This window comes from Stenotrophomonas sp. STEN063, from assembly GCF_056854515.1.
The window spans coordinates 1-57,671 of the sequence record NZ_JBXFWF010000013.1 but is presented as its reverse complement, the minus strand read 5'-3'; the positions used below and the strand labels follow the sequence as shown (position 1 = coordinate 57,671).

43 protein-coding genes, 1 tRNA gene and 1 pseudogene (1 of these 45 running past the window's edge) are annotated in these 57,671 nt (G+C 63.4%); 26 read left to right on the top strand and 19 right to left on the bottom strand.

All coding sequences use genetic code 11. From position 1 onward, the window contains the following. The 3 genes from AC1VWL_RS05520 to AC1VWL_RS05510 all read left to right on the top strand — a co-directional run. Window positions 1–2,049, top strand: the 3' portion of a protein-coding gene (locus AC1VWL_RS05520; RefSeq protein ID WP_482986045.1) for a TonB-dependent receptor. The gene continues 1,059 nt to the left of window position 1, outside the view; only the last 2,049 of its 3,108 coding nucleotides appear in the window; the start codon falls outside the window, past its left edge; the stop codon is at window positions 2,047–2,049. Between the two features lie 383 nt (window positions 2,050–2,432). Beyond that, on the top strand, window positions 2,433–5,414 hold the full coding sequence (locus AC1VWL_RS05515) for a TonB-dependent receptor (protein WP_482986044.1): 2,982 nt from the start codon (window positions 2,433–2,435) through the stop codon (window positions 5,412–5,414). Between the two features lie 351 nt (window positions 5,415–5,765). Beyond that, window positions 5,766–8,801, top strand: a complete 3,036-nt coding sequence (locus AC1VWL_RS05510; RefSeq protein ID WP_482986043.1) for a TonB-dependent receptor — start codon at window positions 5,766–5,768, stop codon at window positions 8,799–8,801. 104 nt (window positions 8,802–8,905) lie between these two features. On the opposite strand, the gene AC1VWL_RS05505 is transcribed toward AC1VWL_RS05510, so the two are convergent. Further along, window positions 8,906–10,990: an NHL repeat-containing protein gene (locus tag AC1VWL_RS05505; RefSeq protein ID WP_482986042.1), complete on the bottom strand. Its 2,085-nt coding sequence runs from the start codon at window positions 10,988–10,990 to the stop codon at window positions 8,906–8,908. An 87-nt stretch (window positions 10,991–11,077) separates the two neighbouring features. Here AC1VWL_RS05505 and AC1VWL_RS05500 point away from each other — a divergent pair, with 87 nt between their 5' ends. Continuing rightward, window positions 11,078–11,551 (top strand): hypothetical protein, encoded by a 474-nt coding sequence (locus AC1VWL_RS05500; protein WP_482986041.1) that lies wholly within the window; start codon window positions 11,078–11,080, stop codon window positions 11,549–11,551. Between the two features lie 160 nt (window positions 11,552–11,711). On the opposite strand, the gene AC1VWL_RS05495 is transcribed toward AC1VWL_RS05500, so the two are convergent. Continuing rightward, the gene (locus AC1VWL_RS05495; protein WP_482986040.1) at window positions 11,712–12,485 is read right to left on the bottom strand and encodes a lytic transglycosylase domain-containing protein; all 774 of its coding nucleotides are present in this window, start codon (window positions 12,483–12,485) and stop codon (window positions 11,712–11,714) included. A 123-nt stretch (window positions 12,486–12,608) separates the two neighbouring features. Between AC1VWL_RS05495 and AC1VWL_RS05490 the strand changes: the two genes are divergently transcribed. Beyond that, the gene (locus AC1VWL_RS05490) at window positions 12,609–12,917 is read left to right on the top strand and encodes an ASCH domain-containing protein (RefSeq protein WP_482986039.1); all 309 of its coding nucleotides are present in this window, start codon (window positions 12,609–12,611) and stop codon (window positions 12,915–12,917) included. A gap of 362 nt (window positions 12,918–13,279) precedes the next feature. On the opposite strand, the gene AC1VWL_RS05485 is transcribed toward AC1VWL_RS05490, so the two are convergent. Both AC1VWL_RS05485 and AC1VWL_RS05480 read right to left on the bottom strand, forming a co-directional pair. Then, the gene (locus AC1VWL_RS05485) at window positions 13,280–14,344 is read right to left on the bottom strand and encodes a chitinase (RefSeq protein WP_482986038.1); all 1,065 of its coding nucleotides are present in this window, start codon (window positions 14,342–14,344) and stop codon (window positions 13,280–13,282) included. 188 nt (window positions 14,345–14,532) lie between these two features. Continuing rightward, entirely contained in the window at window positions 14,533–15,501 is a 969-nt protein-coding gene (locus AC1VWL_RS05480) for a hypothetical protein (RefSeq protein ID WP_482986037.1), read from the bottom strand. Window positions 15,502–15,684: 183 nt separating this feature from the next. On the opposite strand from AC1VWL_RS05480, the gene AC1VWL_RS05475 reads away from it, so the two are divergent. Beyond that, window positions 15,685–17,433, top strand: coding sequence for an acyl-CoA dehydrogenase family protein (locus AC1VWL_RS05475; protein ID WP_482986036.1), 1,749 nt, complete (start codon window positions 15,685–15,687; stop codon window positions 17,431–17,433). Window positions 17,434–17,699: 266 nt separating this feature from the next. On the opposite strand, the gene AC1VWL_RS05470 is transcribed toward AC1VWL_RS05475, so the two are convergent. After that, window positions 17,700–19,193 (bottom strand): SulP family inorganic anion transporter, encoded by a 1,494-nt coding sequence (locus AC1VWL_RS05470; RefSeq protein ID WP_482986035.1) that lies wholly within the window; start codon window positions 19,191–19,193, stop codon window positions 17,700–17,702. Window positions 19,194–19,498: 305 nt separating this feature from the next. On the opposite strand from AC1VWL_RS05470, the gene AC1VWL_RS05465 reads away from it, so the two are divergent. Together AC1VWL_RS05465 and AC1VWL_RS05460 are read left to right on the top strand one after the other, a co-directional pair. Next, window positions 19,499–20,341: a class I SAM-dependent methyltransferase gene (locus AC1VWL_RS05465; protein WP_482986034.1), complete on the top strand. Its 843-nt coding sequence runs from the start codon at window positions 19,499–19,501 to the stop codon at window positions 20,339–20,341. Between the two features lie 181 nt (window positions 20,342–20,522). Next, window positions 20,523–21,164 carry a CDGSH iron-sulfur domain-containing protein gene (locus tag AC1VWL_RS05460; RefSeq protein ID WP_482986033.1) on the top strand — a complete coding sequence of 214 codons (642 nt, stop codon included), beginning with the start codon at window positions 20,523–20,525 and terminating at the stop codon, window positions 21,162–21,164. A 135-nt stretch (window positions 21,165–21,299) separates the two neighbouring features. On the opposite strand, the gene AC1VWL_RS05455 is transcribed toward AC1VWL_RS05460, so the two are convergent. The 6 genes and pseudogenes from AC1VWL_RS05455 to AC1VWL_RS05430 all read right to left on the bottom strand — a co-directional run. After that, window positions 21,300–22,565 carry a serine hydrolase domain-containing protein gene (locus tag AC1VWL_RS05455; RefSeq protein WP_482986032.1) on the bottom strand — a complete coding sequence of 422 codons (1,266 nt, stop codon included), beginning with the start codon at window positions 22,563–22,565 and terminating at the stop codon, window positions 21,300–21,302. Window positions 22,566–22,747: 182 nt separating this feature from the next. After that, entirely contained in the window at window positions 22,748–25,045 is a 2,298-nt protein-coding gene (locus tag AC1VWL_RS05450) for a TonB-dependent hemoglobin/transferrin/lactoferrin family receptor (protein ID WP_482986031.1), read from the bottom strand. A 157-nt stretch (window positions 25,046–25,202) separates the two neighbouring features. Beyond that, window positions 25,203–26,051 carry an EF-hand domain-containing protein gene (locus AC1VWL_RS05445; protein WP_482986030.1) on the bottom strand — a complete coding sequence of 283 codons (849 nt, stop codon included), beginning with the start codon at window positions 26,049–26,051 and terminating at the stop codon, window positions 25,203–25,205. A 26-nt stretch (window positions 26,052–26,077) separates the two neighbouring features. Continuing rightward, entirely contained in the window at window positions 26,078–26,872 is a 795-nt protein-coding gene (locus tag AC1VWL_RS05440) for a DUF4198 domain-containing protein (protein ID WP_482986029.1), read from the bottom strand. A gap of 339 nt (window positions 26,873–27,211) precedes the next feature. Beyond that, window positions 27,212–27,607, bottom strand: a complete 396-nt coding sequence (locus AC1VWL_RS05435; protein ID WP_482986052.1) for a TetR family transcriptional regulator C-terminal domain-containing protein — start codon at window positions 27,605–27,607, stop codon at window positions 27,212–27,214. Window positions 27,608–27,700: 93 nt separating this feature from the next. Next, a pseudogene (locus AC1VWL_RS05430) lies at window positions 27,701–27,856 on the bottom strand (TetR family transcriptional regulator); the annotation flags it as partial. A 136-nt stretch (window positions 27,857–27,992) separates the two neighbouring features. Between AC1VWL_RS05430 and AC1VWL_RS05425 the strand changes: the two are divergent. Then, window positions 27,993–30,254 carry a TonB-dependent receptor gene (locus AC1VWL_RS05425; protein WP_482986028.1) on the top strand — a complete coding sequence of 754 codons (2,262 nt, stop codon included), beginning with the start codon at window positions 27,993–27,995 and terminating at the stop codon, window positions 30,252–30,254. A gap of 17 nt (window positions 30,255–30,271) precedes the next feature. Beyond that, the gene (locus AC1VWL_RS05420) at window positions 30,272–31,168 is read left to right on the top strand and encodes a tyrosine-protein phosphatase (protein ID WP_482986027.1); all 897 of its coding nucleotides are present in this window, start codon (window positions 30,272–30,274) and stop codon (window positions 31,166–31,168) included. Between the two features lie 327 nt (window positions 31,169–31,495). Here AC1VWL_RS05420 and AC1VWL_RS05415 read toward each other — a convergent pair. The 3 genes from AC1VWL_RS05415 to dtd form a co-directional block, all read right to left on the bottom strand. Next, window positions 31,496–31,571: transfer RNA gene (locus tag AC1VWL_RS05415), tRNA-Ile, on the bottom strand. A 231-nt stretch (window positions 31,572–31,802) separates the two neighbouring features. Next, the gene (gene rpoD, locus AC1VWL_RS05410; RefSeq protein ID WP_303747752.1) at window positions 31,803–33,650 is read right to left on the bottom strand and encodes an RNA polymerase sigma factor RpoD; all 1,848 of its coding nucleotides are present in this window, start codon (window positions 33,648–33,650) and stop codon (window positions 31,803–31,805) included. A gap of 93 nt (window positions 33,651–33,743) precedes the next feature. Continuing rightward, window positions 33,744–34,184: a D-aminoacyl-tRNA deacylase gene (gene dtd / locus AC1VWL_RS05405; protein ID WP_282268068.1), complete on the bottom strand. Its 441-nt coding sequence runs from the start codon at window positions 34,182–34,184 to the stop codon at window positions 33,744–33,746. 63 nt (window positions 34,185–34,247) lie between these two features. Between dtd and AC1VWL_RS05400 the strand changes: the two genes are divergently transcribed. The 4 genes from AC1VWL_RS05400 (at window position 34,248) to AC1VWL_RS05385 (ending at window position 38,585) form a co-directional block, all read left to right on the top strand. Next, window positions 34,248–35,168 carry a lauroyl acyltransferase gene (locus tag AC1VWL_RS05400; protein WP_481533676.1) on the top strand — a complete coding sequence of 307 codons (921 nt, stop codon included), beginning with the start codon at window positions 34,248–34,250 and terminating at the stop codon, window positions 35,166–35,168. A 74-nt stretch (window positions 35,169–35,242) separates the two neighbouring features. Beyond that, window positions 35,243–36,364: a GTP cyclohydrolase II RibA gene (ribA, locus tag AC1VWL_RS05395; RefSeq protein WP_481533675.1), complete on the top strand. Its 1,122-nt coding sequence runs from the start codon at window positions 35,243–35,245 to the stop codon at window positions 36,362–36,364. Between the two features lie 203 nt (window positions 36,365–36,567). After that, window positions 36,568–37,074 carry a PH domain-containing protein gene (locus AC1VWL_RS05390; protein WP_481533674.1) on the top strand — a complete coding sequence of 169 codons (507 nt, stop codon included), beginning with the start codon at window positions 36,568–36,570 and terminating at the stop codon, window positions 37,072–37,074. Beyond that, window positions 37,071–38,585 carry a PH domain-containing protein gene (locus tag AC1VWL_RS05385; RefSeq protein WP_481533673.1) on the top strand — a complete coding sequence of 505 codons (1,515 nt, stop codon included), beginning with the start codon at window positions 37,071–37,073 and terminating at the stop codon, window positions 38,583–38,585. The genes AC1VWL_RS05390 and AC1VWL_RS05385 overlap by 4 nt, the downstream gene beginning before the upstream one ends. 284 nt (window positions 38,586–38,869) lie before the next feature. Here AC1VWL_RS05385 and AC1VWL_RS05380 read toward each other — a convergent pair whose 3' ends face one another. Continuing rightward, complete coding sequence (locus tag AC1VWL_RS05380; protein WP_482986026.1) at window positions 38,870–39,901, bottom strand: CDP-glycerol glycerophosphotransferase family protein; 1,032 nt, start codon at window positions 39,899–39,901, stop codon at window positions 38,870–38,872. A gap of 101 nt (window positions 39,902–40,002) precedes the next feature. On the opposite strand from AC1VWL_RS05380, the gene AC1VWL_RS05375 reads away from it, so the two are divergent. The 5 genes from AC1VWL_RS05375 (at window position 40,003) to AC1VWL_RS05355 (ending at window position 45,212) form a co-directional block, all read left to right on the top strand. After that, window positions 40,003–40,839, top strand: coding sequence for a glycosyltransferase family 2 protein (locus AC1VWL_RS05375; protein ID WP_482986025.1), 837 nt, complete (start codon window positions 40,003–40,005; stop codon window positions 40,837–40,839). A gap of 195 nt (window positions 40,840–41,034) precedes the next feature. Continuing rightward, on the top strand, window positions 41,035–42,324 hold the full coding sequence (locus AC1VWL_RS05370; protein WP_482986024.1) for an O-antigen ligase family protein: 1,290 nt from the start codon (window positions 41,035–41,037) through the stop codon (window positions 42,322–42,324). Next, window positions 42,321–43,235: a glycosyltransferase family 2 protein gene (locus tag AC1VWL_RS05365; RefSeq protein WP_482986023.1), complete on the top strand. Its 915-nt coding sequence runs from the start codon at window positions 42,321–42,323 to the stop codon at window positions 43,233–43,235. Before AC1VWL_RS05370 ends, AC1VWL_RS05365 begins: the two co-directional genes overlap by 4 nt. A gap of 115 nt (window positions 43,236–43,350) precedes the next feature. After that, a complete protein-coding gene (locus tag AC1VWL_RS05360) occupies window positions 43,351–44,298 on the top strand; it encodes a UDP-glucuronic acid decarboxylase family protein (protein ID WP_296248604.1) in 948 nt (315 codons plus the stop codon). Further along, on the top strand, window positions 44,295–45,212 hold the full coding sequence (locus AC1VWL_RS05355; RefSeq protein WP_482986022.1) for a glycosyltransferase family 2 protein: 918 nt from the start codon (window positions 44,295–44,297) through the stop codon (window positions 45,210–45,212). Before AC1VWL_RS05360 ends, AC1VWL_RS05355 begins: the two co-directional genes overlap by 4 nt. A 31-nt stretch (window positions 45,213–45,243) precedes the next feature. On the opposite strand, the gene AC1VWL_RS05350 is transcribed toward AC1VWL_RS05355, so the two are convergent. The 4 genes from AC1VWL_RS05350 to def all read right to left on the bottom strand — a co-directional run bounded on the left by AC1VWL_RS05350 (window position 45,244) and on the right by def (window position 49,179). Further along, window positions 45,244–46,011 (bottom strand): glycosyltransferase family 25 protein, encoded by a 768-nt coding sequence (locus AC1VWL_RS05350; protein ID WP_481533668.1) that lies wholly within the window; start codon window positions 46,009–46,011, stop codon window positions 45,244–45,246. A gap of 202 nt (window positions 46,012–46,213) precedes the next feature. Beyond that, window positions 46,214–47,557, bottom strand: coding sequence for a 16S rRNA (cytosine(967)-C(5))-methyltransferase RsmB (gene rsmB / locus AC1VWL_RS05345; protein WP_482986021.1), 1,344 nt, complete (start codon window positions 47,555–47,557; stop codon window positions 46,214–46,216). 4 nt (window positions 47,558–47,561) lie between these two features. Continuing rightward, window positions 47,562–48,485 carry a methionyl-tRNA formyltransferase gene (gene fmt, locus AC1VWL_RS05340; protein ID WP_296248612.1) on the bottom strand — a complete coding sequence of 308 codons (924 nt, stop codon included), beginning with the start codon at window positions 48,483–48,485 and terminating at the stop codon, window positions 47,562–47,564. Window positions 48,486–48,663: 178 nt separating this feature from the next. Beyond that, window positions 48,664–49,179 carry a peptide deformylase gene (def, locus tag AC1VWL_RS05335; protein ID WP_282268094.1) on the bottom strand — a complete coding sequence of 172 codons (516 nt, stop codon included), beginning with the start codon at window positions 49,177–49,179 and terminating at the stop codon, window positions 48,664–48,666. Window positions 49,180–49,307: 128 nt separating this feature from the next. Between def and AC1VWL_RS05330 the strand changes: the two genes are divergently transcribed. The 7 genes from AC1VWL_RS05330 to tsaC all read left to right on the top strand — a co-directional run bounded on the left by AC1VWL_RS05330 (window position 49,308) and on the right by tsaC (window position 57,494). Next, entirely contained in the window at window positions 49,308–50,432 is a 1,125-nt protein-coding gene (locus AC1VWL_RS05330) for a LysM peptidoglycan-binding domain-containing protein (protein WP_482986020.1), read from the top strand. A gap of 78 nt (window positions 50,433–50,510) precedes the next feature. Beyond that, window positions 50,511–51,662 (top strand): DNA-processing protein DprA, encoded by a 1,152-nt coding sequence (dprA, locus tag AC1VWL_RS05325; protein WP_482986019.1) that lies wholly within the window; start codon window positions 50,511–50,513, stop codon window positions 51,660–51,662. A gap of 45 nt (window positions 51,663–51,707) precedes the next feature. Continuing rightward, entirely contained in the window at window positions 51,708–52,181 is a 474-nt protein-coding gene (locus AC1VWL_RS05320; RefSeq protein WP_282268100.1) for a DUF494 family protein, read from the top strand. Between the two features lie 21 nt (window positions 52,182–52,202). Further along, on the top strand, window positions 52,203–52,937 hold the full coding sequence (locus AC1VWL_RS05315; RefSeq protein WP_482986018.1) for a GYF domain-containing protein: 735 nt from the start codon (window positions 52,203–52,205) through the stop codon (window positions 52,935–52,937). A gap of 33 nt (window positions 52,938–52,970) precedes the next feature. Then, the gene (locus AC1VWL_RS05310) at window positions 52,971–53,909 is read left to right on the top strand and encodes an RDD family protein (RefSeq protein ID WP_482986017.1); all 939 of its coding nucleotides are present in this window, start codon (window positions 52,971–52,973) and stop codon (window positions 53,907–53,909) included. A gap of 271 nt (window positions 53,910–54,180) precedes the next feature. Continuing rightward, on the top strand, window positions 54,181–56,682 hold the full coding sequence (locus tag AC1VWL_RS05305) for a DNA topoisomerase I (protein WP_482986016.1): 2,502 nt from the start codon (window positions 54,181–54,183) through the stop codon (window positions 56,680–56,682). Between the two features lie 251 nt (window positions 56,683–56,933). Next, window positions 56,934–57,494, top strand: coding sequence for an L-threonylcarbamoyladenylate synthase type 1 TsaC (gene tsaC / locus AC1VWL_RS05300; RefSeq protein ID WP_482986015.1), 561 nt, complete (start codon window positions 56,934–56,936; stop codon window positions 57,492–57,494). The last annotated feature ends 177 nt before the right edge of the window (window positions 57,495–57,671 follow it).

Below are 57,671 nucleotides of genomic sequence, written 5' to 3'. Positions count from 1 at the left end.
GGCAATGCCCGCAGCGTCCATGCTGAGGACGACAACTCCAAGTACTACGTCAAGATCAACTGGAACATCAACGACAACAATCTGCTGGAGGCCACCTGGTTCCAGCAGAATGATGACTACAGCGGCAACTACCGTGCGTACGACCTGGACACCTTCACTCAAGGTGCGAAGCTCTCCACCGTACCGACACCGATCATCAAGGAAACCGACTATCGGGTCCTGAAGTACACCAGCTTCCTCACCGACAATCTGACCTTGAATGCCACCTACGGCACCAGCGATTTCACCAACCGCCAGGTCAACCCGAGCATCCTCGCAAACACCCCGTATATCGCAGGCTCGGCGTTCCAGGACCCGGCTGCCAACGGCGGCAAAGAGGTGAAGAACATCCAGGGTGGCTACCAGTCCATTGATGCAAAGGACAAGACCCGCGGCTTGCGCGCTGACCTGGAATGGGTGGTGGGCGACCACACGCTCAGTGTTGGCGTGGACAACATCAAGTTCGAAGCAAAGAACGAGGGCACGTCGCAGGTTGCCGACTACTGGGAATACAGGAAGGCCAGCAGCGGCGCCACCAACATCTCGCCGTCGCTGGGCGTGGGTGCGCCGGGTGGTGAGGGCTACTACGTTCGCCAGCTGAAGTACTTCAACAACACCAGCATGTCGCTCGACCAGAAGGCCTGGTATCTGGAAGACCGCTGGAAGGTGACCGAGAACCTGCTGCTCTCGATCGGCCTTCGCAACGACGAGTTCACCAACAAGAACGACGCCGGCCAGTCCTACATGGATGCCAAGGACCAGTGGGCACCGCGTCTTGGTTTCAGCTGGGACGTGATGGGTGATGCCTCGCTGAAGGTGTTCGGCAACGCTGGCCGCTACTTCCTGGCAATGCCCAACAACGTCGCAATCCGCGGCGCATCGGCATCTACCTATACCTACCAGTACTACACCTACAGTGGTGTCGATGCCAGCGGCCTGCCCACCGGCCTTGTCGAGGTTCCTGGCCTCAACGGTGCACCTGCACCGGGTCCGGTGTCGTCAAACGGCGAATATGGCGTGCCGGTCGATGTGTTGGCCTTCGCCCCCAAGGACATGAAGAACATGTACCAGGATGAGTACATCCTGGGCTTCGAGAAGACCTGGGGTTCCGACTGGGTTTACGGTGCAAAGTTCACCTATCGCGACCTGAAGTCATCCATCGACGATATCTGCGACAGCGGCAAGATCGTCGACAAGCTCATCGCCAACAAGATCGATCCGGATTCGGTTGAAGTCGCCAGCTGCTACATGTTCAACCCGGGCGGCAGCAACACCTTCAGCTTGAAGAACGTCAATGGCTCCGGCCGCACCGAGATCAAGATGAACGGCTCCGATTGGGGCTTCGATGAAGGCGTCAAGCGTACCTACAAGGCGATCGACCTGTACCTGGAGCATCCGTTCGACGGCAAGTGGGAAGGCCGCGTGAACTACACGTACAGCAAGAGCGAAGGCAACAACGAAGGCCAGGTGAAGTCCGAGTTCGGCCAGACCAACATCTCCAAGACCCAGGACTGGGATGCTGCCGAGATGATGCGCTTCGCCAACGGCTACCTGGCCAACGATCGTCGCCATCAGCTGAAGCTGTTCGGCAGCTATGCCATCACCCCGGAATGGATGGTGGGTGGCAACATCCGCGTGATGTCCGGCTCGCCGATCAGCTGCCTGGGCTATTACAACCCGGACGGCGGCATCAACGAGGGCACTACGGCCGGCGATCCGATCGGTTACGGCGCTGCTTACCACACCTGCCTGGGCAGCATCGCCAAGCCGGGTGCACGTCGTAATCCCTGGACCAAGAACGTCGATCTGGCCGTGACGTACCGTCCGTCGTACTTCGACGAAAAGGTCACCTTCAGCATGCAGGTGTTCAATGTCCTCAATGAGCAGAAGGCGACCCAGGTGGATGTGACTTCGGAAGAAGACGCATACACGGTGTCCAACACCTACATGGTGCCGATTGCCCGTCAGACCCCGCGCTACGTGATGTTCTCTGCAACCTACGATTTCTAAGAAACCCGCTGTGGCAGAACGAAGCGGCCCCCGAGCGGGGTCGCTTCTCCACGAAGAGCACTACACCGTGGCAACGCCAGACTCTAGCCAACCAACAAGATGACTCTCTGACACGTGATTGACCCCGGCCTCGGCCGGGGTTTTTTTTTGAAACGGCCCTCAGTGCGGCTGCGAGCAAGTGAGAGTCGCGAAAATGAACGCGAGCAAACTCTCATTCGTAAAGTTTTTTTCTTTATTTATCAATTGGTTGAAATTAGTTACAGCTGAGATTGTAAATAGCTTGTAAGTGAAATTAAGATTTCGTTCAGCTGTAACGAAAACTACATTTCCGTGCAGCGCGGTTGCAACAGCACTTTGCAAGATCAATGAACCAAGGAAATCTGATGACCCGCAGCACCAACGTCACCCGGCTCAAGCGCACCGCGCTGGCCATCGTCCTCACCTCGGTCATCGGCGCCGCCGCTGCCCAGAGCACCACCGGTTCCCTGTTCGGCAGCGCCCCCTCTGCCGCCGGTGCCACCATCACCGTCCAGAACGAATCCGGCCTCAAGCGCAGCGTCGCGGTCGACGCCAATGGCCGCTACAACCTCGGCTCGCTGCCGGTGGGCAAGTACTCGATCAGCCTGGAACGTGATGGCCAGGTCCTCGACAAGCGCGAAAACGTGCTGCTGCGCGTCGGCGCCGGCACCGAAGTCTCCTTCGGCAGTGAAGGTGCAACCACCCTGGATGCGGTGACTGTCACCGCTGCCAACATCCCGAAGATCGACGTAAGCAACACCGTTTCCAAGTCGGTGGTCACCGCCGAGCAGCTGGCCGTGCTGCCGCTGGGCCGCAGCGCCGAGTCGATCGCGCTGCTCGCACCGGGCGTGATCGCCGGCAGCGGCGAGTTCACCAATGGCTCGCGTTCGGTACTGTCCTTCGGTGGCGCCAGCGTTTCCGAGAACGCCTATTACATCAACGGCTACAACGTCACCAATCCGCTGAACTACCTGGGTGGCGTCAGCCTGCCCTACGGCTCCATTGATCAGCAGGAAACCTATACCGGTGGTTACAGCGCGAGCTACGGCCGCTCCACCGGCGGCGTGATCAACCAGCTCGGCGCACGTGGCACCAACGAATGGAAGTTCGGCGTGCAGACCACCTGGTCGCCGAAAAGCCTTTCGGCCTCGCCGCGCGACGTCTGGTACCCGCGTGACGGTTCCATCTACCGCTACCGCGATGGCGACGGCAAGACCCAGACCACCTATAGCGGCTACGTCAGCGGTCCGTTGATCGAAGATCGCCTGTTCGTGCACCTGGCCGCCGAGGCCGACAAGACCGATGGCGTGTCCACCAACAACATCGAGTCGGCGCAGCAGGCACGCAACAACTACAGCTACAGCTCGCCGAAGTTCTACGGCAAGATCGACTGGAACATCAACGACAACAACACGCTGGAATACACCCGTATCCAGAACACCGACCGCCAGGCCGGTTACTACACCGCGTTCGACTACGATGACCTGAGCGGCGGTGACCGTACCGGTGTCTATCCGAACACCACCAAGATCAAGGACACCTTCGACATCTTCAAGTACACCGGTTACCTGACCGATGACTTGACCTTGAGTGCCACCTACGGTCGCAGCAAGCAGGACAACCTTGCGTCCAACCCCAGCGACTCGCCGTTGCCGTACATCAGCGGCTCCGCCTACCAGGACCCGTTGATCACCGGCGGCTCGCCGATCCGCAACTCGCAGGCCACCAATGCGGGCAAGGCCAGCGACGCAGGCAGCAAGACCCGCGGCCTGCGCGTGGATCTGGAATACCGCATCGGCAACCACGAGCTGACGGCCGGTATCGACAACATGTATTACAACGCGCACAACGAAGGCCAGTCGATGACCGGCCCGGGTTATGCGTGGATCTATTCGCAGGTCGATCCAAACGAGTCGCCGAACAGCAAGTTCAACATCGCTGCGCCGGGTGGCGAGGGTTACATGGTGCAGAAGTACATCTTCTCCACCACCACCAGCATGAGCGTGGAACAGAAGGCCTACTACCTGGAAGACCGCTGGCAGATCACCCCGAACTGGCTGGTCACGCTGGGCCTGCGCAACGACAAGTTCACCAACTTCAACAGCTCGGCGGTTGCCTATGTTGAAAGCGGTGACCAGTGGGCCCCGCGTGCCGGCGTGAGCTGGGACGTGTTCGGTGATTCCTCGCTGAAGGTGTTCGCCAACCTTGGCCGTTACTACCTGGCCCTGCCCAACAGCGTCGCCATCCGCGGCGCCTCTGCATCCACCTATACCCGCGAGTACTTCACCTACTCGGGCATCGATGCTGACGGCAACCCGACTGGCCTGAACGCACTGGGCCCGGGTCCGGTGTCGTCGAACAACGAATACGGTGTTGCACCAGATCCGTACTCGGTCGCGCCAACCGACCTGAAGTCGCAGTACCAGGACGAGTTGATCCTCGGTTTCGAAAAGACCGTGGGTGAATCCTGGAACACCGGCGCCAAGGTTACCTATCGCCGTCTGCAGGCTGCCATCGATGACGTCTGCGATCCGGACCGCATGGCCGACAAGCTGTCCGCCGCTGGCGTGGACCCGGATTCGGTGACCATCCCGGGCTGCCTGATCTTCAACCCGGGCAAGACCAACACCTTCATGCTGGCCAACGTCGACGGCTCGGGTTACACCCAGCTGCAGATGAGCGGCCACGACTGGGGCTTCGGCAACCAGAAGGCCAAGCGTGACTACGTTGCCATCGACCTGTTCCTGGAACACCCGATGAGCGACAAGTGGTACGGCCGCCTGGATTACACCTGGTCGCGCAGCTTCGGCAACACCGAAGGCCAGGTGAAGTCGGACATCGGTCAGGACGACGTGTCCAAGACCCAGGACTGGGACGGCTCCTACCTGATGGAGTACGCCGGTGGTTACCTGGCCAACGACCGTCGCCACCAGCTGAAGGGCTTTGCTGCCTATCAGTTCAACGACGAGTGGACCGCGTCGGCAACGCTGAGCGTCGCCTCGGGCATGCCAAAGAGCTGCCTGGGCTACTACGGCACCGACATCACCGATCCGATGGGCTACGAGTCCGCCTACCACTACTGTGGTGGCAAGCCGTCGCGTCCGGGTGATGCAGGTCGCCAGCCGTGGACCAAGCGTCTGGATCTGGGTGTGCAGTACCGTCCGGCCTTCGCCGAGCACAAGCTCGCATTCGGCCTGAATGTCTTCAATGTCTTCAACGAACTGAAGCCGCTGCAGAGCGATCCCTCGTACGAAGTGGGTCCGAAGAAGATCTCGGAGACCTATGGCATCGGCACGTTCTACACCGCCCCGCGCTCGGTCCGTCTGACTGCGTCCTACGACTTCTGATCAGGAAGCGAAGCAGCAAAGCAATCTCTCATTGACGATGTACTTGAAACCCCGGCCTGGCGCCGGGGTTTTTTTTAGCTGCAACAGCAGCACTGCGAAGTGCTGTACCCGCCAACGTCAACACAATGCAAAGGCAAGTCCATCACTGAACATTCCGTCTTTCCAAGTCGCTTGTTCACGAAATTGACAGATGAAAAAAGGCCATAAAAAAAAGCAGAGCCCCTCATATTCGCCGCCGTAATTTGTCAGGCAACAGACTGAGTCGCCAAATCTCCGTGGGAGTTCAGTCAGCAAGAACTCACAACGCAAGGTTTGGGAGTCACCTGCCACCTACTCCATTGAGGGGAACCGATGAGCACTTACCCACGGACAACGCGTGTCTTCCACTGCGCTGCACTGGCATTGATGCTGGGCGCATGCGTGACCTCGGCCCATGCCCAGAGCACCACCGGCGACATCATCGGCAATGCCACCGCATCACATCGGATACAGGTGAGGAACCTGACAACCGGCAATGCACGCGAAGTACAGGTTGCGGCCGATGGCAGGTTCCGCGTCCCTGCACTGCCCACCGGCGAATACGAAGTATCAACGCTGGATGGCATCACGGTGGTCAACACTGCCAGAGTGCAGGTGATCGCCGGCCAAGCAAGCACAGTCCATCTGGTAGCAACCGGCGGCGCCACCTCACTGGACGGAATCACTGTACGAGGGCGTTGGCCAAACCAGATTGACGCTACCAGCGTGGAGACCCGAACCACCTTCACCGCCGAGCAGCTCAACACCTTGCCGGTAAGTCGCGACATCACCAGCATCTCGCTGCTTACACCAGGCACTGTCGCCAGCTCCGGTTACTTCGGCCCAGCCTCGTTCGGTGGCGCGTCGGCAGCAGAGAACAGCTACTACGTCGACGGTTTCAACGTCACCAATCTGTACGACAGCCTGTCGTTCTCTGAAGTGCCATTCCAGGCCATCGACCAGCTCGACGTCCAGACCGGTGGCTACGGTGCACGGTATGGTTTCTCCACCGGCGGCGTTACCTCGGTCAACGTCAAACGCGGCAGCAACGAATGGAAGGGCGGTTTCAGTTGGGCGGGTGTCCCCGCCGGTCTGCGCGAGAAAGCGCCGGATACCTTCCGCACCGACGGAAGCCTGCTCCGCTCCTACGACAGGAACAGCAGCAGCTCCAATACCTACACCGCATGGGTTGGTGGCCCGCTGATCGAGGACAAGCTGTTCGTGTTCGCCCTGGGGGAGTTCGGCCGCTCCAAACAAACCCTCTATGGCTCCCGCGTTGGCAGCCAGATCCGCAATGCCACCGCCCCGGACACACCGGTGGTTCCTGCCTCGTTGGACACGACTGCCTACGACTACGACTCAAAAAGCCCCTACTGGCTGGTCAAGCTGGATTGGTACCCCAATGATGCGAATCACATCGAGTACACCGGCTTTGACAACAGCAGCCGCTATACCTACGACTATTTCAATGCAGCCTATAGCAACGATGGCAGCAACGGTGAGCCGTCCAAGGTACGAGCATTCGGGCAACTGGTTGGCAAGAGTGGCGGCCAGACCGACATCTTCAAATGGACCAGCTACCTGACCGACACCCTGACCGCGTCACTGCAATACGGGCAGATGCGCAACCGCAACTCACAGTTCACCATCAGCCCCGATGGCACCGTGAGTGCCTACGATGGCAGCATCGACGGCGACAGCGGCGCATGCCCTTACGTCATCGACACCAACGGCGCACAGATCGGCTGCGCGGTAAGTAGCTCCGTCAACATGCAGGGCGGCCATGACAAGCGCAGCAACACTCGCCTCGACCTGGAGTGGCAACTGGGCAAGCACAAGCTCAGCGGCGGCTACAGCGACGAAGACTGGGATTCCACCGCAGGCACCTCCTATTCGGCAGGTGCCTACTGGCGGCTGACCCCAGCCTATGCCTACCTGATCAATTTCCGCACTGGCGGCGGAATTGGCATCGACCAGAAGTCCTGGTACCTGGATGACCACTGGCAGATCACCGACAACTTCATGCTCTACGTCGGCGTCCGCAACGATTCGTTCGAGAACAGGAACGGCGCGGGCGCGACGTTCGTCAAGCAGGACAATATCTGGCAACCACGCCTTGGCTTCACCTGGGACGTGCTCGGTGACGGTAGCAGCAAGCTGTATGCATCGCTCGGCCGCTACTCACTGCCGATCGCCGCCAATGTTGCGCTGCGCGCTGCATCTGCCTCGTACTACACCTACAACTACTACAGCTATAGCGGCTATGACCCGGTCAGCGGCGTCCCCAATGTCACCGGATCCTATGCCGGCGGCGCATACGACTTTGTCGTGAACGGCGAAGACGGCAGCACCCCGGACCCGAAGGCCGTCGCCAGCAAGGGCTTGAAGCCCTATACCCAGGATGAGGCCATCCTCGGCTACCAGTATGAGCTGCACTCGGACACAAGCTGGCTCGATGCATGGACGCTCAGTGCAAAAGCCACCTACCGCCGCATCAACAATGTCATCGATGACACCTGCGACACGCGCCAGCTGTACCACGTTGCCGAGGACGCCGGCTATGACGTCTCCAGCTGGGGCGGCGAGTGGGGCGTGCGGGAAGGCCTGCCGGGTTGCTACCTGTACAACCCGGGCCGCGACTTGACCCTGAGCCTGGATGTGGACGGCAACGGCAGCGCTGAAACCCTCACCGTTGCCGCCGACAAGCTGGGCCCGGAGGCCAAGCGTTACTACAAGGCATTGACCCTGGCTGCGGAAAAGCACACCGACAAGTGGTATGCCAGCTTCAACTACACCTGGGCCAAGCTCAGCGGCAACTACGAAGGTCTGGTGAAGAGCACCAATGGCCAGAGCGATACCGGCACCACCTCGGATTTCGATTTCGCCGAGATCATGTACGGCGCCGATGGTTACCTGTTCAACGACCATCGCCATACCTTCAAGCTTTACGGCGGCTACAACTTCAACGACGAGTGGCAGGTGGGTGCCAACATCCAGGTGCAGTCGGGCGCACCGATCAGCTGCCTCGGCGGCGGCACGGGCACTTTCGGTACCGAGTACGGCTACGCCGGCGTATTCCACACCTGCAATGTGGGCGAAGACGACATCTCCAGGCTGGGCGGGTCCGGCCGCACGCCGTGGACGCTCAACGTCAGCCCCAACGTGGTGTACAAGCCGAGATGGGCCCAAGGCCTGAGCATGCAGCTCTCCGTACTCAATGCCTTCAACTCGATCAAACCGTTGCAGGTATATGAGACCAGGTACTCGTACAACTCGGCAGGCACGATCACCGATTTCTACAACTACCGGGCCGGCAAGTACTACACCACGCCGCGCTACGCCCGCCTGCAGCTGCAGTACGACTGGTAAGCGACGCGCCGAAGCTGGTTGGCCACGGGTGATTCCATCCGTGGCCAACTCCGATCAGCGCAAACCGTCATTCCCCCACCTACAGAGCAGACGCGGGCGCATAATCACTGGGCAATGCTGATGTCGAGCCTGTTGCCCAGCGCAGCTTCATTGCCACTGTAGTCTTTCGCGGTGATCCGGATCGTGTAGTTGCCCGGCTGCAACTCCATCGGCTGCAGCTCGCCGCTGGCCAACAAACCATCACGCACGGTATTGGTCAGCACGTAGCGGAAGCGGGTACTGCTGCTGCCATGCACGGTGATGCCGCTGTCCGCCGCATAAGCGAGCTTCACCGCTTCGCGTTGCGGTGGCATGCGGTTGAAGATGATGTTGGTACGTGGTTGTTCGTAGCCGGGCAGCGCGCGGCCAGTGGCGTCGAGTATCTGGTAACCCAGGCTGTACAGGCCTAGCCGGCGTCGCGGCAGGTTGTTGTCAACCTGGTCCCAGGCCTCCACCACCAGTTGCAGGCCACCGCCATCGCGCGGCACCTGCAGGCGCCCATCGACCTTGTCGATCAGGCGCTGGTTGTTGCTGTCGAGCAGGGCGATGTCGTCGATCTTCGGTGCCACGTGGTCGGCGTAGTTGGAGAAACCAAGCCGCACCGCATTGCGCTCGTAGCCCGACGGCCCAATCGCCAGGTGCACATGCGCCTGGTTGTTGATGCTGCCCAGCGCATCACCGGGCTGGAAGCGCGTGCCACGGCGTACACGCACGCGCTCCAGCTGGCCGGCTTCGTCGTAGACGAGCTGCATGCGTGCCGGATCCAGTGTGCGATTGGATGCATCGCGACCAACCTTCATATGGATGTAGTCGAGCTTGTCCAATGACAGGCCCTCGGCCTGGCCGCCCAGCGTCCAGGTCGATGCCGGGCTGCTGACCTTGGCACTGGCGATGGCCAACACGGTCTGACCCACATCACCGCGCACATCGAAGCCACTGTGCAGGTGGTGGCGGCTCTCGCCGCTGAAGTTGCCACGCACCTCGCCCAGCGTGCCGGTGACTTCATGCCAACCCAGTTGGGGTGCCAGTGGCCAGCGGCCTTGGTTGGCGGGTAGCGGATTGTCCGGCGACGGCCCGAGTTGCGCAGGTACATCAGCAGCTGTCGCTGTGCGCGGCACAAGGTGATGGATGCGATAGGCATCCGCGTCGCTCAACAGCAGGCTGCCATCCGGCGCCAGTGCCAATCCTGCAGGGCGCGCGAAGCGCTGGGCATCGTTGCCCGCCACGGCCACGATATGGCCGTGTGGTGACAGCTGCACCACGCGGCCGCTCAGCCGCTCGCCAACATAGACCACGTCGTCATGGGTGATGGCCAGGGTCATCGGCCCCCACAGCACCCGATCGGCGTTGGGCATGCCAACCCGGGTACTGACCATGCCGGTGCTGCTGACCGTGCGCAGCGCGTTGTTCTGCAGGTCGGCGACCCACAGGTTGCCGTGGCTGTCGAACGTCAGGTCGGTCGGTGTATCAAAACGCGCTTGTGCGCCCTGCCCATCCTCCCAACCCGGCAGTGCACCACCGGCCAGGGTGCTGACCGTGCCATCGGTAGCAATCACGCGGATGCGGTCATTCCAGGTATCGGCGACATAAACGCGGCCGTCCGCAGCCACCGCCACGCCCATTGGTCCATTGAAGCGCGCCTGCGCGCCCTTGCCATCAGCGAAGCCCGGCGTGCCATCACCGGCCAGGGTAGTGACCTGGCCCTGCGCGCTGATCCTGCGGATGGCATGGTTGCCGGTGTCGGCCACATAGAGATTGCCCTGCCCATCCAGGGCGATGCCCGACGGCGTATTGAACTTCGCCGCCGCGCCTTGGCCGTCTGCAAATCCTTCAGTGCCACCGGCCAGAACCTGGAAGGCACCGTCAAGGCCGCGGTAGAGAATGCGATTGTTGTCGCCGGCATCGGCGACGAACAACAGGCCACCGCCCATCGCCAGCCCCCAGGGATCACTGAAGCGGGTCTGTGCGGCCTTGCCGGCGCTGTTACCCGCCACGCCGTCGCCACCCAGCAACTCGATCTGCGCCTGCCAGCCCAGCGCTGTAGGCGGCGGACCCGCTGGCGCTGGCGCCTGCGGCGCCCACACGAAGGTGGCAGCCAGCGCGGCGCCGGTCACGGTGATGACGGCAATTACCCAATGTTTGCGATCCATGTACACCCAACCAACGACGGACCCGGCACCATAGACGCTCACGGCCCGCGGCGAAACCGCCGAAAGCCCTGCATGGTGGAGAACCGTATGCATCTATATCTGCAAGAAGAGGCGATCCGCCTGCAGGCTGGGCAGAGCACGGATATCAGCCTGTCGCTGTCACTGCCCTCGCTGTTGAAGGCGGGACTGCAGCATTTCCCGCCTTCGGAGCAGGCAATGGAACAGGCCATCGCCAGCACCGAAGATGCCTTGATGCCATGGATTCCAGCCTTGCGCCTGGATTCGCTGGAGGTATTGGAGTGTGCCGATGCGGTGCTGGCGCCCCTGCCGGGCGTGCTGGGCTATCCGCCGCAGGCGATCTGTGAGCTGGACATCGACGAAGTCGAGCGGGCATTCAACCAGCTGGCACAGGTAGCGGCGGGGATGCCGGCAAAGAGCCTGGATTTACCCGAGCGCCCGGATTTCGTTGCCGCGCTGGTGGTGGTCCGCGAGCTGATGCATCACGTTGGTTGGGATCAGTTGCGGTTGCTTGAGGCTGGGCTGGTTGGTGCTGAGAACTGACGCCAGAGCAAAAGCACCCCTCCCCAACCCTCCCCTGCTGCGCAAGGGAGGGAGCTCAAGCCAAAGCTGCGGCGGTCCCCTCCCTTTGCCGCAGGCAAGGGGAGGGTTGGGGAGGGGTGCTCTTGCCCTGCTTTTGCCTCTCTCAGTCCAGAAAAACCCACTACAAAGCTGGCTTCTCCGGCGCCGTCCCCATCGCCTCGCGATAACGCCCGTACAAGGCCAAGACCTTGTCCACGTATTGCCGGGTCTCCGCATAGGGCGGCACTCCGCCATAACGTGCGACCACCCCGATCCCGGCGTTGTAAGCCGCTGCCGCCAAGGTTCGGTCACCGTTGTAGCGACGCAGCAGCGACTTCATGTAACGCGCACCACCGCTGATGGACTGTGCTGGGGACAGGGGATCACTCACCCCGTACTCGGTTGCCGTCTCCGGCATCAACTGCATCACCCCCTGCGCGCCCTTGGGCGACACCGCTTTTTCATCGAATGCGCTTTCGGCATGGGCGACTGCACGCAACCAGGCATCGTCCACGCCGGTGGCCTTGGCAGCGGCACGGAATTGCGGGGCGTGCCGGTTCAACTGCGGTGTGCCTACCCGGCCAAGACCTTCATGGGCCGGCTCGCCCGGCGGCGTGGCGACAGTGAAACGCAGGTAGGGTGTCGAGCCCGGCAGGTTGCGGGTGGAATAAACCAGCCTGCCATCCTGCTCACGCTCATACAGGGTGCCACTGAACACACCGAAGTTGCCCCAGAGATTGGGGGTCTGCACGGCGTTGTCCTCGATCTCGATGGCCTTGCAGCTGGAGCCCGGCTCCGGCGCAGTGGCCATGCTGACCGTGCCTTTCTGCACGCAGCGGTACACCGTGCGTGCCTGCAACGGCGCGCACAGCCCGTACAACAGCAGCAACAGCACAAGCGCGGCCGCGCGCGGCATGGGGCCAGATCCAATCGTGAGGAAGGAGACGATGCTGAGCCTGCCTGTTTGAACGGCAGATGATGAAAAAGCCGCCAATCGCGCCCAGAATGAATACCTGCTTTCCAGCCCCTTCCAGCCCCCATGACCGTGCCCCTGCTCGGCTTTGATAACCCCCAATTCCATACCGGACGTAACACCAGCGTACGGCGAGGCGCGCGTTGGCATGGGGTGGCGCAGGCGTGTATCGAACGGGGTGAAGGCCGCCAGATTGGCCCGATCTCACTGCAGACCGAACTGCGGGCCTTTGATGCCCTGGATGAAGGCGATCTGCGCGATGAGCATGATCCTGGCTGTCGCACGCCTGCAGGATTACTTGCGGTGATGCAGCGCTTGTATCCCGGGTTTCGCGGTGATGAGTTGGTGACGCTGGTGCATTTCTGGGTGGAGTGAGAGAACACACCTGAATGCCAACGGATAGCCTGGCCGCGCAGCGAGCTGGACCGGGCAAGCACAGCCGGTGGACGGAGCTCTGGCGGTCATTCCGATAGGCTGCCAACAGCCCCGGGTGCGCTGCGCTTACCCGGGCTACATATGTGCTGTTGCTTCTGCTTCTGCTTCTGCTTCTGCTGTCGCTGTTGCTGTTGCTGTTGCTGTTGCTGTTGCTTCTGCTGTTGCTTCTGCTGTTGCTTCTGCCGTGGCCGTGGCTCTTTCCTTCTCCCGTTCACGGGAGAAGGTGGTGCGAAGCACCGGATGAGGGGAGCTTTTGCTTTTGCTTCAAGCAAAAACCAAAACCGCAAAAGCTCCCACCACAATCAACGCCCCTGCGCTGCCCGCAGATGCGCGCCTACCGGACCCGAGAACGCGCGCCCATCGGCCACATCCCAATTGATCGACCAGGTCATCACGCCACGGAAATCCGGATGCGGCTGGCTCGGCTTCACCTCATCGCATTGCTTCGCCATTGTCAGGCAATCGAAGGCACGATTGATATCCACCGGCGTCGCATAACCATTGCCTGCAGCGCGCAGACCCGACGGCAGGGCCAAGGCAACCTGGTCCGCACGCAACCCAGCAAAGCGTCCCTTGCCACCGGCCAGATCAAACCCTTCGATCAGCATCCTGACCGAGCCCACCATCATGTCCACGCTGCCACCCGGATATTTCTCAGGGCGGTACGGCGTGGGCAGGCCACCGTTGTTGTAAAGCTGCACATGCAGCAGATCCAGTTCCTCGCGCAGGCCATCGATCAGCGGCAGATACGCACCCCAGATGCCTTCCATAGACACCATGCCGCCCTGCACATACGGATGCTCCGGCGCCATCGACACATACAGGTTCGGGTACATGCCATGCAGGCGCTTCACCGCCGAAATCAGATGCGGCGTAACCGGCGCGCCGTGCACCACACCTGCGATCTTTTCCAGATCGACATCAATACCATCGAAGCCGTAGGTGTTGATCGCATCTGCGGTGGTGCGGACGAAATTGTCTTCGTCACGCTGGGTGTTCAAGGTCACCGTGCCCAGTTCACCCCCGAAGGACAACACCACGATCTTGCCCTGCGCACGCTTGGCGGCGATGTCGGCAATCAGCTGCGTGCGGTCCAGCGCGGGATCCGGATTGAACGCCACCTTGCCCTCGCCCATGTCATCGGCGAAGGCCAGCACGATCACGTCCCAGCTCTCATCCACCTTGCCCACCGGCAACAGGCCCTGGCCGTTGTCGAAGTTATGCAGATAGCCAACCAACGTATGTTTGGGTAGCGCGTGGCTATGCCCCGGGGCGACACCAACACCTGCGGACGGCACCGGCGTTGCCTGGCAACCGAATGTCGAAACAAGCGCCAGCGTGGAGAACAAAAGACCGATCGACTTCATCGCACCACCAGAATAGGAAGATGCCCGATTCTAGGCATGCGAAACCGGCGAAAAACCATTCAAAGACAATAGCTTAGAAAAGTCGTCCTGTTTTGTCCCGGTTTGTCCGGCAGCTGACGCGCAGGCCGCTCAGCGAGAACCGGCAATGGCGACAGCCAAGCCCGCCGCTGGCCCAGGATGACCGCCGCTCAAGTGCACATTTTCATGCGCCGCTCGGCATCCCACAGTGCACGCCGGGCCATGTCATAGGCGCTGTCCGCGGCACTGAGCAGGCTGTGCTCGGCCTCCACCGGATCGGCGCCATTGTTGAAACGGTACTCGGCACGCTGCAGCGCATCCAGGTGCGTCATCACCGGCGCAAGCCACTGCCGGCGCTGCTGTCCATTGCAACGCGGATAGCGCTGCTCCAGCGCGCCCAGCGCAACGCGAATGCGGCGACTGGCTTCACCCTTCATGTCCGGTGCTTTCTCATAACGGATGGGCGCGGCCTTGTAGGCATCGCCCGTGGCTTCGCTACCGAGATCGGACTTGCGCTCATGCAGGCTGGGATTGAACGCCACCTCGGGCGGACGCCGTGCCTGTGCCGGTTGGATATCCGGACCGTGGATCAAACGGGCACCGATCTGGCCCAACGTCGGCGGCTTCGTCTTGTCCTCGAACATGCCGGAGACCAACTCCTCCAGCGGCCGCTCGCCGACGCCCGTGGCCAACGCTTCGCGGTGTTCGAACACCCGCTCGGTCGCACTTTTCTGGCGCGTGGCGTTACCGTCGGTGGGCACCGCCAAACTACCGTCCTTGCCATACAGGCGCTGCGACCAGCCCATCTGCGCTGGTGCTGGCTTCGCTGCAGGCGCCGCAGCCACGGCAGGCGACGGAGTCGCAGACGGTACATCAACCGCAGGCAGGTCAAACCTGGCCACTGCCTGCGCACGCGGTGGATTCTGCAGCGCCGAAGCCACCGCTTGTTGTGCCGGCAAACGCGCCGCAGCTTGGGGCGAAGTCAGCAACCAGCGCAGTTGGATCCGGGTTTCCTCCCGTGCAACGTTCAGCTCCGGCAACTGCAACAGCAAACGCACCAGCCCGGACATGAACGCCAAGGCAATCACGCCGGCAGTCAATCGGGTCCATAGCGGTTCGGCAGCAGGATCAGAACGCATGCAACTCCAGCAAAAGACGACGCAGGGCAACAACCGGCCCTGTCACGGTACGTCGGCACACTGCAAAGACCGACAAGAGCACAACGAGTTCCACGATTGTGCCCGTCGAATGTGTGAACCTGTGGCAAGAGTGGGTCATCATCGGGCAAACGCCGTCATCGTTCGCAGCACAAGGAGCCGTACGTGAATACCGTTGCAGCACAGAACCTGGATGAAAGCATCGCCAAGCAGCTGTTCTTTGGCCATATCGCCGAAGATGTGCTGTTCCCCTACCCACAGATCCGTGAACGTGACCGCGAGATGCTGGGCGCGATGACCGATGCCATCGACCAGTTCCTGGCCGACAAGACCGCCGAGCTGCGCCAGTACGACCGCGACGCCGAGCAGCCGCCGGAATTCATCCAGGCGCTACGCGACATGGGCCTGTTCGGGCTGATCATTCCGGAGGAATTCGGCGGGCTGGAGCTGTCCAACGGTGCCTACGCGCGCGTGCTGGGCCAGACCAGCAGCCATGACAGCTCGGTGTCGCTGACCATCGGCGCGCACAGCTCGATCGGCATGAAGGGCCTGCTGCTGTTCGGCAACGACGAGCAGAAGCAGCGCTACCTGCCCAGACTGGCCAGCGGCGAGATGATCGCGGCCTTCTGCCTCACCGAATCCGGCGCCGGCTCCGATGCCGCGGCCATCCGCACCAAGGCACACCGCAACGACGACGGCAGCTGGACGCTGAGCGGCGAGAAGATCTGGATCACCAACGGCGGCATCGCCGATTTCTACACCGTGTTCGCGCGTACCGACACGCCCGAAGGCAAGGTCACCGCCTTCATCGTCGAGGCCGGCTGGGAAGGCGTCAGCCACGGCCCGCACGAAGACAAGATGGGCATCCGCGCCTCGTCCACCACCACGGTCGCCTTCAGCGATGTACGCGTTCCCGCGGCCAATGTGCTGGGCCCGGTCGGCAAGGGCTTCAAAGTGGCGATGAACATCCTCAACAGCGGCCGCACGGGTCTGGGCGGCGGTGCGGTCGGCGGCATGCGTGCGCTGATCCGCATGGCCTGCGCACAGGCCAGCGAGCGCAAGCAGTTCGGCCAGTCGATCGCCGAGTTCGGCCTGGTGCGCGAGAAGATCGCACAGATGACCGCCGATTGCTTCGCCGCCGAAAGCACGGTGTGGATGGTGGCGCACCTGATCGACAGCGGCCGCACCGACTATTCGGTGGAAGCGGCGATGAGCAAGATATTCGCCAGCGAAGCGGTGCAGCGCAGCTGCTACGAGGCCCTGCAGATTGCTGCCGGCAACGGCTTCATGCGCGAACTGCCCTACGAGCAGATGACCCGCGATACGCGCATCCTGTCGATCTTCGAAGGCACCAACGAAATCCTGCGCCTGTACGTGGCACTGAATGGCCTGAAGGGTGTGGGCGCGACATTGAGTGAGCTGCAGAGCGCGGTCGGCGGCATCTTCAACGACCCGATCAAGGGCTTCGGCGTGCTCAGCGACTATGCCGGACGCCGCGTGCGTGAAGCCACCGGCTATGGCACTGGCCGTATACGCGCGCCACTCAATGATGCGTTGCGGCCCTTGGCGCGCTTGTGCGAGAAGTACACGGTGGAGCTGTCCAAGGCCTCGGACCGGTTGCTGCGCAAGCACGGCAAGAAGATCGCCGACCAGCAGCACGCGCAGAAGCGCGTAGCCGATATCGCCATCGACCTGTTCGTCGGGCTGTGCGTGCTGTCGCGCGTGGAGAGCCTGCTGCAGGCCGGTCACCCCGCAGCGGACGACGCGGTGAAGATCGCCCGCCTGTTCGCGCGTCAGGCGCGCCGGCGCATGGCGCGCAACGTGCGGGGACTGGAGCGCAACGAAGATGAGATCGTCGAATCGCTGGCCGCATCGGTGTTGGAACGCGGCGGCTACACCTGGGATGTGATGTAAGCCCTCTGGTGTTTGTAGGAGCGGCGTAAGCCGCGAAGCCACTGCACCATCCGCCGAGAACGTTCCTGCAATTGCGTACACCTTGGCAATCGGCACCTGCATCAGCTTCGCGGCTGATGCCGCTCCTACAACAGCAACACGTGCGGCCAACGCTTGTGGGAGCGGTGTAAACCGCGAAGCAACCGAGCTATCCGCCGAAGAAGATCCTGTAATTGCAATCAACCTGGTAATCGGCAGCTCCACCGGCTTCGCGGCTTACGCCGCTCCTACAAAGCTGGGTCATCCACAGCCAGCTCACCCTCGCGCAACACCCGCCGCATCAGCATCCGTGCTTGTCGGTCCAGGCCCAGCACACGCGGCTTCACGCCATGGTGGCGATAGCGGCTGACCACCTTCTCCAAAGCCGCCACCGCGGTGATATCCCACAGCTGCGCACCGGATAGATCAATCGTCACCGCACGCCCTTCGGCAACGCGTGGATCAAAGGCATCAATGAACGCATCCGCGGACGCAAAGAACACCTGCCCGCGTACCACATGGCGAAGGCTGCCATCCTCCTGATCCAGCGTTTCCACGCGCAACAGGCGCGCAACCTTCAGCGCGAAGAAAACACCACTCAGCAACACACCAACGCCAACCCCGGCCGCCAGATTATGCGTGCCCAGCGTCACCGCTACCGTGGCCAGCATCACCACACCGGACAGGTGTGGATGCCGCAGCAGTGCGCCCAGGCTGCGCCAGTCAAACGTGGACACGCTGACCATCACCATGATCGCGACCAGCGCGATCACCGGCACCTGCCCAACCCAGGGCTTCAACAACACCATCAGCACCAGCAGGAACACGCCGGCAAACAAGGTCGACAGCCGACCACGTCCGCCGTACTTCACGTTGCCCACGGTCTGCCCGATCATGCCGCAGCCTGCAATGCCGCCGAACAGGCTGGCGGCAATATTGGCCACGCCCAGACCCGTGCACTCTCTGTTCTTGGAACTGGGCGTATCGGTGAGCTCATCGACCACCCGCGCCGTCATCATCGATTCCAGCAGGCCCACCATCGCGATCGCCAAGGCCGGCATCGCGATGATGCGCAGCGTCTCCAGATCAACCGGCAGTGATGGCAGACCCATCCATTGCGGCAGCGCATCCGGCAATTTGCCAAGATCGGCGACGGTGGGCAGATCCAGCTTCAGCCACGATGCCAGCACGCTCAGCACCACGATGCAGATCAACGGCGACGGAATCGTCCGCATGCCCGGCAGGGGCAGTCGCGGCAGTCCGTAGATGATCAACAAGCCCAACGCCAGCATCGCCCAGGTGCCGGCAGTGGCGCCGTGCAGCTGCGGCAGCTGCGCGGCGAAGATCAGGATGGCCAGCGCATTGACGAAGCCGGTGCGCACCGAGCTGCTGACAAAGCGCATCAACACGCCCAGCCGCAGCACGCCGAACACGATCTGGATGACGCCCGCCAACAGGCCCGCCGCAAACAGATACGGCAGGCCATGCGCACTGATCAGCGGCGCCGCCACCAAGGCCACCGAACCGGCAGCCGCCGTGATCATCGCCGGTCGCCCGCCGAACACCGCGATGACGATGCTCAGCACGAAGGAAGCGAACAGGCCAACCTGCGGGTCCACCCCGGCCACGAACGAGAACGCGATGACCTCGGGGATCAGCGCGAAGGTGGCCACGGCTCCGGCCAACATCTCGCGCAGGGGATTGGCGCGCCATTGCGCCAGTTCAGAATGCAGGAAGGACATACGGGCTGGCCGCCGGCGCTGGCCGATGGGGTGCGGCAGCGCAGGCAGAATCAAGATAAGGGGCGCGAATTATGCCTGCTTGGGTTGCTGCGCGCTGGTTGGTGCAGGGTTCCCGGCAAAAGCCTGAACGTCCAAAGCTACCCCTCCCCAGCCCTCCCCTTGCCTGCGGCAAAGGGAGGGAGCTTCTGCCCCCTCCCTTTTGCGGAGCAAAGGGGAGGGCTGGGGAGGGGTGCTCTTCGCGAAGAACCAAACCCCCAAAATCCACCCTGCGGTAGCATTCCCTCCCCCGCATCAGCTTCGTACCCATGCCCCACTACACCGGCCCGCTGCTCACCCGCCCGCTGCTCGAGCAGCTACAGAGCGCCCTGAAGAAGGGCAGCAGCGAGCTCAGCGCCTCGCTCGACCTGGGCCGCCGCCAGGAAACCATCGGCCTCAACGCCGACAGCTGGCAGTACAAGGGCCAGCATTACCCGTGGCCGGCCAAGCTCAAGGACCGCACCATCTACTACTGGGATGGCGAGGAGTTCAGCGCCGCCTCGCGCTTCGGCAGCGGCCTGTACAAGCTGGTGCCCACCGACTGGGGCATCCCCACCTTCGAGATTGACGGCATCAAGATGCTGGTCAGTGCACAGATCTCGCCGCTGGACGACGCCCGCCGCAAGGTGGCGCTGGTGGAGCCCCGCGGCAAGCAGCTGCTCGATACCTGCGGCGGCATGGGGTACTTCGCGGCCTGCTGCCTGGATGAAGGCGTGGCCCGCATCCGTTCGTTCGAGAAGAGCACGGAAGTGCTGTGGCTGCGCACCCTGAACCCGTGGTCACCGGATCCGGATGATGAACACGCAGGTGGCCGCCTGCAGTTGAACCATGGTGATGTGTCGAAGGAAATCGAAACCATCGCCGATGCCTCGATGGACGCCGTCCTGCACGACCCTCCGCGCTTCGGCATTGCCGGCGAGCTGTATTCACAGGTGTTCTACGACCACCTCGCCCGCGTGCTGCGCAAAGGCGGCCGTCTGTTCCATTACACCGGCGCCCCCAACAAGCTCACCAGCGGCCGTGACGTACCCCGCGAAGTCGCCACCCGCCTGCAGAAGGCCGGCTTCAAAGCTGAGCTGGCGCTGGATGGCGTACTGGCAGTGCGCAAATAACCCGCTTCTGTGGGAGCGGCGCAAGCCGCGAAGCTCGTACCCCATCACGCCCCGGTCCAACGGCGGTTTCATCGACCCCAGCTTCGCGGCTCACGCCGCTCCCACAAAAAAGATGTTGCTGTATACGCCCCGCCTTCACCTCTTCCGCGCGACACTGCGCACTCCGAAGCGGAGGCAGCCCATGGCAACCGAAACCGTACGCGGCAAAACCGTCACCATCCATTTCGACGGTGAACGATGCATCCACTCACGCAACTGCGTACTCAGCCATCCGGATGTGTTCGTGCCCAATGTGGTCGGCGAATGGATCCATCCCGATGCGGTCGCCCCGGAAGAAGTGGCGCTGATCGCACGCAACTGCCCCTCCGGCGCCATCCGCTACGAATACAACGACGGCAGCCACAGCGAACCTGCGCCGGTGGTCAACCTGGTGCATATCCGTGAGAACGGCCCACTCGCCTTCAATGCTCCCCTGCTGATCGCCGGCAAGGACGAAGGCATGCGCGCCACGCTATGCCGCTGCGGCGAATCGCATAACAAACCCTTCTGCGATCACCGACATGTCGAGTGCGGCTTCATCGCCACCGGTGAACCGGTAGAGAAAAAGTCCGAAGCACTGCCACAACGCGATGGCCCGCTGCAGGTGAACCCCACCAGAAACGGCCCGCTGCACGTCATCGGCAATCTCGAAGTGGTCAGCGGCACCGGCCGCACCATCGAGCGCCTCAGCGAAACCTGGCTATGCCGCTGTGGTCATTCCAACAACAAGCCCTTCTGCGATGGCAGCCACAAGAAGGTTGGGTTTCAAGCTGATGGTGAGTAGCTCGCCGCATCAACCTGAGCCACGCGAGTCATCCAGGAACGTCGAGTCATGCACTGAATTGGAGTGCTTGCATCACCCGCAGCCAGGCGCTTCCCCGCCAGAACTGTTGTTGCCAGTCAGGTCACGAAGGATCAGTCAAAGATCGTAGGAAAGCAGGTCATAGCCCGTCGCCGCGCGCACCACCCGCTGATGCACGAACGAGCCACTGCCGCCGTTGGTCAGCACCACGATGCCTCGCCTGCGCTGCGCGTCACCAATGGCGAAATTCTTGAAGATGCCGCTGTTGCTGCCGGAGTGGTAGAACACCGGGCCATCACGGGTCTGCTCGGTGTTCCAACCCAGTCCTTTCTCGGTCCAGCGGCCCGGCAAGCTTATCTGCGGCGTGAGCATGGCTTGACGCGCAGCCTCGCTGATCTCCCACGACGCGCGTTGCCGGCCCGCCATCATCAAACTGAGGAAGGTCGCATAGTCCTGCACCGTCGTACGCAGGCTTGCTGCTGCGTTGGCGAGGATATCGCCAGGCCACATCACCAGGCCCGGTGGCGCCAGCTTCAACACTTCCGGCATCGCACGTTCGGCATCTTCATATTTCCACGCAGACAGCGGCTTACCCCAGCGATCCGCAACCTGCTGGGCGACGCCCCATTGGTCGCGAAGGACTTGCCTTGGCATTCCGCCATCAACATGGTCATGCGCGGGATGACCATAAACCGAGCGTCCCGCCAGATCCGGGCTCCATGTATAGCTGCTGTCCTTCATGCCAGCCGGACCAAACAGATGCACCTGCATCGACTCATCCAGGCTCTGGCCGGTGATTGCTTCAACCACCAGCTGCAGCCAGACGAAGGCCTCACCCGAATAGTTGATACGCGTACCAGGCTTGACCATCGGCACCAGTTTCTCGGTTGCTGGCGACTTGCGCCAATCGGGCAGACCCGTCGTATGCCGCAGCACATCGCGCGCGGTGACCAGCGCAATCCACGGATGATCGCCGAGATAGTCCGGCCGGCGGTAACCCACCAAGGGAACATCAAGATCGATGCGTCCCTGCTCCACCAGCTGCATCACCAGGTAGGCGAACATCGGTTTGCTGAGCGACGCATCCTCGAACACCGTGCGCGCATCCACAGGCGTGCGTGTCTGGGCGTTGGCAAGGCCAAAGCCACGACTCCATGCCACAGCACCCTCGTCAACCACGGCGATGCCAACGCCCGGAACCGCGAATGCCTGCATGATCCGCGGCAACTCGGCGAGGAAGGTATCGTCCGGAATCCAGCTACCGCTGGCGGTGCTCTTGCACGGGCCAGCCAGCGCTTGCGCCGAAGGCAACGCGGCGAGCATGCCCAGGCTTGCGGAGTAGGTGATGAATCGACGACGACCTGGATCTGTGCGAATCGGCATTGCCAGCAGCCTCCGGTGCGGATTGCTGAGCTTAGCCGGTGTTCCGGGCGCGTTGGGCAAAACATCTGGACGCGTTGTCGCCTGCATGCAGATCCACACCGGCCCCCAAAAGAACAACAGCGCGGAGCCTGCGCTCCACGCTGTTGTTCCAGGGGCAAGGGACTGGTCACAGCCCCCGTGACTCAGAACGAATACGCCACCGTGACGCGAGCGTTGCGACCCGGCTCGCTGTAACGGCCGATGCCGTCATCGTTGACGTAGCCGTACAGGGTGTTGGTGCCCTTGTTGATCACCCGTACGCGCTGCCACAGGTAGTACTCGCGATCGGTCAGGTTGTAGAGGCCTGCGGTCAGTCGCAACTGCGAGGTGATGTTCCAGGTGCCGGTAAGATCCAGCACCGTGTAGCCATCGGCCTTGCCCGTCCATGCCGGCACCACCTGCGTGCCATTGGCCGATGTGGTGTAGGCATCGCTGGCGCTCTTGCCCCAGGCGTGGGTCAGGTTGGCGCTGACGTTCCACGACGGCGATGGCGCATAGCGCACGCCCAGCACCGCGCTGGCCGGCACGATGCTCTCCAGCGGATCACCATTGCGCTTCTCGCCCTTGCTGTACGCCGCCGCCACCCGCGACGACCACGCGTCGGCGATCTGCCAACGCCCTTCCAGCTCGGCGCCCTTCACCGTCACCTTGCCCGCATTGACCGGCATCGTGCTGTTGTAGCTGTACTGCACCGGACCGGTTGCCGTGGTGCGGTAGCCATTGGCATACGGCACCGCCGTGGTCACCGTTTCGATGAAGTTGTCGTACTGGTCGCGGAACACCGAGAACCCCAACTGCGCGCGATCGGTGGTCCAGCGGTAGCCCAGCTCGATGTTGAGGCTCTTCTCCGCATCCAGATCCGGGTTGGACATCGAGGTGTCGAGCTGGATGGCTGCACCGCTCACTGCATCGAACGCGGCACTGGCACTCGTCGGCGAGTACAGATCCGCCACGCTCGGTGCACGGAAGCCACGGCCAAGCTGCGCCCACAGCGCATGGTCTGGCAGGAAGCGGAACTCCGCCCCCAGCTGCCAGCTCGGCGCCGAGAAGCGAAGGTCACGCACGCTGCCGGTCTTGTCGACAAAAGTGCTGTCTACCTGCGGCGAGTAATCGTAGCGGTCATAGCGCAGGCCACCGCTGAGCTGCAGGCGTTCCTCGAACAGGCTCAGGCTGTCGCGCACGTACAGGTTCCAGGAGCGGGCATCGGTCTTGGGCACCTGGCGCGGATCATGCTCCACGCTTGCGATGTCACCGGCCGCATTCCAACGGGTATCCACCGCGGTGTAGTCGATATCGCGCTGCTGCCAGGCCAGGCCGTAGCCGATGTCATGCCGCACCGTGCCTTCCACCACCTTGCTGAAATCCAATGCTGCGCGATCCAGGGTCTGCTCGGTGGCGCGGTCTTCGCTGCGCTTGCAGGGAGCACCACCACCCGGGCAGCCGCTGCCGGCCAGAATTCGGGTAACGCCGCGACTGTCGGTGATCTGGCGGTCCAGCTGCGCATCAAGGGTGTCGAACAGGGCATTGCCTGCACGCCACTGCCAGGTCACGCCATAGCGGTCACGGTCATTGCGATCGTCGCCCTTGCGCTCCAGGTAGCCCGGCGCGTAGACGCGGGAAAGATTGTCGACCTCGTTGTGGGCGCGGCCGCGCTCGTACATGAAGCCCAGCGTGTGTGCGTCCGACAACTGCAGATCAACCTTGCCCAGCAGGTTGTCACGCGTGCTGTCGACCGGATCCGGCGTGCGTCGACCGACACCGATGCGGTCCACCGTACTGTCGTACCAGCTTTCGCTTTCATGGCCTTCGCGGCGGGTATAGACCAGCATCGACTCGACGATGCCGGTGCGGTTGGCGAAGCTCAGCGTGCCCATGGTCTCGTCGTTGGAGCCGCTGTAGCCGAACTTCACCCCGACATGGGTGTCGTTGCCTTCGGGCTTGAGGTAGTCCGCCGGGTCCTTGGTGGTGAACACCACCGCGCCGCCGAGCGCACCGCTGCCGGAGGTGATCGAATCAGCACCCTTGACCACCTGCAGACTCTTCAGCGTATCGATGTCCACATCGCCGCGGCCGCTGCGGAAGAACTCGTAGGAGCGCGCCGTCTCCACCGATTCGGCCAGGCTCAGACCATCGACAGTGATCGCCACGCGGTCGCTTTCCAGGCCACGGATGTTGAAGCCGTTGTCACCGAAGCGGCCCATGTCGACCACGCTCACACCCGGGATGTAGCGGATGGCCTCTTCCATGTTGTTGGCCATCTCGGCATCGAGATCGGCGGCGCTGAGCACGGTCACGTTCTGGTTGCGCGACTTGCTCTTCTTTGCCCGTTCGGCCTCGACCCGGACGGTGTCCAGGTTCGAGGCATCCGGCGCTTCGGCACGGGCGACGCCGGACAGGCTGGCCAGCACGGCCAGCGCGAGCACGGATACAGCTGCATTCATCAGAGATCTCCACAGAAAGGTAATGGCGGGGACTACGCCGTTCCTGGCTGCTCGATCACATGGACCATGCCGGCTGGGGGGCACCGGCGCCACACTGGCGCCGTGTCATTGCAGAAACTGGGGTGACCGGTCGCAAGCCGCGACCGGTAGGCGCGGCTCAACGGTTGCCGTTGGCCGAATGTGCACCGGCAACCGGCTCTGGATCGCGTGCGTCAACGATGCCATCGCGATTGCTGTCAGCGCGGTCGAACAGGCGCTTGCCGGACACCTGGTACTCGGCAAAGGTCATGCGGCCATCCTTGTCGGTATCCAGCGAATCGAAACGCACGCCGGCCTGGCGGCTTGCCGCGCCGCGAACCTTGCTGCGTTGTGCATCCAGCCGACCTTCAAACTCCGCGGTGTATTCGGCCAGGTCCAGCACGCCATCGCGATTGGTGTCGGCAACGGCGAAGGTCGCGTTACGTGCAGCGTCGAATTCGGCACGCTCCACCAGTCCATCGCCGTTGCGGTCGTACAGCTCCAGCATGCCGTTGGCGGTGTGCGAGGTCGGCATCTTCAGCGGATCGCGGTTGTCACTAGCAGCGGTCTCCTGCGTCGCGTCCTGACTCTTCTCGTAGCCGGCCCAGGTACGCTCACCGGCGGCATCGAACTCGGCCCGGCTGATGCTGCCGTTCTTGTCGCGGTCCAGCGCCTTGAAACGGGTATCGGTCTGACGCAGGTGGCCGGCACGCGCGTCGGCCAGCCGAACATCAAAGCGCTGCAGGTATTCGTCTATGTACTCCTGGCGATCGACGTGCCCGTCATTGTTCGCATCGGTGGCGTCATAACGCTGCCGACGGAACTGCTCGAAGGCTTCCCAGCTCACTGCTCCGGTCTTGTCCGGATCGAACTGGGCCAGGAAGGCGGTAACTGTCGGCGATACCACGGGCGGCGCGGCGGCCTGCGCCGAGGCAAGCGGGGCCAGCACCGCTGCCAGCATCGTGGTAACAGCAAAGGAGGTTTTCATCGGGGATATCCCTGTTGGAAAGCGGCTTAGGGTTCGAGCACGCGGAAGCTGAGCGTGTAGTTGTTGCCGTACTCCGGCGCTGCGGCCCCAGCCGGTGCCGGTCCGCGGTAGCGGATCAGGGCCAGGTAGGCGCCCGCTTGCTGCAAGGCGAACGAGGCCTTGCCAGCGGCGTCTGTCGTCAACTCGACTGGAGCCGGCTGGATCTCGTCATCACCACGCGCGGCGTGGATTTCAACCTTCTGTGCCGGCAACGGCTTGCCGTCGTAATGCACCTCGAAGACGAACTGCTCACCGACATACAGGTCCGATGGGTGGGTCACCGGCACCAGTTCCAGGCCCTTGCCGTAGGGCGCCAAGGCCTGACGGGTCGGCTCGCCGGCGGTCAGGTAGACCTCCGAGCGCGACAGGCTCTGGTAATGCGAGAGCACGGTGGCACCGGCCGGCAGTGGCTTGGCCGGATCACGGCTGCTCTCCTTGCGACCATCCACTTCCCAGGTGCGGAACACGGCGCCAAGGCGGTTGCCGGTAGAGAAGCGGTACGTGCCCTTCTTGCCCGGCAGGGTCTGTTCGACCACGGCGCGGGTCTTCAGTCGCTGCACCACATCGGGCGCATGCTGCACGCCATCGGGATCGGTGACGACGAATTCGCTGTTGTCGAACACGACTTCGGGCACGAAGAAATGCTCGGCGAAGCTGGCATCCAGGGTAACCGTGCTGGTCGGCTGCACCTTGAAGGTGGCCGGAGCGAGGTACGGCGTATGCGCCTGGGCAGGCAATACCGCAGCGGCCAGCAACAGGCTGGCCAAAGGACGGAAGTTCATCGACGGGTCTCATGGAGGGACCGGCGCGACGCCGGCGGCCGATACGTTAAGTCAATTGCGAATGATTCGCAATACGATTCGTTGAAATTGATGACCCTTTGCCCGCTTGGTGCACGGCAAAGGGCGCGCCGCAGCCACTCGACGCAGGATCCGCCTGCCCAGGCATACCACTACGCTACCGGCGCCTTCTTCAATCAGGAAACCCACGGAATCAGCACTACTGGTCTGGCAAGCGACGTCGCTTGGCCAATGCAGCGGACCTGTCCGGAACGGATTCCAGCCGTTTACTGAGCCGGCACGTTGGGCGCGACTCCGCGTGCCCTTTTGGGGGTTTCCCTTCTACTCGGGTAGCGCCTGTGAGATCGCCGCAGTGAGTACGCCTCTCAGGGTATCTGCCTGCAGATCCGGATCGCGCACCGCGCGCATCGCCAGGCCTTCCACCAACGCCCTCAGCAACAGCACGCGTTGCTGGACTGCCGCTTCGTCCGATGCACGGCCACGCTCCTGATCGTGACGCCGCAACCACTGTGCGATGGCCTCGCCTATCTGCTTGTCGTGATTGCGCACTACCTCGGCAATGACCGGATCACGATGCGCCTCTGCATTGATCTGCGCGAACAGCACCACGCTGGCGATCGTGCTGCCGCGCGTTTCCAGGGTCTCGCCACGCGCCCAATGCTGGTAGCAGACCAGCAAGTTCTCGACCAGATCCGCCGGTCTCGGAGGATGCCGCATGGCCTCCTGGTCATGCGCGAGCTGCCGCTCGATCAAGGCCAGAATCAATGTGCGTTTGTTATCAAAGTAGCGGTACATCAGCCCCTGGCTGATGTTCGCCTCGGCCGCGATTTCGCTGATCGATCCTGCGTGGAAACCGCGTCCGATGAAGCACTGCTGGGCAGCATCCAGGATCCGTTGACGTTGCGCTTCGGCGTGTGATCTGGCGGCTTCGTCGGCAGATGGGGACAGGACTTTATTGGGCGGCATCGCATGCTGGGAGACGTGAAGTGTCCGAATGGTACGTCAGTCACGCGTGAATGAACGGTCATTCATTTGTAATTTCAGCCGCCCAGAATCCGCCCGGTCTTCCACTCCCCCGCGAACGGATCCGATGCGCCCCGCCATGAAGCACCCCCACCTGCTCGCTCTCGCCATAGCGGCAGCCCTGCCCCAGCTGGCCGTAGCCAACGACGCCGAAAGCGCGGATAGCGGCAGCCGCGATGTGGTTTCGCTGGACCAGATCGTCATCACCGCACAGAAGCGGGCTACCAACCTGCAGGAGACCCCGATTTCGGTCTCGGTCGTCGATGCCGAGGCCTTGAAGGACCGCAGCGCGATATCGATCGGCAGCCTGTCGGACGGCTCCATTCCCTCACTGCGCGTTACCCCGTTCGCCACCCGCAGTTCGGCGCTGAACATAGGCATACGCGGCATCGGTGCTTCCGGCGACGCCAACCAGCCCGCCCGCGATGCAGGTGTCGGCATCTATGTCGATGGCGTGTTCATGGGCCGTGCCCAGGGCCTGGGCAGCATGCTGTACGACGTGGAGCGCATCGAAGTCCTGAAGGGACCGCAAGGCACCCTGTTCGGCCGCAACACCGAAGGCGGTGCGGTCAGCATCGTCACCAAGCAACCGCTGGGAGAATTCGGTGGCAGCGTCAACGCCGGCGTCTCCAACTACAGCGGCCAGAACACTGGCCTGCACCTGGACCTGCCCAAGCTGGGCGACGTCAGCTTCAAGATCGATGCGGTGCAGGCCAAGCGCGGCGGCACCACCGACAACGCCATGCGCGGCGAGCGCGACTTCAACAGCTACGACAAGCGCGGCGCGCGCGTCAGCGCGCTATGGCAGCCCAGCGACAGCTTCTCCGCGCTGTACGCGTTTGACCGCTCCTACGATGCGACCACGCCGTACCACGTGCAGATGCTGGTTCCCGGCCCGGCGGTGAGCCCCCTCCAGAGTGCCGGCGCCAGCAAAGACCGCCGCAGCCGTTCGATCCTGGGCGGCCCGCAGGAAGACAACATCGGCCGCACCAGTGGCCATCTGCTCAATCTGGGCTGGACCCTGAGCGACACCCTCGAACTGAAATCGATCAGCTCCTACCGCGAGCTCACCCAGGGCCAGTTCGACATGGGCCTGGTGGATGCCACATCCGCTTATGGTGGTCCGAATACGCTGTTCGGGCGATACAGCTTGGCGCAGGTCTACCAGCACCAGTACAGCCAGGAGTTGCAGCTGATCGGCAACACCTCACAGATCGAGTTCCTCGCCGGCGCGTTCTACTACCACGAGACCGCCGGGGACAACGCACAGACACCAAACATGCTGCGCTGGGGAGCGGATGGCAACAGCTACACCGTGAACCCGGCAACCAACCCGCTCGACCTTTCCAAGGTCCGCATCGATCGTGCCAGCAAAGCGTGGACGGACAGCCTCGGTTTCTTTGGCCAGGCCACCTGGACACCGGCATCGCTGGAACGCCTGCACCTCACTGCTGGCGGCCGCTACACCCAGGATGACAAGAAGGGCCAACTGCACACGGTCAATGGTGTCGCCACGCAGCTGCGTTTCGATGACTCGTGGAGCCGCTTCGACCCGATGGTCAACATCGCGTATGACTTAACCGACAGCGCAATGGTGTACGCCAAGTACAGCACCGGCTTCAAAGCCGGCGGCGCCAACTCACGCTCCACCACCTACACCGCTTTCGATCCCGAAGAAGTCACTGCCTTCGAACTCGGCTTCAAATCGCAGTTCTGGCAAAACCGTGCGCGCCTGAACCTGGCCCTGTTTGATTCGAAGATCGAACACAAGCAGATGGATTTCTCGCTGCCGTTCGACCCCAATAGTGGCGAGACACGCACCACCATGGTCACCACCAACGCACTGACCAACGGAAAGTCACGTGGCGCCGAATTGGAATTCAGCGTGATGCCGCTGGACAACCTGACCCTTGGCCTGAACTACGCATACACCAAGATCGATGCACAGACCGCCGTCGATCCATTCGGCGCAGGTGTCGAAGTCACGGTCAAACCGCTGTTGGCACCGAAGAACGCCGGCAGCGCATCCATCGACTACCTGCTGCCGTTCGCCAACTTCTCGGCACTCAAGTTCCACCTCGACGGCAACTGGTCCGATGGCTACTACACCAGCGAGTACGACCAGATGCTCACCGACAGCTCGTTCGTGGTGAATGCCCGCGTCGCGCTGGTGGACGTGCCGTTGAACACCACCGGCTCGACCATCGCCTTCTCGCTGTGGGCGCGCAACCTGCTGGACGAGGAACACCTGTTCTACAAGCTCAACAGCAGCGCCTTGGGGCAGACCGGCATCTTCAACGATCCGCGCACCTATGGCTTCGACGTTACCGTCAATTTCTAATCCTTGGAGACCCCCTGATGAAAACGCGAAGCACCCCGATCGCACTCGCCCTGGCCCTGCTCGCTCCGGTGCTCGGCACCGGCGCCGTCGCCCATGCCGATACACCCGCCGCGGCCACCGCTACGCGCAGCGGCAACACACAGCCGCTTGCCGATGACGCACAACGCGTCATGGCGCTGCAGGGTGCATGGAATGTGCGCTCCTTCGCTGGCCTGCAAGGCAGCCGTGGTCCGATTCCCGCCAATGCGTTCATCCGCACGGCAGATCTTGGGCGACTGACCGGCGCCGATCGCGACGCCCTTGCCGCCGCCGGCGTGACGCTGGACATCGATCTGCGCACGGCCGATGAGCAAACCCAGTCACCTGACCTGCTGGCCAGCGACGACCGCTTCGACTACCAGCGCATCTCGCTGATGGGTACGGAGAAGATGGATCTGCCGAAAATGATGAAGTCGTTCCCCGACTCCCTGGGCGAAGCCTATGTGCAATGGCTCGGCCACAGCCAACCGCAGTTCAAGCAGGTGTTCCAGCGCATCGCGGCCGAGAAAGACGGCACGGTGCTGTTCCACTGCACGGCGGGCAAGGACCGTACCGGCATCATCGCCGGCCTGTTGCTGAACCTGGCCGGCGTTGCCGATGGCGACATCGTGCACAACTACGCGATCTCCGCGCACTACCTGGAAGGGCAACCCAAGGACAGTGCGATGAACGCGCAGATGATGGAACTCATCCGCCAGAACCCGGAGATCGGCAGGAAGATGGCGGGCATGGCAGGTACTGCGCCGGAGAACATGGAGATGTTTCTCTCCGCATTACAGCAGCAGTACGGCGGTGCTGAGGGCTATCTGAAATCCATCGGCATCAGCGATGCAGAGATCCAGCAGCTCAAAGCACGCCTGGGCCAGGCAGGCTGACGTCCCGTCTTGTTGCCGCAACGGCTCAACGGACCACGCAACGTTGAGAACGGCCCAACAAACAGGATTCGAGAAGTAAGTGACGGGGCCGGCTCTTATGCTGGTCCCGTCCTATGCGGATCATTCAGAGGTCTTCGTTCGGCAGCTTGCACTCGATATCCGAGCCGCGAGCTCGCTCGCTGACGTTGGCTCATGTCGGAAGTACAAGCTGGGATTGCCGCGGAAGTCTGCGCAGTTCGCTCCAGCAGTACGGGCACCAGCCAGGCACCAGCCAATTCCCCGGATGCATGCATTGCAGGAAAAAACACCGCAACGCATTGAATTACGTGGTGGGCCCACCAGGATTCGAACCTGGAACCAAAGGATTATGAGTCCTCTGCTCTAACCGTTGAGCTATAGGCCCTTAGCGACGACACAGTGTAGTGGAGCTTGCAGCGTGCGACTACTTCCCTGTGTCTGCTTTTGATGTGCGCGTGTTGCGCACAGCGCAACGCCCGCGCATGGCGGCACTACTGGCCAGGTCCTGGCGGTGATTCCAACCCGATCCATCGCCATCCGCGCAAAGAAAAACCCCGCCAAGGCGGGGTTTTTCATTCCAGCGCTTACGCGCCAGCAATCACTTTCAAGCCACCACTCACTCGATGTCGAGGAAGCTGCGCAGCTGCTCCGAACGGCTCGGGTGACGCAGCTTGCGCAGCGCCTTGGCCTCGATCTGGCGGATACGCTCGCGGGTCACGTCGAACTGCTTGCCCACTTCTTCCAGCGTGTGATCGGTGTTCATGTCGATGCCGAAGCGCATACGCAGCACCTTGGCTTCCCTCGGGGTGAGGCCAGCCAGCACGTCACGCACGGTTTCCGACAAGTTGATGTTGGTGGTGTTCTCGATCGGGGACTCCACGTTGGTGTCCTCGATGAAGTCGCCCAGATGCGAATCCTCGTCGTCGCCGATCGGGGTTTCCATCGAGATCGGCTCCTTGGCGATCTTCATCACCTTTCGGATCTTGTCTTCCGGCATGTCCATTTCCTTGGCCAGCTCCTCCGGCGTGGCCTCGCGGCCGTACTGCTGGAGCATCTGGCGGGAAATGCGGTTCAACTTGTTGATCGTCTCGATCATGTGCACCGGGATACGGATGGTGCGGGCCTGGTCGGCGATCGAACGGGTGATCGCCTGGCGGATCCACCAGGTGGCATAGGTCGAGAACTTGTAACCACGACGGTATTCGAACTTGTCGACGGCCTTCATCAGGCCGATGTTGCCCTCCTGGATCAGGTCCAGGAACTGCAGGCCGCGGTTGGTGTACTTCTTGGCGATGGAGATGACAAGGCGCAGGTTGGCCTCGACCATTTCCTTCTTGGCCTTGCGCGCCTTGGCTTCGCCGTAGGCCATGACGCGGCTGATTTCCTTCAGCTCGTCCAGGCTCAGCTGGGTGTCCTTCTCAAGGTCGATGGTCGCCTGCTGTTCGGCAACGATCTGGTCCTTGACGTCACGCAGGGCCGACGACCACTTCTGCTTACGCTTGATGGCGTCTTCCACCCACTCCAGATTCGTCTGGTTGCCTTCCCACGAACGGATGAAATCCTTACGCGGCATACGGGCAGTGATGGTGGCCAGGTGCAGCACGCGGCGCTCCTGCGACTTGACCTGGGCCATGGTGTCGCGCAGCAGGCGCACCAGCACGTCGGTCAGCGGCAGCGGCAGCTTCAGGGTCACGAACGTGGCCGAGATCTCCTCGCGCAGCTTGGCCTGGGCCTTGACGTCGCCCTTGGCGTGGGCCTTCTTGAACTTGGCCATGTCGGCGGCCAGCTGCTCCATGCGGGCAGCCACTTCCACCGGGTCCGGACCGGTCGGGCCGGCTTCTTCCTCGACGTCGTCGCCGTCATCATCTTCGTCGCCGTCTGCGTCAGCGTCGTCGCTGGTGTCTTCGGCAACGGCCGGTGCCGGCGCTTCCTCGACCAGGTCGTTGAAGCCGACGATCACTTCGGCCAGGCGCTTCTTGCCTTCCTTGTGCAGTTCGTAATCGGCCAGCACCGACTCAACGGCCAGCGGGAAGGTGCCCAGTGCAGCCTGCACCTGGCCCAGGCCTTCTTCGATGCGCTTGGCGATGGCGATTTCGCCTTCGCGGGTCAGCAGCTCGACCGTACCCATTTCGCGCATGTACATGCGCACCGGGTCGGTGGTGCGGCCACCTTCGGTGTCGAGTGCGGTAAGTGCAGCAGCAGCTTCTTCAGCGGCGGTATCATCGACTTCACGGTTGCCGGTGTTGCCGTCGCTGAGCATCAGCGTGTCGGCGTCGGGGGCAACTTCGTGGACATCGATGCCCATGCCGGTGATCAGGCCGATGATGTCTTCGATCTGCTCCGGATCGACCATGTCGTCGGGCAGATGATCGTTAACTTCGGCGTAGGTCAGGTAGCCCTGTTCCAGGCCCTTGCTGATCAGAAGCTTGATGTCGTTTTGCTGGGCAGGACGTTCGTTGGCCATGTAATGCTCGCGCCACCGGCGATTGTGAAGATGGGAACCTAGCATTATACCAGCGCAGCATAGCGCTTGCCGGGGCGGTGGGTTCGCGGCGCGCTACGGTCTGAGCAGAAAGGTTACGGGCCCATCGTTGATCAGGCTGACAACCATATGGGCACCAAAGCGGCCAATTTCCACCCCTGGACTGTGTTTTTCACGGCAGATAGCCACCAAACGGTTGAAAAGCCGTTCAGCCTCGGCCGGCGGCGCGGCGCTGGTGAAGCTCGGGCGCATGCCTGAACGAGTATCGGCGGCCAGGGTGAACTGGCTGACCAGCAGCAGCCCACCACCGGTATCGCGCAAGGAACGGTTCATCTTGCCGGCATCGTCGGCGAAAACCCGGTAACCGAGCAGCCTGTCCGCCATCCGCGACAGCATCGCCTCATCGTCGCCCGGCTCCACCCCCACCAGGGCCAGCAGGCCAGGGCCGATCTGACCGACCACGGCATCGTCGACGGTGACCGAGGCCTGGGTGACACGTTGGATCAGGCAAAGCATTGGCAGCTCCTGCTGTGGGGCCGGGCACCATAGCACCGGGCGCCAGCGGCTAAACTTGCGGGAATGAAACCGCAATCCACCGCCAAGCTCTATTACCGCCTCGCCCGTGCCCTGACCCACCTGCCCTGGTCCTGGCAGCGGACCCTGGCCGACACGGTGGCCTGGCTGTGGCGCAGCATCAATGCCCGCGAAAGCCGGGTGACCCGCCGCAACCTGGAGCTGGTCTACCCGGAACTGGACCCCGCCCAGCGCGCGCGCCTGCACCGCGAGGTGCTGCGCACCACCGCCCGCCAGGCACTGGAAACCCTGTACCTGTGGACCCACGACCCTGCGCAGAACCTGTCCCGGCACCTGCGCGAACGCCACGGCCAACACCTGTATGACGCCGCGCTGGCGTCGGGCAAGGGGGTGATCGTGATTGCCCCGCACTACGGCAACTGGGAGCTGTTGAACCAGTGGCTGGCCTCGCGCGGGCCGATCGCCATCGTCTATGCACCGCCGGAGAACCCGGTCGGCGATGAATTCCTGCAGCTATGCCGCGGCGGCGACAACGTGCGCCAGGTTCGCGCCGAAGGCCCGGCCGTGCGCCAGTTGTTCAAGGTACTCAAGGAAGGCGGCGCCACCGGCATCCTGCCCGACCAGCAACCCAAGAACGGCGACGGTGTGTTCGTGCCGTTCTTCGGCATGCAGGCGCTGACCATGACCCTGGTCAATCGCCTGGCCGAACGTACCGGCGCCACCCTCCTGTACGGCTGGTGCGAACGCACCGGACCCAACCTGGATTTCGCCCTGCACATCGAACCGGCCGAAGCCCAGATCGCCGACCCGGATCTGCAACTGGCCGCCGCTACCCTCAATGCCGGCATCGAACGCATCGCCCGCCGCGATCCTGCGCAGTACCAGTGGACCTACAAGCGCTACACACTGCGGCCGCCGGGCAGCGGCGAGCACGACCCTTACGCCACTGCCCGTCACCCGCACTGAACCTGCTGCTGCAACACTGCGTCACCCGTGCCGCTCGATTGATTCGACAGCCAACGGCCCCCATAAGGTTTCAAATGAACAGCCCCGTTTCTGCCAGCCCGTCCTACTTCGGCCAGACCGCCGCCATCCGCTGCGAGCGTGCCGCCGCCGAACTCCGTGCGGGCCGCCCGGTAGTGATCAGCGATGGCCGGCAACGGCTGGCCAGCATTGCCCTGGACAGCAGCTCGCCGGAAGGCTACGCCGCCTTCGCCGAGGCCGCGCAAGGCCGCCACTACCTGTTCCTGAGCGCAGCGCGCGCGCAGACCCTGGGCATCAACGCTGCCAACGGCATCCATCTGCCATTGGCTGATCGCGCGTTTGCCGAACTGCCTGCACTGGCCTACCTGCGCGATGCGGTCGCGCCGGCTGATGCGCAAGCCAATGGCAATGCGCTGGATGCAGCCACGGTGGAAGTGGCGCGTTTGGGCTTGCTGTTGCCGGCCATGATCTCGGTGGAACTGGACGCGGCAGGCAGCCCGTTCGATGACTGCCTGCAGCTGGACACCACCGCCCTGTACGAAGGTGCTGGCCAGGCCGGCCAGGACTACGAACTGGTGACGCGCTCGCCGGTGCCACTGCGTGACGTTGGCATGAGCGAATTCGCCGTGTTCCGTGGCGGTGTGGCGCAGCGCGACCAGGTTGCGGTGATCGTCGGCAATCCGGACATGAGCGGCATCGTGCCGGTACGCGTGCATTCGTCCTGCCTCACCGGCGACCTGTTCGGCTCGCTCAAATGCGATTGCGGTGACCAGCTGCGACGCGGCCTGCGCACGCTGAAAGAACTGGGCGGCGGCATTCTGCTGTATCTGGACCAGGAAGGCCGCGGCACCGGCATCGCCGCCAAGATGCGTGCCTACGGCTACCAGCACGAAGGTCTGGACACCATCGACGCCGATGCCCAACTGGGCTTCGGTGCCGACGAGCGACGTTATGGCAGCGCGGTGGCCATGCTGCGCGCGCTGGGCGTGCAGCGCATCCAGCTGCTGACCAACAACCCCACCAAGGTGCAGCACCTGCGCAAGGCCGGCATCGAAGTCGTTGGCTGCGTGCCGGTGACCGGCGAGATCACCCACGAAAACGAGCAGTACCTGCGCACCAAGGCCGCACGTGCCGGCCACCACCTGGATGTAGATGCGCTGATCATGGCAGCGCAGTAAGCGTTTTGGTTTTCTGTAGGAGCGGCGTCAGCCGCGAAGCCAAAGATACATCCGGCGCCCACAATAACGCCCCACCTTGAAACTGCGAGTGCAGGCCTTTCGGTGGCCTGCAGCCTCGGCAGCTTCGCGGCTGACGCCGCTCCTACAACAACCAGCGGCATCGCACCTACCGCTGTACGGTCCCGGCGTTATATCGTCTGCGCATGACTGAACCTCCTGCCTTCGATACGCCGCTGCCGGACGACATCCAGTGGCAACCATTGCCACCGCGCGGCGCGCTGTTCGCCGCCACCGGTTCGGCACTGAGCATGGCCCTGCTGTTTGGCGCCGCCAGCGTGGTGCTGGTGTTGGCTACCGACCAATCGAGCTGGTTGCTGATTCCCCTGGCTGCAGCCGCAGTGGGTGCACTGCTCGGCGCATGGTTCGGCTGGCGCCGGCATCGACTGACCTTCTGGCGGCTGGACGCGCAATCGCTCGGTGTACGCCGTGGCCATATGTGGCAGAGCGAAAGCCACGTGCCGGTATCGCGCGTGCAGCACCTGGACCTGCGTCGCGGCCCGCTGGAACGCATGGCAGGCCTGGCGACCCTGATCGTGCATACCGCCGGCACCCGCATGAACACCGTCGCCGTGGCCGGACTGGCGCACGCCGATGCAGAACGCCTGCGTGATCGCCTGGCGCGGCAGCTCGACCACGACGACGCGCTGTGAGCGAACTCCCGCCCCCCGTGCCCAGCGACGAGCAACGGCTGCATCCGTGGTCGTGGCTGTTCGCCCTGCAGCAGCAGGTGCAGCAGTTCCTGCTGCCGCTGGTTGCCTTGCTGGTGTTCGGCAGCCGCCGCGATGACGACCTGCCTTACCACCACTGGATCAGTGGCGCGATCGTGGTGGCGCTGGTCGCCAGCGCGGTGCTGCAATACCTGAGTTACCGCTACCGCATCGGCAACGATGCGCTCAGCATCCGTAGTGGCATCTTCGAGCGCACCCGTCGCGAGATTCCGTTCGCGCGCATCCACAATGTGGTCGTGCACCAGAACCTGCTGCACCGCCTGTTCGGCGTGGCCGAGCTGCGACTGGAATCGGCTGGCGGCGACAAGCCCGAAGCGGAAATGCGCGTGCTCAAGCTGGCACAGGCGCTGGAGCTGGAGCGGCTGATCCGCCAGGGCGGCAGCGAAGCAGCGCCAACCGGCGACCAAGCGGACACTCCCACCGATGGTGTACTGCTGAGCCTGTCGCTGTCCGAACTGGTGCGGCAGGGGCTTATTTCCAACCGCGCAATGGTCGTTGTGGCGGCGGCAATCGGTGCGGCCTACCAACTGTTCCCGCGCCGGACCACCTCCGATTTCATCGAAGAACAGGGCCGCCACGCCTTCGGCTATGCCAGCCAGCTGCAGCTGGGCACGCTGACCATGGTCGCTACCGGCCTGCTGCTGCTCGCCTTCGCGCTGGTCCTGATGCGGCTGCTCTCGGTGGGCTTGGCCATCGTGCAGTACTACGGCTTTCGCCTGAGCGAGGCCGACCGCCGCCTCACCGTCGAACGCGGTCTGTTCACCCGTGTGCGCAGCAGCGTGGCGCGCCGTCGCATCCAGGCCTGGACATTGCGCGAAGGCGCGTTGCATCGGCTGTTCAAGCGCCGCCAGCTACGCGTGGACATCGCCAGTGGCGGCCAGCAGCAGGAACAGGACGGGCGCGCGCTGAAGGAACTGGCACCGCTGGCAACGCCCGCTGCCTGCGACGGCCTGTTGCAGCACCTGCTACCGCAGCTGCAATGGCCGCCCACCCAATGGCTGCCGGTAAGCACCCGCGGCTGGTGGCGCTTGTGCCTGCCGGCGCTGCTATTGATGAGCCTGCTGTCTGCACTGCTGGTATACGAAACCGGCAGTGCATGGGGCCTGCTGCCGCTGCTCTGGCTGCCATGGTCGGCGCTGAAGGCGCACCGCCAGGTAAGCCGCATCGGCTACAACATCGACGCGCAGCGCGTGGCCATTCGTGGCGGCTGGTGGAACCGCTGGTGGCGGGTAGCCGAGCTGGACAAGTTGCAGGCCCTGCGACTGGATCGCTCACCGCTAGACCGGCGATTCGGCACCGCGACACTGACGCTGGATACCGCTGGCGCAGGTGGCGCGCCGGCCTTGCAGCTGCGCTTTCTGGAAGAAGCGCAGGCGCGTGCGCTGATGGCGCAGCTTGAGCGGGAGATGGTGCGGCGCAAGTTGCGCTGGTGATGGCAACGCGTTTTCCTCTCCCGCAAGAGAAGAGGGACTTGGAGCAGCCCCGTAGCCCGGGTAAGCGCAGTGCACCGGGGAGGCGGGAGGCGGGAGGCGGGAGGCGGGAGGCGGGCCAAAGTCTGGCAACGGAAAACCAGCTTCTCCAGAACCAGCATCAGGCGTGAAGCCAAATCACCGAATTGAGTCCTCTTCCCGGGTGCGCTGCGCTTACCCGGGCTACACCCATGTCGCTGCAACCTGACTTCACCCCCGGCATCGTGGCCAGGCGAAACTGCTGATCCTCAAACCCGCGCCGGGCCCCAATAACCAATGCGCTTGCGCAGCTTGATCTTGCGCCACCAGTTGCGCGGCTTGGGCTTGCGGTTGCGGCCGCCCTTGGCGATGAAATCATCGATCGCCTGCAGGATGCGCTCGCTGGACTGGCCATCGCGATAAGGGTGCAGCTGATCGGCAAACTGGCGCACCGCGGCCATCAACTCCGGCGGCCGCGACAAGGCGGTACGGATCGCACCCTCGAACTGTACGGGCTCATCGATGTCCAGCAGCTGCGGCCCGGGCCGGCGGTTCTTGAAGGTCACCACCGGCTTGTAGGTCAGCAGGAACTCATTGAGCGCCGAGGACGTGTCCGAGCACATCATGTCCACCTGCGGGAACAGGTCCAGGATGTTGTCGTCGTCTGCGAAGCGCAGATACGGGCCTTCCAGCGCGCGGTACTTGGCGGTGATTTCCGGGTCCATCTTCGGATGGAAGGTGACGATCCAGCGCCATTCGCCAGTCTGCGACAGCCGCTTGATCTCGTCGTACAGGATGCCGGCAGCGCTCCAGGACGGTGAGAAGGTGGAGTGGTACAGGATCACCGGTGGCTCGCGCACGGGATCGGGCTCGTCCTTGAGCTGGCTCATGAACGGGTCGATCTTCGGGAAGCCGGTTTCCACCACCGAAAAATGTCCGGTCTTTTGTGCCAGCTCGGAGAACGCGGCGGTATCACGCGGGCCGGTGGTGCAGTACAGGTCGAAGAAGCCACGGATATAGATGTGGCGCGGCTTGCCCGCGTCAAAGCCATGGAAGGTCTCGACCTTCACCCCGGGGAAGAAGTGCGGCACCGCGTTGGACGAGGTGATCACAGCACAGGGGTTCCACGCACGCACCTGCTCTACCGTCAACAAGGTCTCATCGGCGGTCAGATCACTGGCGCCGGGGCCATCGAAAAACCATGCCGCCTCATCACCACGTGCGCGGATCGCCGCCTGCAGCGGGCGGAGGATGGCCAGCGCATAGCGCTCGGACCCGTACAGCAGATAGTGGCGTGGCACGGTGGGGAACTCCTGAATATCCCGGATATGCCGAAATTATCGCATCGCCAGTGGAAGCCGTCGCTGCTAGGCTTTGCCCGATCCCCCGTGCCAGACCCCGCATGCCCAGCCCAAGCACCGCCCTGCCCGCCCAGCGCCCGCGCCTGTCGGCCTGCATCATCGCCTTCAACGAAGCCGACCGCATTGGCGACTGCCTGGCCTCGCTGGCGTTCTGCGACGAAATCGTGGTGGCCGACTCCTTCTCAAGCGACGCCACCGTCGCCGTGGCCGAAGCCGCTGGCGCCCGTGTGGTGCAACGTGCGTTCACCGGTTTCCGCAGCCAGAAGGCGTTCTGCGTGGAACAGGCCAGCCACGACTGGGTGCTGTGCCTGGACGCCGATGAGCGGGTCAACCCGGAACTGCGCGCGGCCATCGAGGCCGAGCGTGACGCCGGCTTCCCCCGTGCGGTCGGCTACCGTTTCGCGCGCTGCTCGGAGTACTTCGGCCGTTTCCTGCGCCATGGCACCGCCTATCCGGACCGCGTACTGCGCCTGTTCGACCGCCGCCACGGCGGCTGGCGCGGCGATCGCGAGATCCACGAAGCCGTCTCGCTGGACGGCCCGGCCGCCCTGCTCAAGGGCGACCTGCTGCACCACCCCTACCGCAGCTTCCTGCAACTGCTGGACAAGAAGCAGAAGTACGCGCGGATGATGGCCGAGCATGAGTTCGCCAAGGGCAAGCACGCCAGCCTGGGCAAGCTGATCATCGCCCCGAGCTGGCGCTTCATCCGCAGCTACGTGGTCAAGCGCGGCTTCTTGGATGGCTGGCCGGGCCTGATCGAGGCCTTCGTCAGCGCCAACTACGTGCGACAGAAGACCATCATGCTGTGGCTGCTGCAGAACGGGCAGCCGTTGGTGACGACATCAGCCAACACCGGCGTCGACAAACCGCTTGACTGAACGACTGCCGACCTTGCTGAACGTGCAGCAGCATGCACCATGAACACGTGATTGGGTTCGTTGAAGATGCAGGTTGGCACCGCTAGAATTCAACGTTCTACCGACTGAAAATCAGACTGGTTGCCCGGTGGCCGTTCTGCTGTCACTGCCACTTTCCCAGCGGCGTATCCACGCCCAACCGGTGTGATCCATCACGTGAATCAGTTGTCTGCGGTCCAATCTCCCCCGCTGTTACAGGCACTGCGCAGCCGGCTGCTGACGGCTGGCCAATGGTGCGCGGTGCTTACGCTGTTCGCTGCCCCCCTCAACAAGCCCGCCACCAACATCCTGCTGGGCTTGAGCCTGTTGTGTTCACTGGCTGGCGCGGACCTGGTTGCACGCTGGCGCGCCGCGCTACGTGAGCCAGTGGTCATCGGCTTCCTGGTCTGGTTCAGCGTTTTGTTCGCCAGCGCACTGCATGCATGGATTGGCTCAGACGCCCCTGCGTTTGGCGAAGCCTCGATGTGGGGCTGCCTGTACCCGTTGCTCATTGCCAGCCTGCTGCGCGATTCGCGCTGGCGCTGGCGTGCATTGGCAGCATTTGCTGTCGCCGCCGGGCTGGTGGTACTGATCTCCTACCTGATGCAGTTCGGCCTGGTACCACAGCGTGCGGTGGCTGAAATCCAGCCCTCCATGCGCAACACCGTCTTCAAGGAATACACACAGCAGGGGCTGGCCAGCCTGATCCTGATGTCGATGCTGGTGGCTGTGGCCTTCAACAGCAACGAGCGGGGTTTACGCATCGCTGCACTGATCGCAGCCGCTGTCGTACTGTGCAATGCGGTGCTGTTGATCCAGAGCCGCACCACCTACATCGTCCTGCTGCCACTGCTCGGCTATTGGATCTACCGACTGGTTGCGCACCGCTTCAGCGGCTGGCGCATGCTGATGGTCAGTGGCGGCCTGGTCATCGTCACCATCGGCGCGTTGTGGTCGACACCCAGCATCCGCGAACGCATGCTGAGCTCGATCACCGAGGAAGTGGACAGCTATCTGGTCGCCCAGGAGCCCACGTCCAGCGGCATCCGCCTGTGGCTGTGGCAGCAAACCCTGCCGATCATCGCCGATGCCCCGGTGTTCGGGCACGGCCTGAACCAGTGGGAGCCCATCTACATGGAGCAGATGCGCGCCATCCCGGGCTCGGAACCCTTCATTACGGGCCACCCGCACCAGGAAGCCCTGCTCATCCTGGCCGAGGAAGGCGTGGCTGGCCTGCTGGTATTCGCGGCCCTGCTGCTGGCATTTGCCGTCCATGTCAGCAAGCTGCGCGACCCTCAAAAAGGTATCTTTGCCAGCATCCTCATCATCTATGTGGCCGCCGGCCTGGCCAATGGACTCTGGAGCAACTTCACCCACCGCCATGTGTTCATGCTGCTGATGGCCAGCATCCCGCTGGGCAGCTTCCCTTGGCATGGCATCGGTAGAGCGCGCGAATCCACGCCATGAGCCGCTGTCCGCCGTTCGATGAGGTGACCATTGTCTGCGTCACCTACAACAGCTCGGCTCTTCTGGAGGCGATGGCAAGCACGCTCGCCCCGTTCCCGCATGTGGTCATCATCGACAACGGCAGCTGCGATGGCACTGCCACCCAGATCGCCGCACGCATTCCACATGCACGGCTGATCACCCGTACCAGCAACGCCGGTTTTGGCGCCGCCAACAACCAGGCAATGGCGACCGTGCAGACGCCGTTCGCCCTGTTGCTCAACCCGGATTGCGTCCTCGCCCCGGCCGACCTGCAATGCCTGCTGGACTGCATGCGCGACCACCCCCAGGCCGGCGTGGTTGGCCCGCAGAACTGGCGCAGCGAAACCGTTCCACAGATCTCGCACCGCCCGGCATTCTTCAGGCCGGGCACGAACAGTAGGTTCACGGTGCCGGACAAGGTCACCGCCGCCGAGTGGATTCACGGTTGTTGCCAGTTGCAGCGGACCAGTGCATTCCGGGAGATCGGCGGCTTCGACGAAGCCTTCTTCCTTTACTACGAAGACGATGACCTGTGCCTGCGGATGGCCAACGCCGGCCATCAATGCCTGCTGCAGCCGGCTGCACGCGCCTTCCACAAGGGCGGGGCTTCTTCGGCACCCAGCGTGCGCACCGACTTCATCAAGCGCTTCCACTATGCACGCTCACGCCAGATCGCCATACGCCGCTACATGGGCACTGGCGCAGGGCGGATGCATCTGGCCAAGCTGATGGCAGCTGCAGTGCCAGCGGTGCTGGTTTACAGCCTGCTGCTACGTCGGCGCGATGTAATCAAGTGGGCCGCATGGGGAGCGGCGGCATTTTCTGCTGCCTTGGGGTTGGACCTGGTGCCAGGGTGCGGCAAGCCCGCCACGCGCCCGATCAGCGGCTAGCACCTTTTCGCCCCCAATGCATCCCAACCAAGGACACAGATCGTGGCAGAATGTGCTGCCAGCTGGGCATTGAACGCCCATGCCCGCCTATCCTTCATCTTTTCGAGAGTTTTTCATGCAACGCGTCCTGGTCACAGGTGGTGCGGGGTTTCTTGGTTCCCATTTATGCGATCGACTGATCCAGCAGGGGCATGATGTCCTGTGCGTGGACAACTACTTCACCGGCAGCAAGCGCAATATCGCACACCTGCTGAACCTGCCCAATTTTGAGCTGATGCGCCACGACGTCACCTTCCCCCTGTATGTGGAAGTGCAACGCATCTTCAACCTCGCCTGCCCGGCCTCTCCCGTCCATTACCAGCACGACCCGGTACAGACCACCAAGACCTCGGTACACGGCGCGATCAACATGCTGGGCTTGGCCAAGCGTGTGAATGCACGCATCCTGCAAGCGTCCACCAGCGAAGTCTATGGCGACCCCGAAGTACACCCGCAGCAGGAAGGCTACTGGGGCCGGGTCAATCCGATCGGCATCCGCAGCTGCTATGACGAAGGCAAGCGCTGCGCCGAAACGCTGTTCTTCGACTACCACCGGCAGCACGCGCTGGACATCAAGGTCGTGCGTATCTTCAACACCTACGGCCCGCGCATGCATCCCAACGATGGCCGCGTGGTGAGCAACTTCATCGTGCAGGCCTTGCGCGGCGAAGACATCACCATTTTCGGAGATGGCAGCCAGACCCGTAGTTTCTGCTACGTGGATGATCTGATTGAAGCGATGCTGCGGACGATGGACACCGAGCGCGGCTTCACCGGGCCCATCAACATCGGCAATCCCGGCGAGTTCACCATGCTGGAGCTGGCCGAAATGGTCCTGCGCCTGGTCGGCGGTCGCTCGCGCCTGGTGTATCGCCCCCTGCCCTCGGATGATCCGCGCCAGCGCCAGCCGGACATCTCGCTGGCCCGTGAAAAACTGGGCTGGGAACCGAAGGTCGCATTGGAAGATGGCCTGAAGGAAACCATCGCCTACTTCCGCAAGCTGCTGGCCGAGGATAAGGCGTGACCACGTTCGCCGTCGTCATCACCAACTACAACTACGCCAATTTCGTCTGCGAGACGATCGACAGCGCGCTGGCCCAGACCCGGGCCGCCGCACAGATCCTGGTGGTGGACGACGGTTCAAGCGATGGCTCGCCGGAACTGCTGCGCCAGCGCTACGGTGACGATGCCCGGGTGACGCTGCTGTTTGGCGAGAACGAAGGCCAACTGGCCGCGTTTCAACGCGGCGTGGCCGCTGCCAACGCCGATGTGATCTGCTTCCTGGACGCCGATGACCGCTGGAAGCCGGAATACCTGGAAAAGATCGGCGCGGTGTATGACGCCCGTCGCGATATCGACTTCGTTTTCAGCGACCTGCAGACCTTCGGCATCGACAACCTGGACATCCGCTACGAAGACAGCCAGGAGCCCATCGACCTGGGCTATACCGCAATAAGCACCTATTTCCTGGTGCCTTGGTATGGCGCCCCCACTTCGGCACTGAGCCTGCGCCGGGCCTGGGCCGAGAACGTACTCGACCTTCCGCACAGCTTCCGACGCCAGTGGAAGCTGTGCGCTGATGCATGCGTGGTGCACGGTGCCAGCATCCTCGGCGCCCGCAAGTACTACCTGCCCACCGCCTGCGTGGAATATCGCACCCATGGCAACAACGGCTGGTGGGCAACCCGCCGTGAGCCGACAAGCTTGTACCGCAACGCGCTGCGCAACTACGGCATTGTTCGTGTATACGCCGCACGTAGTGGCTTGGACGATGGCTGCTGCAGCTTGGGCAAACAGGAGTACCGCACCAAACCCAAGCCCAGCCGCAAGGAACGGCACCGCTACGCCAGCATCGCGTTGCGCGGTGAAGCCCCCTGGTGGAAGCGCTATGAAAGAGCCATCAGCATCCTGTCCGGACGCCAGTCACGTCGCCGCTGAACAGCGGCGCCATGGCAACGGATCCCGCGTATCAACCGTTGTCCGCAGGTGTACGCCCGCGCAACCGCGAAGCGAGATTGTAGGCAAACCAGCGCACGCTGAGGCCTGCCCGATAAACCTCGCGGCTCAGCCAACCCAACGGCCCAACAGCAGGCTTGGCCTTGCGCCCGGCCTGGATCACCGAAGCGAACAGATGACCGCTGCGCACGACGCCGGGCTTGAGGCCGAGGCATTCCACCCCATGCAGCCAGGCCAGGTCCATATAGTCATCAACCGGCAGCACCCAGTGCTCGGCGTGACGCAGGAACTTTGCAGCCGCCTCTGGCGTCAGGTAGTAGCCAAACGCGCACAGTGGGCTGCGCCAGTAGCGGTGCAGGACTGAGTCGCCGAACCTTATCCAGGCCGAGCTGGGGCGGTCCGCAGCATGCAGGCGGAAGTAGCCCACCGACTCCGGCAGTGACGGCAGGTCACGCAATACGTCCAGAAACCGCGGGTCGATGGTGATGTCATCTTCAAACACCATCATCGGCCGACCACTGTCCACGCACTGCTGCCACAACAAGTAGTGGCTGGCCCAGCAGCCAATCTCGCCGGGGCGGAAAGGGCGGCCCTTGCAGGCCAGGCGCCGCTTTTCATCGACCTTGGCAAACAAGGGATGCGGAATGCTGCCATTGACCGCCTCCCACATCGTCACCTCGATGCCCAGAGCTTCTGCCTGCCGCTGGATCGAGGCACGACGATCCGCCGATGCCGGCAGGTTGATCACATAAAGGGGCAAATCAGCAGACGGTCGAGTCATTGCGCGACGCAATCCTGGAAAAGAATCCATACGGGCTCCCCGCTTTCCGGAAGCCATCTTGGACACAACAACGAGTCATGATAGTACCTGATCAACAATTGCCTGCCTCCCTGCCATGGCGCCCGCAAGCAAAGCGGGGCCCGCACTTGATTTCACCGCCAACGCTGGCGCCAGCTTGATCCGCGGAACGGAGAACGTCCGCTCAGTCCTGCGCCGCTTTCACCAGCCGCGCATAGAAGAAGCCATCGCCACCCTGCTCACCCGGCAGTCGCTGGCGGTTGCCGGCAACCTCGTGACCGAATGCGTCAGGCAATGCCTGCACCTGTGCATCCGGCGTACGCACGAGGAAGTCCGCTACCTGCTGGCCGTTTTCCTGGCGCAGGATCGAACAGGTCGAGTACAGCAGCACGCCACCCGGGCGCAGCACCGTCCACAGTGCATCCAGCAAGCGCGCCTGCAAGGCCGCCAACGCAACGATGTCCTCGGCACGGCGGTGCAGCAGCACGTCGGGCTGACGGCGGATGATGCCGGTCGCCGAGCACGGCGCGTCCAGCAGCACCGCGTCAAACGGCTTGCCGTCCCACCACACGGTGGTATCGGTGGCATCGACCGCCAGCACCTGCGCCTGTGCGCCGACGCCGGTACGGGCGAAGGTTTCGCGGATGCGCTGCAGACGCCGTGCATCGACGTCCAGCGCCAGCAACTGCAGGGATGGGTCGCGCTCCAACAGATGCGCGGACTTGCCGCCCGGCGCGGCGCAGGCGTCCAGCACCCGCGCGCCGAGTGGCGCCTGCAGCGCATCGGCGACCTGTTGCGCCGACAGATCCTGCACCGACACCGCGCCCTGCGCGAAGCCGGGCAAGCTGTTCACGGGCACCGCAACCGGCAGGCGCACCGCATCGGCCGACAAGGGCTCGGCAATGGCCTCAATGCCGGCCTCGGCCAACAAATCCAGATACGCTTCGCGCGAGTGCTGCTGACGGTTCACCCGCAGCCACATCGGCGCCGGCTGCAGACTCTGCGCGATGATTTCTGCGGCCTGCCCTGGCCAGTCGTGCTGCACCTTGGCCAGCAGCCATTGCGGCCACGCATCTTCAGCGCGCGCCTCGGCAAAGCCTTCGCGCTGTGCGCGACGCAGCAATGCGTTGACCATGCCAGCTTGACGCTCACGGCCCAGCGCGCGCGCTGCCTCCACCGTCGCCGACAGCGCCGCATGGGCTGGCAGCTGCAACACATCCAATTGTGCAAAACCGGCCATCAGCAACGCACGCAGATCACCATCGCGCGCGCCCAACGGCTTCTGCAGCCATTGCCGCAGTGCGTGGTCGTAGACCACGCGGCGACGTAGCGCGGCAAAGCAGATGGCTTCCAGCAGCGCGCGGTCGCGGCTGTCGTCGAGCTTGGGCAGGGCTGCGCCGAGCTCGGCTTTCAACGAGCGGCCCTTGCCGATCACCGCCGCCAGCACCTTGGCCGCCAGCGCACGGGTCTGCACGCCGGGCTGTGCCGCCGCGGACCTGCCCCACGGCGAGGAAGTAGCAGCCGTCATCCGCTCAGCCCTCGACCCGCAGATCGCGGCGTGCGTTCAGATAATCGGCAGCGGTAATCGCCTTGCCGCCTTCGCGCTGCACCACGCGCAGACGCAATGCGCCCTGCCCGCAGGCGATGTCGATGCCTTCACGGGCGGCGCCGATCACCGTGCCCGGTGACTGGCCGCGATTGTCCTCAATGGCCACCGCACCGTGGATGCGCACGCGCTCGCCAGCCAACATGGCCTCGGCTACCGGCCACGGATTGAAGGCGCGCACGCGACGTGCCAGCGCGGCCGCTGGCTCGGCCCAATCGAGCCGGGCTTCAGCCTTGTCCAGCTTGTGTGCATAGGTGACACCGGCTTCCGGCTGGCGCTGCGGTACCGGCTTCAAGCCGGCGCGCAACAAGCCCAGGCCATCAGACAGCACCTGCGCGCCCAGCTGTGCCAGGCGGTCATGCAGTTGGCCACCGGTATCGGCATCGCTGATCGGGGTGTGCTGGCGCAACAGCACCGGGCCGGTATCCAGGCCCGCCTCCATCTGCATCAGGCAGACGCCGGTTTCGGCATCGCCCGCCTCGATCGCGCGCTGGATCGGCGCAGCGCCGCGCCAGCGCGGCAGCAGCGAGGCGTGCACGTTCCAGCAGCCATGGGTCGGGATGGCCAGTACTGCCTTGGGCAGGATCAGGCCGTAGGCCACCACGATCATCAGATCCGGCTGCAGTTCGCGCAGCTGCTGCTGGGCTTCGGGCGTCTTCAGGCTTTCCGGCTGGAATACCGGAATGCCACGCGCAATCGCATCAAGCTTCACCGGCGAGGGCATCAAGCCACGACCACGGCCCGCGGGACGATCCGGCTGGGTGTAGACCGCCACCACCTCATGCTGCCGCGCGGCGGCGGCCAAGGAAGCAACGGCGAATTCCGGCGTACCGGCGAAGATGATTTTCATTGGGCGGGGATTCGGGATTCGGGATCCGGAATTGGCAAAAGCAGCGCAGCAGCGGCTACCAATCGCGAATCGAAAGAAAGAGCGTGCAGATCAGGGATGCAGGACAGAACGCCGGGACTGGAAGAAACGCAGCAATTCATGCCCTTTCCAATCCCGGGTCCCCGATCCCCGCCTCAAATCAAGCTACGTGCTTGCGCGACTTGGCCAGCTTCTTGCGCACCATCTCGCGCTTGAGCGGCGACAGATAGTCGATGAACAGCTTGCCGTCCAGATGATCCATCTCATGCTGGATGCAGGTCGCCAGCAGCTCATCGGCGGCCAGTTCCTGCTGCTTGCCTTCGCGGTCAAGGTAGCGCACCACGATGGAATCAGCGCGGGTGACATCGGCATAGATGCCCGGCACCGACAGGCAACCTTCCTGATAGACGCGGCCGCCTTCGCTGGCGCTGACGATCTGCGGGTTGATGAACACCTGCGGCGCGTTGTGCTCTTCGCTGACGTCGATGACCATGAAGCGCTTATGGACGTCCACCTGGCTGGCAGCAAGGCCGATGCCCGGGGCGTCATACATGGTCTGCAGCATGTCGTCGAGCAGCTGCTGGAAGGCCGGCGTGGTCACCTCGGCCGCTTCAACAAGGGCCGCCTTGGTGCGCAGGCGCGGGTCTGGAAACTCAAGAATGGGCAGGAGAGCCATGGCAGTACCAATCCGGGATGCCGCATATTTCGGCAAGATGTCCCAATTCTACCGCTTGCGCTTGCCCGGCGCCCCCGTTTCTGCAATATAGTGCGACAACCTGTTGGGGAATCAGGCAGATCGCAACCATGTTGAAACAATTACGTACGGTCGCCGCCGTGGCGATGCTGACCGTCACGACCTATGCCGTGGCCGTCGAAATGAACGGTACCCACCCTGACACCTACGTGGTGCGCAAGGGCGATACTTTGTGGGATATATCGGCACGTTTCCTGAAAAAGCCGTGGCTTTGGCCGGAGATCTGGCAGGCCAACCCGCAGGTAAAGAACCCGCACCTGATCTACCCGGGCGACGTTCTGAGCCTGGCCTATCTGGACCGGGTGACCGCCCAGGCAGGCCCGCGCCAGGAAGCACCGATCACCGGCGTACCGCTGGCGGACGTTGAGCCCTTCCTTAAGAACCTGAACGTGGTCGACAGCTTCGAGGACCTGCCCTATGTGGTTGGCCTGGAAGACAACCGCCTGCGCGCTACCCTGGGGCAGAAAGCCTATGTCCTCGGCCTGGAGGCCGCGCAGCCTGGCCAACGCTACATGGTGGTGCGCCCAACCGTGCGCTTCAGCCAACCCAAGCACACCGATGATCTGGACAACCGCGGCCGGGCCATCCCGGGCAGCGGCAACGTGTGGGCGAGCTACGTAGCCGCCAATGACCGCAACGAGTTCCTGGGCTACGAGCTGGCAGAGGTGAATGCCGGCACCCTGACCCAGGTAGCCAGCGGTAGCGTCGAGGCGTCCACCTTGCAGCTGCAGGACAGCGGCAGGGAAGTACGCGCCGGCGACCGTCTGGTGCCGGTGCAGACCACCCCGTACGACCTGCAGTTCGTCCCGCATGCCCCGGCCAACGCCTCGGCACCGGGTCAGCTGCGCGTGCTTGCAGTGACCGACACCTTCACCAGCGGCGGCCCGCGCGATGTGATCGCCATCTCCGGCGGCGCACGTGAGGGCATCGACAACGGCACGGTGTTCTCGATCTGGCGCAGTGGCAGCCACGTCGCCCACCGCATGCAGCATCCCGACTCTTCGCGCATGGACGATGCACTGAAGACCGGCGCAGGCCGCGTCACCCTGCCTGACGAATATGCTGGCCATGCAATGGTGTTCCGCACCTTCGACAAGGTCAGCTATGCCTTGATCATGGAAGGTACCAAGCCGACCCGCGTAGGCTATGAGCTGAAACATCCGGACGCGCAGTAAGCGCCTGCGGCCTAGCCTTACGATGCAGCACAACGGCGCCCGAGGGCGCCGTTGTTGTTTGTGGCGGCAGGCTGGGCCATGCCTCGATCAGCCTTCGCCAATCTACCCTCCCCACCCTGTTGCCCGGCCCTGCTGACCCTGGCGCTGGCTGGCGGCCCCCGGCAGACACTGCGTCGCCTGCTCGATCAACATGGCGGCAGCGCCGACGCATTGGCCGCCGGCCCCGCCGGCTGGCAGGCGGCCGGCTGCACCCCAGCGCAGCGCCAGACATTGGCAAAACCCGATGCAGACGCCTGGGCGCGCACCGTCACCTGGCTGGACGCCGATGGCCATCAGCTGATTGGCTGGGGTGATCCGGACTATCCACCGCTACTGCGCGACAGCCCGAATCCACCACTGGCACTGTTCATCGCCGGCGACCCGATGCGTCCATGGCAGCCGGCAATCGCAATCGTAGGGAGCCGCATCCCCACCGCCGGCGGGCGCGATATCGCCCGCGACTTCTCCACCACACTGGCTGGCTGCGGCCTCACCATCGCCAGCGGGCTGGCCGCCGGCATCGATGCGGCTGCGCACCGGGCGGCGCTGGCCTGCAGCGGCAGCACGTATGCAGTGATCGGGACGGGGCCGGACCTGGCCTACCCGCGCCACCATCGCCAGCTGCAGGCACAGATCGCCGCCGAAGGCGCGGTGATCAGCGAATACCCGCCAGGCACAGCACCGCGCAGCGGCCAGTTCCCCGCCCGCAACCGCCTGTTGGCGGCACTTGCCCTTGGCACCGTGGTCATCGAGGCCGCCGAACGCTCCGGCGCACTGATCACCGCGCGCCTGGCCAGCGAGGCCGGCCGCGAGGTCTTTGCCGTGCCTGGCTCCATCCACAATCCGATGGCGCGCGGCTGCCACCGGCTGATACGTGAAGGTGCAACATTGGTGACACACAGCGCCGACATTCTTGAAGGCGTGGCCAATCTGGCCGGCGAACTGGCCTGCGCCTTGCAAACCCGGCTTCAGACCCCCATCTCCCCTGTACCGTCCGGCCAGCACCCGGCCGTCACGCCACCGGACCCAGACTACCAGCGATTGTGGGACGCCTTGGGTTATGACCCAACCGGTATGGATTTACTGATCGAGCGCACTGGATTGACGGCCGCCAGCCTGTCCTCCATGCTGCTGCTCATGGAATTGGAAGGGAAGGTTTCGTCGGCGCACGGCCGCTATACCCGCACCTGAAGGTTTCTTCACCTCCACAGCGCCAATGGCGCAGGCCGAGGGGCAATGAAAGAGAGCATCCTGGACGTCCTGCTGTACCTGTTTGAACACTATTTCAGCGAAGATGCTGATCTCATCCGAGACCGCGACTCGCTACAGAACGGCCTGATCCAGGCCGGTTTCAGTCCCGCCGAAATCAACAAGGCCTTCGATTGGCTCGATGCCTTGGCCGAACAACGTCCAGCCGTGGCCCAGCCGCGCGTTGACGGGCCGGTTCGCGTGTTCCACGGCCCCGAGCTCGACAAGCTGGACGTGGAGAGCCGCGGTTTCCTGCTGTTCCTGGAACAACAACGCGTGCTCGACGCCGACCAGCGCGAACTGGTGCTGGACCGCGCCATGGCGCTGGACCAGGACGAACTGGACCTGGACGACCTGAAGTGGGTGGTGCTGATGGTGCTGTTCAACCAGCCCGGCGCCGAAGCCGCCTATGCCTGGATGGAAACCCAGATGTTTGTCGACGAACCCGAACCCCTGCACTGAGCCCAACACCGGCGTGCAGGGATGCATAAGGACAATACCTACGTGAGCCAATGGTTCTACGCCGAGGGTAACCGCGAACGCCGCGGCCCGATCAGTGACGAAGACATCACCCAGCTTTTCCAGTCCCGGCGCATCGACGAAGACACCCTGGTCTGGCGCGAAGGTGCCGGTGACTGGCGGCCGTTGCGCGACTTCGCCGGCGAGCTTGGGCTCGACCTGCAAAACCCGGTATCGGCAAGCGCACCGCCAGTACCGCCGTCGCTGCCTCCGGGGCTACAAACCATCCACACGACATCCGCTGCAGCTCCCCGCCAGGGCCTGTCCGGCTGCGCGATCGCCGGCATCATCGCTGCGGTCGTCGGCGTGATCCTGATTGCCATCCTCGCCATCCTGGCGGCCATCGCCATGCCGGCCTACCAGCAGTATGTGATGCGCTCCAAGACAACGATGGTTTCAGGGCAACTGCTGGGCCTGAAGCATCAGGTGGCCGAGTTCGTCGCCGCCAACCAGCGCTGCCCGATCAATGATGACGAAGGCTTCGGCACCCCGGAAAGCTATGCCAGCGGCGACGTCGCCCAGGTCCATGTAGGCCGCTTTGAAGAGGGGCATTGCGGGCTGGAAGCCTTCCTGCGGGTTCCATCGCATTCGCAACTTGACGGCAAAAGCATCTGGCTCGACTACGATATGCAGGCCGACAGCTGGGAATGCAGTTCCGATGTCGACGACAACTACCTGCCGATCGACTGTCGCGGCTGATTGGTAGCGTTCAGAACTTTTACGGGGAAAAAGATGAGCCAGTGGTACTACGCTGATGCCCAGCGCGAGCGGCATGGTCCGATTGAAGCGGATGCCCTCCGCGAAAAATTCCGCGCAGGCGAGATCGACCTGGACACCCTGGTGTGGCGCGAAGGCATGCAGCAGTGGCAACCGCTCTCGGCCATCGCCGACGAACTGCAGCTGGTCACCCAGGCCAACACCGGCATCGACCTGCGCCAGGACTATGCGGCCATCGAGAACGGCACCGCGGCCGAACCCGCAATTGTGCGAGCTGCGACTGCACACTCCCCGTATTCCGCGCCGGGCAGCATGCCCGTCGACCAGAATCATGTGGTGACCGGCGGCGCCATCGTCCAAGCAGGCTTCCTGCGACGCTTTGCTGCCTCGGTGATCGACAGCATCGTCACCGGCGTGGTTTCCGCGGTGTTGCTGATCCCGATCGCGCTTGTGATGGGGGTGAGCCTGGCAGGCATGGCCGGGTCGGAACTGGCCAACGCGGGCGCCATGCTCGCCTTCTACGGCATCTATATGGGCATCTGCATCCTGGTGCCGGCCACCTATTTCGGCTGGATGCACTCGTCCAACAACCTGGCCAGCCTCGGCAAAATGGCGGTGGGCGCCAAGGTCGTGCGCAGCAATGGCGAACGCATCAGCTTCTGGCGCGCGTTCCTGCGTTACATCGCGATGATCGGGCTTGCAGTGATCTCCTGCTACATCTCCCTGCTGGTGTCGGCGATCATGGTCGGCGTCACCGAGCGCAAGCAGAGCTTGCACGACATGATCTGCGACACCGTGGTAGTCGACAAATGGGCCTTCACCGAACATCCGGAGCGCCAGAGCCGTGAGCTGGGCCCGGTGACACTCGTCATCGTCGGTTTGGCGGCACTGTTGATCCTTGGTTACCTGGCCTTGATCGCATTTGGCTTTTTCATGGCCATCGCGCAATCCTGAGCACGCTGACGGCCCTCCGCCAGAGGGCTTTGCCTGATCGGGCTGGTGGTGCTTCCCGGCGTTGCGGCAGCACCCTTCAACTGACAAATTGCCGGGGGCGGCTTGACACAGGCCCCTCCGGCATGATTCCTCTAATAAGGAACCAAGCTGAACGCCCGGGCCGCAACCCGGGCGTCGGCTTATGCACAACCCCAATATCGGCTTCACTATCGTCCCGGTTTAAGCCACCCTAGCGCCCCCACCGGGCGTTCCGCCCCAAGAATGTACTGACATGCCCAAGCACCTGCTCATCGTCGAATCACCGGCCAAGGCCAAGACGATCAATAAATACCTCGGCAAGGACTACACGGTCCTGGCCTCGTATGGGCATGTGCGTGACCTGGTTCCCAAGGAAGGCGCGGTCGACCCCGAGAACGGGTTCGCCATGCGTTACGACCTGATCGAGAAGAACGAGAAGCACGTCGAAGCCATCGCAAAAGCCGCAAAGGGCGCCGATGACATCCTGCTGGCGACCGACCCGGATCGCGAGGGTGAGGCCATCAGCTGGCATATCGCCGAGATCCTGAAACAGCGCGGCCTGTCCGATGGCAAGCCGATGCAGCGCGTGGTGTTCACCGAAATCACCCCGCGCGCGATCAAGGAGGCGATTGCCCAACCGCGCGAAATCGCCTCGGACCTGGTCGATGCCCAGCAGGCACGCCGCGCGCTGGACTACCTGGTCGGCTTCAACCTGTCGCCGGTGCTGTGGCGCAAGGTACAGCGCGGCCTGTCTGCCGGCCGCGTGCAGAGCCCGGCCCTGCGCATGATCGTCGAGCGCGAGGAAGAGATCGAAGCCTTCATCTCGCGCGAATACTGGAGCATCGAGGCCGCCTGCGCGCACCCTTCGCAGCACTTCAACGCGCGCCTGATCAAGCTGGACGGGCAGAAGTTCGAGCAGTTCACCGTCACCGACGGCGACACCGCCGAGGCCGCACGCCTGCGCATCCAGCAGGCCGCGCAGGGCTCGCTGCACGTCACCGACGTCGCCAGCAAGGAGCGCAAGCGCCGCCCGGCCGCACCGTTCACCACCTCCACGCTGCAGCAGGAAGCCTCGCGCAAGCTCGGCTTCACCACCCGCAAGACCATGCAGGTGGCGCAGAAGCTCTATGAAGGCGTGAACATCGGCGATGAGGGCACGGTCGGCCTGATCACGTATATGCGTACCGACTCGGTGAGCCTGTCGCAGGATGCGCTGGCCGAGATCCGCGACGTGATTGCCCGCGATTACGGCATCAGTTCGCTGCCGGACAAGCCCAACACCTACACCACCAAATCCAAGAACGCGCAGGAAGCCCACGAAGCCGTGCGCCCGACCTCCGCGCTGCGCACCCCGGCACAGGTGGGCAAGTACCTCACTGACGACGAGCGCAAGCTGTACGAGCTGATCTGGAAGCGTGCCGTCGCCTGCCAGATGATCCCGGCCACCTTGAACACCGTCAGCGTCGACCTGTCGGCCGGCAGCGAGCACGTGTTCCGCGCCAGCGGCACCACCGTGGTGGTGCCCGGCTTCCTCGCCGTGTACGAGGAAGGCAAGGACAGCAAGAGCGCCGAGGACGAGGACGAAGGCCGCAAGCTGCCGCTGATGAAGCCCGGCGACCGCGTGCCGCTGGACCGCATCGTCGCCGACCAGCACTTCACCCAGCCGCCGCCGCGCTACACCGAAGCGGCACTGGTCAAGGCGCTTGAGGAATACGGCATCGGCCGACCGTCCACCTATGCCTCGATCATCCAGACCCTGCTGTTCCGCAAGTACACCGAGATGGAAGGCCGCAGCTTCAAGCCGACCGACGTCGGCCGCGCGGTCAGCAAGTTCCTGTCCAGTCACTTCACCCAGTACGTCGATTACGACTTCACCGCCAAGCTCGAGGACGAGCTGGATGCGGTGTCGCGCGGCGAGGAAGAGTGGGTGCCGCTGATGGAGCGCTTCTGGGGCCCGTTCAAGGAACTGGTCACCGACAAGAGCGAATCGCTGGACCGCACCGACGCCGGCAGCGCGCGCGTGCTCGGCCCGGACCCGGTCAGCGGCAAGGATGTCACCGCACGTATCGGCCGCTTCGGCCCGATGGTGCAGATCGGCACCGTCGAAGACGAAGAGAAGCCCAAGTTCGCCTCACTGCAGCCGGGCCAGAGCATCTACTCGATCTCGCTGGAAGAAGCACTGAAGCTGTTCGACATGCCGCGCAAGCTTGGCGCCGATGCCAATGGCGAGGAAGTCACCGTCGGTATCGGCCGCTTCGGACCGTTCGCCAAGCGCGGCAGCACCTATGCCTCGCTGACCAAGGAAGACGATCCGTACAAGATTGACCTGGCCCGCGCCGTGTTCCTGATCGAAGAGAAGGAAGAGATCGCGCGCAACCGCATCATCAAGGAGTTCGAAGGCTCGGACATCCAGGTGTTGAACGGTCGCTTCGGTCCGTACATCAGCGACGGCAAGATGAACGGCAAGATCCCCAAGGACCGCGAGCCGGCCTCGCTGACCCTGGCTGAAGTCGAGCAGTTGATGGCCGACACCGGCAAGCCGGTGCGCAAGGGCTTCGGCAAGAAGGCCGCCAAGAAGACCACGGTCAAGAAGGAAGCCGCGCCGAAGAAGGCTGCCGCCAAGAAAGCTCCGGCCAAGAAGGCGGCAACCAAGAAAGCAGCGACCAAGAAGACCGCAGCGAAGAAGGCCACCAAGAAAACCGTCGCCAAGAAGGCAGTGAAGAAGTCGACCGCCGACGACGCACCGCCGTTCTGACCAGCGCTTCCTTCTCCCTTCGGGAGAAGGTGTCCAAAGAGCCTGCCCCCGCGAAGGCGGGGGACGGATGAGGGTAGGCTTTGCTCCTGAAGCCGGTTGAATGCAGCTTCCGCTTTCCAACCATCCCCTCCCCCGCCAACAAGCGGATAATCGGCACCACCCGCAGCAGGCCGCCCACCGGGCGGCCTTTGCTTTGCGTCCTTTCGCCGACCAGCGCCAACGAACGCACTGGCCCTCCAACGGTGCTGACCATGCTCGAACTCGACCTGCACAACGTCGTCCCCACCCTCAAGGCCGGCGGCGTGATCGCCTATCCGACCGAAGCGGTCTGGGGCCTGGGCTGTGATCCTTCCAACGAAACCGCGGTGATGAAACTGCTGGCGCTGAAACAGCGCCCGGTCGAGAAAGGCATGATCCTGATCGCCGCCAGCCCGGCGCAGTTGGAAGGCTGGGTGCAGTTGGACGCCTTGGCAGACGACCGCCGGCAGGCAGTGCTGGACAGCTGGCCCGGCGCCAACACCTGGATCGTGCCGGCCGGCCCACGCGCCCCACGCTGGATCACCGGCGAACACACCGGCATCGCCGTGCGGGTCACTGCGCATCCACTGGTACAGGCCCTGTGCGAGGCCTGGGGCGGCCCGCTGGTATCGACCAGTGCCAACCTCGCCGGCGAGCCGCCAGCGCGCTCCCGTGAGCAGCTGGACCCTGCCCTGCTGGCCTTGCTGGATGGCCTGCTGGATGGCGCCACCGGCGGCCTGGCCCAACCTACCCGCATCCGCGTGGCAGCTACCGGCGCAGTCCTGCGCGACTGAAAAGCCGAAAAGCCAACCCCTCCCCAACCCTCCCCTTGGCTTCGCCAAAGGGAGGGGCAACGGCGTAGTGCCGAGCCATGCTCGGCAGGGGCTTAACCCCAAAACCGGCAGCCGAGCAAGGCACGGCGCTAAAAGAGGCGCCCCCCCGTGCTTTTTGGAGCGGCGGAAAACCCCCCC

Coding starts and splice junctions, on each gene's coding strand:
- AC1VWL_RS05515 (WP_482986044.1), top strand. CDS start 2,433: ATGACCCGCAGCACCAACGTCACCCGGCTCAAGCGCACCGCGCTGGCC.
- AC1VWL_RS05510 (WP_482986043.1), top strand. CDS start 5,766: ATGAGCACTTACCCACGGACAACGCGTGTCTTCCACTGCGCTGCACTG.
- AC1VWL_RS05505 (WP_482986042.1), bottom strand. CDS start 10,990: ATGGATCGCAAACATTGGGTAATTGCCGTCATCACCGTGACCGGCGCC.
- AC1VWL_RS05500 (WP_482986041.1), top strand. CDS start 11,078: ATGCATCTATATCTGCAAGAAGAGGCGATCCGCCTGCAGGCTGGGCAG.
- AC1VWL_RS05495 (WP_482986040.1), bottom strand. CDS start 12,485: ATGCCGCGCGCGGCCGCGCTTGTGCTGTTGCTGCTGTTGTACGGGCTG.
- AC1VWL_RS05490 (WP_482986039.1), top strand. CDS start 12,609: ATGACCGTGCCCCTGCTCGGCTTTGATAACCCCCAATTCCATACCGGA.
- AC1VWL_RS05485 (WP_482986038.1), bottom strand. CDS start 14,344: ATGAAGTCGATCGGTCTTTTGTTCTCCACGCTGGCGCTTGTTTCGACA.
- AC1VWL_RS05480 (WP_482986037.1), bottom strand. CDS start 15,501: ATGCGTTCTGATCCTGCTGCCGAACCGCTATGGACCCGATTGACTGCC.
- AC1VWL_RS05470 (WP_482986035.1), bottom strand. CDS start 19,193: ATGTCCTTCCTGCATTCTGAACTGGCGCAATGGCGCGCCAATCCCCTG.
- AC1VWL_RS05465 (WP_482986034.1), top strand. CDS start 19,499: ATGCCCCACTACACCGGCCCGCTGCTCACCCGCCCGCTGCTCGAGCAG.
- AC1VWL_RS05460 (WP_482986033.1), top strand. CDS start 20,523: ATGGCAACCGAAACCGTACGCGGCAAAACCGTCACCATCCATTTCGAC.
- AC1VWL_RS05455 (WP_482986032.1), bottom strand. CDS start 22,565: ATGCCGATTCGCACAGATCCAGGTCGTCGTCGATTCATCACCTACTCC.
- AC1VWL_RS05450 (WP_482986031.1), bottom strand. CDS start 25,045: ATGAATGCAGCTGTATCCGTGCTCGCGCTGGCCGTGCTGGCCAGCCTG.
- AC1VWL_RS05445 (WP_482986030.1), bottom strand. CDS start 26,051: ATGAAAACCTCCTTTGCTGTTACCACGATGCTGGCAGCGGTGCTGGCC.
- AC1VWL_RS05440 (WP_482986029.1), bottom strand. CDS start 26,872: ATGAACTTCCGTCCTTTGGCCAGCCTGTTGCTGGCCGCTGCGGTATTG.
- AC1VWL_RS05435 (WP_482986052.1), bottom strand. CDS start 27,607: ATGCGGCATCCTCCGAGACCGGCGGATCTGGTCGAGAACTTGCTGGTC.
- AC1VWL_RS05425 (WP_482986028.1), top strand. CDS start 27,993: ATGAAGCACCCCCACCTGCTCGCTCTCGCCATAGCGGCAGCCCTGCCC.
- AC1VWL_RS05420 (WP_482986027.1), top strand. CDS start 30,272: ATGAAAACGCGAAGCACCCCGATCGCACTCGCCCTGGCCCTGCTCGCT.
- rpoD (WP_303747752.1), bottom strand. CDS start 33,650: ATGGCCAACGAACGTCCTGCCCAGCAAAACGACATCAAGCTTCTGATC.
- dtd (WP_282268068.1), bottom strand. CDS start 34,184: ATGCTTTGCCTGATCCAACGTGTCACCCAGGCCTCGGTCACCGTCGAC.
- AC1VWL_RS05400 (WP_481533676.1), top strand. CDS start 34,248: ATGAAACCGCAATCCACCGCCAAGCTCTATTACCGCCTCGCCCGTGCC.
- ribA (WP_481533675.1), top strand. CDS start 35,243: ATGAACAGCCCCGTTTCTGCCAGCCCGTCCTACTTCGGCCAGACCGCC.
- AC1VWL_RS05390 (WP_481533674.1), top strand. CDS start 36,568: ATGACTGAACCTCCTGCCTTCGATACGCCGCTGCCGGACGACATCCAG.
- AC1VWL_RS05375 (WP_482986025.1), top strand. CDS start 40,003: ATGCCCAGCCCAAGCACCGCCCTGCCCGCCCAGCGCCCGCGCCTGTCG.
- AC1VWL_RS05365 (WP_482986023.1), top strand. CDS start 42,321: ATGAGCCGCTGTCCGCCGTTCGATGAGGTGACCATTGTCTGCGTCACC.
- AC1VWL_RS05360 (WP_296248604.1), top strand. CDS start 43,351: ATGCAACGCGTCCTGGTCACAGGTGGTGCGGGGTTTCTTGGTTCCCAT.
- AC1VWL_RS05350 (WP_481533668.1), bottom strand. CDS start 46,011: ATGACTCGACCGTCTGCTGATTTGCCCCTTTATGTGATCAACCTGCCG.
- rsmB (WP_482986021.1), bottom strand. CDS start 47,557: ATGACGGCTGCTACTTCCTCGCCGTGGGGCAGGTCCGCGGCGGCACAG.
- fmt (WP_296248612.1), bottom strand. CDS start 48,485: ATGAAAATCATCTTCGCCGGTACGCCGGAATTCGCCGTTGCTTCCTTG.
- def (WP_282268094.1), bottom strand. CDS start 49,179: ATGGCTCTCCTGCCCATTCTTGAGTTTCCAGACCCGCGCCTGCGCACC.
- AC1VWL_RS05330 (WP_482986020.1), top strand. CDS start 49,308: ATGTTGAAACAATTACGTACGGTCGCCGCCGTGGCGATGCTGACCGTC.
- dprA (WP_482986019.1), top strand. CDS start 50,511: ATGCCTCGATCAGCCTTCGCCAATCTACCCTCCCCACCCTGTTGCCCG.
- AC1VWL_RS05320 (WP_282268100.1), top strand. CDS start 51,708: ATGAAAGAGAGCATCCTGGACGTCCTGCTGTACCTGTTTGAACACTAT.
- AC1VWL_RS05315 (WP_482986018.1), top strand. CDS start 52,203: ATGCATAAGGACAATACCTACGTGAGCCAATGGTTCTACGCCGAGGGT.
- AC1VWL_RS05310 (WP_482986017.1), top strand. CDS start 52,971: ATGAGCCAGTGGTACTACGCTGATGCCCAGCGCGAGCGGCATGGTCCG.
- AC1VWL_RS05305 (WP_482986016.1), top strand. CDS start 54,181: ATGCCCAAGCACCTGCTCATCGTCGAATCACCGGCCAAGGCCAAGACG.
- tsaC (WP_482986015.1), top strand. CDS start 56,934: ATGCTCGAACTCGACCTGCACAACGTCGTCCCCACCCTCAAGGCCGGC.